Annotated in this window: 56 protein-coding genes and 1 riboswitch (1 of these 57 only partly in view); of the genes, 9 read left to right on the forward strand and 47 right to left on the reverse strand. The window is 61.1% G+C overall.

The window, feature by feature from the left end:
• Window positions 1–300: 300 nt before the first annotated feature.
• The 6 genes from thiE to thiC all read right to left on the reverse strand — a co-directional run bounded on the left by thiE (window position 301) and on the right by thiC (window position 5,724).
• Window positions 301–909 (reverse strand): thiamine phosphate synthase, encoded by a 609-nt coding sequence (thiE, locus tag RCH09_RS15840; RefSeq protein ID WP_326942160.1) that lies wholly within the window; start codon window positions 907–909, stop codon window positions 301–303.
• Window positions 909–1,703 carry a bifunctional hydroxymethylpyrimidine kinase/phosphomethylpyrimidine kinase gene (thiD, locus tag RCH09_RS15845; RefSeq protein ID WP_326942101.1) on the reverse strand — a complete coding sequence of 265 codons (795 nt, stop codon included), beginning with the start codon at window positions 1,701–1,703 and terminating at the stop codon, window positions 909–911. The genes thiE and thiD overlap by 1 nt, the downstream gene beginning before the upstream one ends.
• Entirely contained in the window at window positions 1,700–2,497 is a 798-nt protein-coding gene (locus RCH09_RS15850; protein ID WP_326942102.1) for a thiazole synthase, read from the reverse strand. The genes thiD and RCH09_RS15850 overlap by 4 nt, the downstream gene beginning before the upstream one ends.
• A 68-nt stretch (window positions 2,498–2,565) precedes the next feature.
• On the reverse strand, window positions 2,566–3,408 hold the full coding sequence (locus RCH09_RS15855) for a 2OG-Fe(II) oxygenase (RefSeq protein WP_326942103.1): 843 nt from the start codon (window positions 3,406–3,408) through the stop codon (window positions 2,566–2,568).
• A gap of 194 nt (window positions 3,409–3,602) precedes the next feature.
• A complete protein-coding gene (gene thiS, locus RCH09_RS15860) occupies window positions 3,603–3,806 on the reverse strand; it encodes a sulfur carrier protein ThiS (protein ID WP_326942104.1) in 204 nt (67 codons plus the stop codon).
• Window positions 3,807–3,810: 4 nt separating this feature from the next.
• A complete protein-coding gene (thiC, locus tag RCH09_RS15865) occupies window positions 3,811–5,724 on the reverse strand; it encodes a phosphomethylpyrimidine synthase ThiC (protein ID WP_326942105.1) in 1,914 nt (637 codons plus the stop codon).
• A 43-nt stretch (window positions 5,725–5,767) separates the two neighbouring features.
• Window positions 5,768–5,876: riboswitch (TPP riboswitch) on the reverse strand.
• Between the two features lie 112 nt (window positions 5,877–5,988).
• Between thiC and RCH09_RS15870 the strand changes: the two genes are divergently transcribed.
• Both RCH09_RS15870 and RCH09_RS15875 read left to right on the forward strand, forming a co-directional pair.
• Complete coding sequence (locus tag RCH09_RS15870; protein WP_326942106.1) at window positions 5,989–8,802, forward strand: valine--tRNA ligase; 2,814 nt, start codon at window positions 5,989–5,991, stop codon at window positions 8,800–8,802.
• A 17-nt stretch (window positions 8,803–8,819) separates the two neighbouring features.
• Entirely contained in the window at window positions 8,820–9,275 is a 456-nt protein-coding gene (locus RCH09_RS15875; protein ID WP_326942107.1) for a DUF2147 domain-containing protein, read from the forward strand.
• A gap of 51 nt (window positions 9,276–9,326) precedes the next feature.
• Here the strand turns inward: RCH09_RS15875 and RCH09_RS15880 are convergent, their stop codons facing one another.
• The 4 genes from RCH09_RS15880 to ruvA form a co-directional block, all read right to left on the reverse strand.
• Entirely contained in the window at window positions 9,327–10,169 is an 843-nt protein-coding gene (locus RCH09_RS15880) for a 2-keto-4-pentenoate hydratase (RefSeq protein ID WP_326942108.1), read from the reverse strand.
• Between the two features lie 119 nt (window positions 10,170–10,288).
• Window positions 10,289–10,720 carry a hypothetical protein gene (locus RCH09_RS15885; protein WP_326942109.1) on the reverse strand — a complete coding sequence of 144 codons (432 nt, stop codon included), beginning with the start codon at window positions 10,718–10,720 and terminating at the stop codon, window positions 10,289–10,291.
• A 1-nt stretch (window position 10,721) separates the two neighbouring features.
• Window positions 10,722–11,792, reverse strand: a complete 1,071-nt coding sequence (ruvB, locus tag RCH09_RS15890) for a Holliday junction branch migration DNA helicase RuvB (RefSeq protein WP_326942110.1) — start codon at window positions 11,790–11,792, stop codon at window positions 10,722–10,724.
• A gap of 6 nt (window positions 11,793–11,798) precedes the next feature.
• Entirely contained in the window at window positions 11,799–12,377 is a 579-nt protein-coding gene (gene ruvA / locus RCH09_RS15895; protein WP_326942111.1) for a Holliday junction branch migration protein RuvA, read from the reverse strand.
• Between the two features lie 247 nt (window positions 12,378–12,624).
• On the opposite strand from ruvA, the gene RCH09_RS15900 reads away from it, so the two are divergent.
• Window positions 12,625–12,936 carry a hypothetical protein gene (locus RCH09_RS15900; RefSeq protein WP_326942112.1) on the forward strand — a complete coding sequence of 104 codons (312 nt, stop codon included), beginning with the start codon at window positions 12,625–12,627 and terminating at the stop codon, window positions 12,934–12,936.
• A 33-nt stretch (window positions 12,937–12,969) separates the two neighbouring features.
• Here the strand turns inward: RCH09_RS15900 and ruvC are convergent, their stop codons facing one another.
• The 8 genes from ruvC to tyrS all read right to left on the reverse strand — a co-directional run bounded on the left by ruvC (window position 12,970) and on the right by tyrS (window position 20,295).
• Entirely contained in the window at window positions 12,970–13,512 is a 543-nt protein-coding gene (ruvC, locus tag RCH09_RS15905; RefSeq protein WP_326942113.1) for a crossover junction endodeoxyribonuclease RuvC, read from the reverse strand.
• 9 nt (window positions 13,513–13,521) lie between these two features.
• The gene (purH, locus tag RCH09_RS15910; protein WP_326942114.1) at window positions 13,522–15,081 is read right to left on the reverse strand and encodes a bifunctional phosphoribosylaminoimidazolecarboxamide formyltransferase/IMP cyclohydrolase; all 1,560 of its coding nucleotides are present in this window, start codon (window positions 15,079–15,081) and stop codon (window positions 13,522–13,524) included.
• Window positions 15,082–15,158: 77 nt separating this feature from the next.
• Window positions 15,159–15,392 (reverse strand): Fis family transcriptional regulator, encoded by a 234-nt coding sequence (locus RCH09_RS15915; protein WP_326942115.1) that lies wholly within the window; start codon window positions 15,390–15,392, stop codon window positions 15,159–15,161.
• A gap of 36 nt (window positions 15,393–15,428) precedes the next feature.
• Entirely contained in the window at window positions 15,429–16,445 is a 1,017-nt protein-coding gene (dusB, locus tag RCH09_RS15920; RefSeq protein WP_326942116.1) for a tRNA dihydrouridine synthase DusB, read from the reverse strand.
• 97 nt (window positions 16,446–16,542) lie between these two features.
• Entirely contained in the window at window positions 16,543–17,610 is a 1,068-nt protein-coding gene (locus RCH09_RS15925; protein WP_326942117.1) for a GGDEF domain-containing protein, read from the reverse strand.
• 49 nt (window positions 17,611–17,659) lie between these two features.
• Entirely contained in the window at window positions 17,660–18,316 is a 657-nt protein-coding gene (locus tag RCH09_RS15930; protein WP_326942118.1) for a histidine phosphatase family protein, read from the reverse strand.
• Between the two features lie 7 nt (window positions 18,317–18,323).
• Window positions 18,324–18,965: a YbhB/YbcL family Raf kinase inhibitor-like protein gene (locus tag RCH09_RS15935; protein ID WP_326942119.1), complete on the reverse strand. Its 642-nt coding sequence runs from the start codon at window positions 18,963–18,965 to the stop codon at window positions 18,324–18,326.
• 76 nt (window positions 18,966–19,041) lie between these two features.
• Complete coding sequence (tyrS, locus tag RCH09_RS15940) at window positions 19,042–20,295, reverse strand: tyrosine--tRNA ligase (RefSeq protein ID WP_326942120.1); 1,254 nt, start codon at window positions 20,293–20,295, stop codon at window positions 19,042–19,044.
• Here tyrS and RCH09_RS15945 point away from each other — a divergent pair.
• The 3 genes from RCH09_RS15945 (at window position 20,285) to RCH09_RS15955 (ending at window position 23,044) form a co-directional block, all read left to right on the forward strand.
• Window positions 20,285–20,581, forward strand: coding sequence for a hypothetical protein (locus RCH09_RS15945; protein WP_326942121.1), 297 nt, complete (start codon window positions 20,285–20,287; stop codon window positions 20,579–20,581). The genes tyrS and RCH09_RS15945 overlap by 11 nt on opposite strands.
• Window positions 20,571–21,803, forward strand: a complete 1,233-nt coding sequence (locus tag RCH09_RS15950; RefSeq protein ID WP_326942122.1) for a M23 family metallopeptidase — start codon at window positions 20,571–20,573, stop codon at window positions 21,801–21,803. The genes RCH09_RS15945 and RCH09_RS15950 overlap by 11 nt, the downstream gene beginning before the upstream one ends.
• A 77-nt stretch (window positions 21,804–21,880) precedes the next feature.
• Entirely contained in the window at window positions 21,881–23,044 is a 1,164-nt protein-coding gene (locus tag RCH09_RS15955; protein ID WP_326942123.1) for an anhydro-N-acetylmuramic acid kinase, read from the forward strand.
• Between the two features lie 85 nt (window positions 23,045–23,129).
• Here RCH09_RS15955 and erpA read toward each other — a convergent pair whose 3' ends face one another.
• From erpA to rplM, 6 genes are all read right to left on the reverse strand, one after another.
• The gene (gene erpA / locus RCH09_RS15960; RefSeq protein ID WP_009666893.1) at window positions 23,130–23,480 is read right to left on the reverse strand and encodes an iron-sulfur cluster insertion protein ErpA; all 351 of its coding nucleotides are present in this window, start codon (window positions 23,478–23,480) and stop codon (window positions 23,130–23,132) included.
• A gap of 54 nt (window positions 23,481–23,534) precedes the next feature.
• On the reverse strand, window positions 23,535–23,951 hold the full coding sequence (locus RCH09_RS15965; RefSeq protein WP_326942124.1) for a bactofilin family protein: 417 nt from the start codon (window positions 23,949–23,951) through the stop codon (window positions 23,535–23,537).
• A gap of 11 nt (window positions 23,952–23,962) precedes the next feature.
• Window positions 23,963–24,586 (reverse strand): DUF6776 family protein, encoded by a 624-nt coding sequence (locus tag RCH09_RS15970; RefSeq protein WP_326942125.1) that lies wholly within the window; start codon window positions 24,584–24,586, stop codon window positions 23,963–23,965.
• 142 nt (window positions 24,587–24,728) lie between these two features.
• Complete coding sequence (gene argC / locus RCH09_RS15975) at window positions 24,729–25,772, reverse strand: N-acetyl-gamma-glutamyl-phosphate reductase (protein WP_326942126.1); 1,044 nt, start codon at window positions 25,770–25,772, stop codon at window positions 24,729–24,731.
• A gap of 111 nt (window positions 25,773–25,883) precedes the next feature.
• Window positions 25,884–26,276 (reverse strand): 30S ribosomal protein S9, encoded by a 393-nt coding sequence (rpsI, locus tag RCH09_RS15980; protein WP_326942127.1) that lies wholly within the window; start codon window positions 26,274–26,276, stop codon window positions 25,884–25,886.
• Window positions 26,277–26,285: 9 nt separating this feature from the next.
• Window positions 26,286–26,714, reverse strand: a complete 429-nt coding sequence (gene rplM, locus RCH09_RS15985) for a 50S ribosomal protein L13 (RefSeq protein ID WP_326942128.1) — start codon at window positions 26,712–26,714, stop codon at window positions 26,286–26,288.
• A gap of 261 nt (window positions 26,715–26,975) precedes the next feature.
• Between rplM and RCH09_RS15990 the strand changes: the two genes are divergently transcribed.
• Window positions 26,976–27,401 carry an OsmC family protein gene (locus RCH09_RS15990; RefSeq protein ID WP_326942129.1) on the forward strand — a complete coding sequence of 142 codons (426 nt, stop codon included), beginning with the start codon at window positions 26,976–26,978 and terminating at the stop codon, window positions 27,399–27,401.
• 9 nt (window positions 27,402–27,410) lie between these two features.
• Here RCH09_RS15990 and coq7 read toward each other — a convergent pair whose 3' ends face one another.
• Window positions 27,411–28,040, reverse strand: a complete 630-nt coding sequence (gene coq7 / locus RCH09_RS15995) for a 2-polyprenyl-3-methyl-6-methoxy-1,4-benzoquinone monooxygenase (protein ID WP_326942130.1) — start codon at window positions 28,038–28,040, stop codon at window positions 27,411–27,413.
• A gap of 226 nt (window positions 28,041–28,266) precedes the next feature.
• Between coq7 and RCH09_RS16000 the strand changes: the two genes are divergently transcribed.
• Window positions 28,267–29,385, forward strand: coding sequence for a porin (locus RCH09_RS16000; protein WP_326942131.1), 1,119 nt, complete (start codon window positions 28,267–28,269; stop codon window positions 29,383–29,385).
• Window positions 29,386–29,470: 85 nt separating this feature from the next.
• On the opposite strand, the gene RCH09_RS16005 is transcribed toward RCH09_RS16000, so the two are convergent.
• The 11 genes from RCH09_RS16005 to RCH09_RS16055 form a co-directional block, all read right to left on the reverse strand.
• A complete protein-coding gene (locus RCH09_RS16005; protein ID WP_326942132.1) occupies window positions 29,471–30,271 on the reverse strand; it encodes a DUF3025 domain-containing protein in 801 nt (266 codons plus the stop codon).
• Complete coding sequence (pyrC, locus tag RCH09_RS16010) at window positions 30,268–31,314, reverse strand: dihydroorotase (protein ID WP_326942133.1); 1,047 nt, start codon at window positions 31,312–31,314, stop codon at window positions 30,268–30,270. The genes RCH09_RS16005 and pyrC overlap by 4 nt, the downstream gene beginning before the upstream one ends.
• A gap of 75 nt (window positions 31,315–31,389) precedes the next feature.
• Complete coding sequence (locus RCH09_RS16015) at window positions 31,390–31,962, reverse strand: hypothetical protein (protein WP_326942134.1); 573 nt, start codon at window positions 31,960–31,962, stop codon at window positions 31,390–31,392.
• Window positions 31,963–32,024: 62 nt separating this feature from the next.
• Window positions 32,025–32,750, reverse strand: a complete 726-nt coding sequence (locus tag RCH09_RS16020; protein WP_326942135.1) for an amino acid ABC transporter ATP-binding protein — start codon at window positions 32,748–32,750, stop codon at window positions 32,025–32,027.
• A 39-nt stretch (window positions 32,751–32,789) separates the two neighbouring features.
• Entirely contained in the window at window positions 32,790–33,482 is a 693-nt protein-coding gene (locus tag RCH09_RS16025) for an amino acid ABC transporter permease (protein WP_326942136.1), read from the reverse strand.
• A 2-nt stretch (window positions 33,483–33,484) separates the two neighbouring features.
• Window positions 33,485–34,228 carry an amino acid ABC transporter permease gene (locus RCH09_RS16030; RefSeq protein WP_326942137.1) on the reverse strand — a complete coding sequence of 248 codons (744 nt, stop codon included), beginning with the start codon at window positions 34,226–34,228 and terminating at the stop codon, window positions 33,485–33,487.
• Between the two features lie 120 nt (window positions 34,229–34,348).
• Window positions 34,349–35,293 (reverse strand): transporter substrate-binding domain-containing protein, encoded by a 945-nt coding sequence (locus tag RCH09_RS16035; RefSeq protein ID WP_326942138.1) that lies wholly within the window; start codon window positions 35,291–35,293, stop codon window positions 34,349–34,351.
• A 150-nt stretch (window positions 35,294–35,443) separates the two neighbouring features.
• Window positions 35,444–36,343, reverse strand: coding sequence for an amino acid ABC transporter substrate-binding protein (locus RCH09_RS16040; RefSeq protein ID WP_326942139.1), 900 nt, complete (start codon window positions 36,341–36,343; stop codon window positions 35,444–35,446).
• A 145-nt stretch (window positions 36,344–36,488) separates the two neighbouring features.
• The gene (locus RCH09_RS16045) at window positions 36,489–37,775 is read right to left on the reverse strand and encodes a Glu/Leu/Phe/Val family dehydrogenase (protein WP_326942140.1); all 1,287 of its coding nucleotides are present in this window, start codon (window positions 37,773–37,775) and stop codon (window positions 36,489–36,491) included.
• A 136-nt stretch (window positions 37,776–37,911) separates the two neighbouring features.
• A complete protein-coding gene (locus tag RCH09_RS16050) occupies window positions 37,912–38,886 on the reverse strand; it encodes a LysR family transcriptional regulator (protein ID WP_326942141.1) in 975 nt (324 codons plus the stop codon).
• A complete protein-coding gene (locus RCH09_RS16055) occupies window positions 38,886–40,736 on the reverse strand; it encodes an ABCB family ABC transporter ATP-binding protein/permease (RefSeq protein ID WP_326942143.1) in 1,851 nt (616 codons plus the stop codon). The genes RCH09_RS16050 and RCH09_RS16055 overlap by 1 nt, the downstream gene beginning before the upstream one ends.
• Window positions 40,737–40,821: 85 nt before the next feature.
• Here RCH09_RS16055 and RCH09_RS16060 point away from each other — a divergent pair, with 85 nt between their 5' ends.
• The gene (locus tag RCH09_RS16060; protein WP_326942144.1) at window positions 40,822–41,241 is read left to right on the forward strand and encodes an acyl-CoA thioesterase; all 420 of its coding nucleotides are present in this window, start codon (window positions 40,822–40,824) and stop codon (window positions 41,239–41,241) included.
• A 3-nt stretch (window positions 41,242–41,244) separates the two neighbouring features.
• On the opposite strand, the gene RCH09_RS16065 is transcribed toward RCH09_RS16060, so the two are convergent.
• The 11 genes from RCH09_RS16065 to RCH09_RS16115 form a co-directional block, all read right to left on the reverse strand.
• Entirely contained in the window at window positions 41,245–42,927 is a 1,683-nt protein-coding gene (locus RCH09_RS16065; protein WP_326942145.1) for a long-chain fatty acid--CoA ligase, read from the reverse strand.
• A 51-nt stretch (window positions 42,928–42,978) separates the two neighbouring features.
• On the reverse strand, window positions 42,979–45,495 hold the full coding sequence (locus RCH09_RS16070; protein ID WP_326942146.1) for an alpha/beta fold hydrolase: 2,517 nt from the start codon (window positions 45,493–45,495) through the stop codon (window positions 42,979–42,981).
• Between the two features lie 22 nt (window positions 45,496–45,517).
• The gene (locus RCH09_RS16075) at window positions 45,518–47,143 is read right to left on the reverse strand and encodes a bifunctional aminoglycoside phosphotransferase/ATP-binding protein (RefSeq protein WP_326942147.1); all 1,626 of its coding nucleotides are present in this window, start codon (window positions 47,141–47,143) and stop codon (window positions 45,518–45,520) included.
• Window positions 47,140–48,126, reverse strand: a complete 987-nt coding sequence (locus RCH09_RS16080) for a zinc-dependent alcohol dehydrogenase family protein (protein WP_326942161.1) — start codon at window positions 48,124–48,126, stop codon at window positions 47,140–47,142. Before RCH09_RS16080 ends, RCH09_RS16075 begins: the two co-directional genes overlap by 4 nt.
• 292 nt (window positions 48,127–48,418) lie before the next feature.
• Entirely contained in the window at window positions 48,419–49,498 is a 1,080-nt protein-coding gene (locus RCH09_RS16085) for an aminopeptidase (protein ID WP_326942148.1), read from the reverse strand.
• 21 nt (window positions 49,499–49,519) lie between these two features.
• Window positions 49,520–51,604, reverse strand: coding sequence for a molybdopterin-containing oxidoreductase family protein (locus RCH09_RS16090; RefSeq protein ID WP_326942149.1), 2,085 nt, complete (start codon window positions 51,602–51,604; stop codon window positions 49,520–49,522).
• 206 nt (window positions 51,605–51,810) lie between these two features.
• Window positions 51,811–53,007, reverse strand: coding sequence for an acetylornithine deacetylase (gene argE / locus RCH09_RS16095; protein WP_326942150.1), 1,197 nt, complete (start codon window positions 53,005–53,007; stop codon window positions 51,811–51,813).
• A 20-nt stretch (window positions 53,008–53,027) separates the two neighbouring features.
• Window positions 53,028–54,029, reverse strand: coding sequence for an ABC transporter ATP-binding protein (locus RCH09_RS16100; RefSeq protein ID WP_326942151.1), 1,002 nt, complete (start codon window positions 54,027–54,029; stop codon window positions 53,028–53,030).
• On the reverse strand, window positions 54,026–55,006 hold the full coding sequence (locus RCH09_RS16105; protein ID WP_326942152.1) for an ABC transporter ATP-binding protein: 981 nt from the start codon (window positions 55,004–55,006) through the stop codon (window positions 54,026–54,028). The genes RCH09_RS16100 and RCH09_RS16105 overlap by 4 nt, the downstream gene beginning before the upstream one ends.
• Before the next feature lie 7 nt (window positions 55,007–55,013).
• Window positions 55,014–55,901 (reverse strand): ABC transporter permease, encoded by an 888-nt coding sequence (locus tag RCH09_RS16110; RefSeq protein WP_326942153.1) that lies wholly within the window; start codon window positions 55,899–55,901, stop codon window positions 55,014–55,016.
• A gap of 2 nt (window positions 55,902–55,903) precedes the next feature.
• On the reverse strand, window positions 55,904–56,403 hold the 3' portion of the coding sequence (locus RCH09_RS16115; protein ID WP_326942154.1) for an ABC transporter permease. It continues 478 nt past the right edge of the window; 500 of the gene's 978 nt are visible here — the last part of the coding sequence; its start codon lies beyond the right edge, outside the window; it ends in the stop codon at window positions 55,904–55,906.

The raw sequence follows: 56,403 nt of genomic DNA on the forward strand, positions 1-56,403 counted from the left end.
TGCGCTGGTGCAGGCCGTTGGGCATCAGTTCGTATTTGAAGGCTTGGCGTCGGATCATGTTGTAAAGATACAGAGTCGAAATCGATCGTGGCAAGCTTAAGGCGAAAAAAAATGCAAGGACGGCTGCGCCGTCCTCGTTATCCTTCCCCGCCCTGAAGGACGAGGTTTGTCACGCATTCCGATCAAGGAATTCTTTGCAGCACGCCGTCGTTGACAGGGGCGGCCGCGGTGGAATCAAAAGCAGGCAAGACAGTGGGGGGGATGTGCCGGGCAGGCATGCCGACACAGCCGTCGGCGGTGTCAGTCGAACAAGGCGGCGAACTGACGGGTGGCAGCCTGGGGATTAGGCGACTGGTAGACACTGCTGATGACGCCGACCAGATCGGCGCCTTGCGCTACCAGCGGCGTGGCGTACGCCGTTGTCATGCCACCGATGACGACCAGCGGCAAGCGGGTCAGCGCACGTGCGGCGGCGAGAATGCCGGGCGCGGTGCTGACGGCGTATTGCTTGACACGCGACGGATAAAATCCGCCGAATGCGACGTAGCTGGCGCCGCTGCGGTCAGCCTCGACGGCCAGTTGCAGCGTGCCATAACACGATGCCCCGACCAGCTTGTGCGGCCCCAGCATGGCGCGGGCCTGCGCCACCGAGGCGTCGGTGCCGCCCACATGCACGCCGTCGGCATCGAGCGCCATGCACAAATCAACATGGTCATTAATCACCAGCGGCCGCCGATAGCGTCGGCACAATGCCAGCAAGGCTGCGGCTTGTTGCTGCCGCAGCGCGGCATCGGCGGTTTTGTGACGGTACTGCACCAGCGCTGCGCCACCTTCGAGTGCCTGTTCGGTGACCGCCAGCAGGCGCTCGGTGTCGTCCCAGTCGGGCGTGACCAGATACAGTCCCCGCATCATGCCGGCTTGACCCAGGCCACATTGCGCGACGGGATGCGCTGGCCGCTGGCAATCGAAAACGATTGCTCCAGCGACTGATGACAGAATTGCTGCGCCGCCAGCAGCGCGTCTTCCATCTCCATCCCGCACGCCAGCGCGCCTGCGGCCGCCGCCGCCAGCGTGCAGCCACTGCCGTGAAACTCGCCACTCAGACGCGGCCAGCTCCAGGAGCGGCTGACGCCTTCGGTGTACCAGCGATTGACGACCTGGTCATCGAGGCTGTGGCCGCCCTTGAGCAGGATGTGCTTGCAACCGCGCTGCAGCAGCGTGTCGATCTGGCGTTCGGAGCGGCGATCGCCTTCGCTCATCGCGGTTGCTTCCGGCAGATTCGGCGTCAACAGGGTGGCCAGCGCAATCAGCGGCCCGATCAGCTGCACCGCGTTGTCCTGTGCCAGCGGATCGCCCTGCCCGCTGGCCAGGATCGGATCGAGCACCACCGGAAAATCGGGATTGCGCGCACGCAGTTGATGAATCACCTCGACGATGATCTGCACATTGGCGGCATTGCCGACGATGCCGATCTTCAGCGCCGCGATATCGATCTTGTCGATCAGCACCTGGGCCTGATGCTGCAGCCAGCGCGCCGGCACCGGATGCACCGCATGCACGTGGTCATTGTCCTGCACCGTCAGCGCGGTGATCACCGACAGGGCGTGCGCGCCCATGGCGCCGACACCCTGTATATCGGCGTGGATGCCCGCGCCGCCGCTCGGATCGGAACCGGAAAACACCAGCACGCAAGGCCGCGTCATGCCAGCCGTCCGGCCAGCGGCGACGACGGCGACGCTGCCATCCGCTTCGGCATGCGCCCGGCCAGATACGCATGCCGTCCGGCTTCCACCGCCAGCCGCATCGCATGCGCCATGCGCACCGGATCGTCGGCGCAGGCAATCGCACTGTTCATCAGCACGCCGTCACAACCGAGCTCCATCGCAATGGCGGCGTCCGAGGCGGTGCCGACACCGGCATCGACCAGCACCGGCACGCTCGCCTGTTCGATGATCAGCGACAGATTCCACGGATTGAGAATACCCATGCCGGAGCCGATCAGCGAGGCCAGCGGCATCACCGCGACGCAGCCGATCTGTTCCAGCAACTTCGCCTGCACCGGATCGTCGCTGCAATACACCATCACGTCGAAGCCATCCTTGACCAGCGTCTCGGCGGCCTTCAGGGTTTCTGGCATGTTCGGGAACAGGGTCTTGTCGTCGGCCAGCACTTCGAGCTTGACCAGCTTGTGGCCATTCAATAATTCGCGCGCCAGTTGCAGCGTGTAGACCGCATCGGCGGCGTTGAAGCAGCCGGCTGAATTGGGCAGGATGGTGTAGCGCGAGGGCGGCACCACATCGAGCAGGTTCGGCGCATCCGGGTCCTGGCCGATGTTGACGCGCCGGATCGCCACCGTCACGATGTTCGCGCCGCTGGCCTCGGTGGCCGCGCGGGTTTGCGCCAGATCGCGGTATTTGCCGCTGCCGACCAGCAGGCGCGACGCATACGACGTGCCGGCGATGATCAGGGGTGTATCGATATAAACGTCAGCAGTCATGTAGGTACTTTAAAACGATTCAGTAAAGGCAAAAACGGGCGCAGCGATATCGTACCCTCCCGCGCCGATCAGTGCGCCTTTTCTCGCAGCCATTTATTGGCAATGATCTTGGTGCCTTTTTCGACCGGCAAATCGGCGTGCAGAGTTTTTTGGTCCGGCAGTCCATACGGCGTCGTGTTGCGAAAAAACAGGGCACAGCCCTTGTGGGGATGCACGTCCAGCCCGAGCTCCGGGAACGACGTGCCGCCGCCCTCGTCGACGTCGCTCAGGTAAAGAATGATGGTACCAAGCCGCTGCCCGCCGTCTGCCAGATGTCTGGCAGTTCCCGACAAGGCCGGATCAAACCAGTCGACATGCGGCCGGTATTCATTGCCAACCTGGTACTTTTGCAGTTGCAAGGTTTCGGCGTGATCGACCGGCCAGTTGGCCAGCGCAGCCAGTCGCGCATCAATGCGTGACACCAGTTCGGTCTCCGCGCGCCGTATGCCGGCACTCTGGCTGGTACGGCTTTCGTGCTCGCGGCTGGCGCCCGTGATCGCGTCGACCGTGGTCGAACGCACGAAGCGGTTGCGGCTCATCTCGGCGATGGCGTCGCATTCGTCGTCGCCCAGCACATTGCCGAGCAGGACGATACGCGGGATCGTCAGGGACAACAGCACATACACGACCCGATCCGGCAGCCCGATCTTGTTGGCCGCCGTATCGATGTCAGGCAGTCGCGGCAACACCACCACACCGGGGTAGCGTTGCAGCAGGGCGTCGGCCAGCGCAAACTCGGCCAGCGTCCGATCGAACGGGCCGTCGCGCTGCAGCTGCCGCACCAAGCCCTCGGGGTCGCAGCCCTGCGCGACATTGTCGATGATCCAGTTCTGCCAATTGACGGGCAGGCGTTGCAAGGCAGTTTTTTGCATGATGGCCTTTCGTTGTGCGGAGCGCGACGACCAACGCTGCAGCGCCGGCAGACCGGCAAACCATGGCCCCGAGCGCGGGCCTTGTCCATACATGGCAACCGCACGATGGAAGTTCCTTGGCCCGGGCCCGATCACGATGAAAGCCAATTGAATTCATCAATCGTTAACAATTTTGACGCTGCCCCCATTTGATGTCAGCCGCCGCCGATGGCGCGCACGATATCCACCCGGTCCTGCGCCTGCAATCTGCGCGCGGACCACAAGTGGCGCGGCACGACTTCGCGGTTGACCGCCACCGCCAGCGCCTTGCCGGACAGGTCGAGCGCGTCGACCAGCGATTGCAGATCCTGCTGCGCGGCGAGGCGATGCGGTGCGCCGTTGAGTTCAATCTCGATCATCGGTTCACTCCTTGCGATAGATTTCCGCGCCGCCCTTGACGAACTCGATCGACTTGACCTGCATCCCGGCCTTGAGCGCGGCGATCTCGCTGATGCCCTGTTGCGCGGCATAGTCGCGCACTTCCTGGGTGATCTTCATCGAACAGAAATGCGGTCCGCACATCGAGCAGAAGTGCGCCACCTTGGCCGAGTCCTTGGGCAGCGTTTCGTCATGGAATTCGCGCGCCTTGTCGGGATCGAGGCCGAGGTTGAACTGGTCGTCCCAGCGGAACTCGAAGCGCGCCTTCGACAGGGCGTTGTCGCGGATCTGCGCACCCGGATGGCCCTTGGCCAGGTCGGCCGCGTGGGCGGCGATCTTGTAGGTGATGATGCCGTCCTTGACGTCCTGCTTGTTGGGCAGGCCGAGATGTTCCTTGGGCGTGACGTAGCACAGCATCGCCGTGCCATACCAGCCGATCTGCGCGGCGCCGATGCCGGAGGTGATGTGGTCATAGCCCGGCGCGATGTCGGTAGTCAGCGGACCCAGCGTGTAGAACGGCGCTTCGTGGCATTGCTCCAGCTGCAGGTCCATGTTCTCCTTGATCAGCTGCATCGGCACGTGGCCGGGGCCTTCGATCATGACCTGCACATCATGCCGCCAGGCGATCTGCGTGAGCTCGCCGAGCGTCTTCAGCTCGGTCAGTTGCGCCTCGTCGTTGGCATCGAAGATCGAGCCCGGCCGCAAGCCGTCGCCCAGGCTGAACGAGACGTCGTAGGCCTTCATGATGGCGCAGATGTCCTCGAAGTGCGTGTACAGGAACGACTCCCGATGATGCGCCAGGCACCACTTGGCCATGATCGAGCCGCCGCGCGAGACGATCCCGGTCAGCCGCTTGGCCGTCATCGGCACAGTGCGCAGCAGCACGCCGGCATGAATCGTGAAGTAATCGACACCCTGCTCGGCCTGTTCGATCAGGGTGTCGCGGAAGATTTCCCAGGTCAAGTCTTCGGCCTTGCCATTGACCTTTTCGAGTGCCTGATAAATCGGCACGGTGCCGATCGGGACGGGTGAATTGCGGATGATCCATTCGCGCGTTTCATGGATGTGCTTGCCGGTCGACAGGTCCATCACGTTGTCGCCGCCCCAGCGAATCGCCCAGGTCATTTTTTCGACTTCGTCGCCGATCGACGAGGTGACCGCCGAATTGCCGATGTTGGCGTTGATCTTGACCAGGAAATTGCGGCCGATGATCATCGGCTCGATTTCGGGATGGTTGATGTTGGCCGGGATGATGGCGCGGCCACGGGCGATTTCGGAGCGCACGAATTCGGGCGTGATCTGCGCCGGCAGCGCGGCGCCGAACGATTGGCCGGGATGCTGGCGGCCCATCAGGTCGGCCAGGCGCTGGCCCATCGGGCCGCTGGCCTGCAGCTCGGCCAGATATTCGCTGCGCCGCATGTTTTCACGGATCGCGACGAATTCCATTTCGGGGGTAATGATGCCCTGCCGCGCATAGTGCATCTGCGTCACGTTGCGCCCCGCCAGCGCGCGCCGTGGCTGGCGGTGCAGATTGAAGCGCAGCGCCGCCAGCGCCGGATCATTCAGGCGCTCGATGCCATACGCTGACGACGGGCCGCTCAACTGTTCGGTATCGCCGCGTTCGACGATCCACGGCAGGCGCGGTGTCGCGAGGCCGGAACGGATATCGATGGCAACGTCGGGGTCGGTGTACGGACCGGAGGTGTCGTAGACGTACACCGGCGGATTCTTTTCTGCGCCGAACGAGGCGGCGGTGTCGGACTGGCTGATCTGGCGCATCGGCACCCGCAGGTCGGGACGCGAACCCTGCACGTAGATCTTGCGGGAGTTCGGCAACGGATGAATCGCCGCGTCGTCGACGACGGCACTGATGGCGGAAAAAGGGAGTTTGTCGTTCATTGCATTCCTTTGCTTGGTGCATCAAAAGCGAAAGGAATACCGGAGTCGGGCTCCGCAGCTTCCCTTCGCTGGCATTATCCAGATCAGGTTCGAGGGTATTTCTCACCCGACCGCGGGCAACGTGCATGCGGTCAGGACCCCTAGCTTGCGTCCGTCAGAGTGACGGCGCGGCTTAATTCTAACCGCCTTCGGCCGAAAGCGACAGGACGAATCGCGCGCTGCGCACCGTATAATGCGCAGTTCCCTTCCCATCAGAAACCGATCATGGAATTAGCCAAGTCGTTCGAGCCCGCCGAAATTGAAAAACACTGGCGCACCACATGGGAACAGCGCGGTTATTACACCGCCACCACCGACGCCGGCAAGCCTGCCTTCAGCATTCAATTGCCGCCGCCGAACGTCACCGGCACGCTGCACATGGGGCATGCGTTCAACCAGACCATCATGGACGGGCTGACGCGCTACCACCGCATGCGTGGTTTCAACACCGCCTGGATTCCGGGCACCGACCACGCCGGCATCGCCACGCAGATCGTGGTCGAACGCCAGCTCGACGCGCAAAAGCTCACCCGCCACGATCTCGGCCGCGACAAGTTCGTCGAAAAGGTGTGGGAGTGGAAGGAACAGTCCGGCTCCACCATCACCGGCCAGATGCGCCGCATGGGCGCCTCGACCGACTGGAGCCGCGAGTACTTCACGATGGACGCCAAGCTGTCCGGCACCGTCACCGAAGTGTTCGTGCGGTTGTTCGAACAGGGCCTGATCTATCGCGGCAAGCGGCTGGTGCACTGGGACCCGGTGCTGGGCACGGCGGTGTCGGATCTGGAAGTGGTGTCGGAAGAAGAAGACGGCTTCATGTGGCACATCCGTTATCCGCTGGCCGATGGCAGCGGCCATCTGACGGTCGCCACCACGCGGCCCGAGACGCTGCTGGGCGACGTCGCCGTCGCGGTTGATCCGACCGATCCACGCTATGTGCACCTGATCGGCAAGATGCTGACGCTGCCGCTGTGCGATCGCACCATCCCGATCATCGCCGACAGTTATGTCGACAAGGAATTCGGCACCGGCTGCGTGAAAATCACGCCGGCGCACGACGCCAACGATTACGCCGTCGGCCAGCGCCATCAGCTGCCGATGATCAATATTTTCACGCTCGACGCGAAGATCAACGAGAACGGTCCCCACGCCTATCAAGGCATGGACCGCTTCGTCGCGCGCAAGCAGATGGTCGCCGATCTGGAGGCGCAGGGCCTCATCGAAATCATCAAGCCGCACAAGCTGATGGTGCCGCGCGGCGACCGCACCGGTGTCGTGATCGAACCGATGCTGACCGATCAATGGTTTGTCGCGATGTCGAAGCCGGCGCCGGAAGGCACCCACTTTCCCGGAAAATCGATCGCCGAAGTCGCACTGGAAAAAGTCGCCAGCGGTGAAGTCAAGATGATTCCCGAGAACTGGACCACGACCTACAACCAGTGGCTCAACAACATCCAGGACTGGTGCATCTCGCGCCAACTGTGGTGGGGCCATCAGATTCCGGCGTGGTACGACGACGACGGCAAGATCTACGTCGCGCGCAGCGAAGCCGAGGCGCAGGCGCAGGCCGGCGGCAAGACGCTGCGGCGCGATGCCGATGTGCTCGACACCTGGTTCTCGTCGGCGCTGGTGCCGTTCTCGACGCTGGGCTGGCCGGAAGAAACCCCAGACTACAAGATGTTCCTGCCGTCGTCGGTACTGGTGACCGGCTTCGACATCATCTTCTTCTGGGTTGCACGGATGGTGATGATGACCACGCACTTCACAGGCAAGGTGCCGTTCGACACCGTCTATGTGCACGGCCTGGTGCGCGATGGCAGCGGCCAGAAGATGTCGAAGTCGAAGGGCAACACGCTCGACCCGATCGACCTGATCGACGGCATCGACCTCGATGCGCTGGTAGCCAAGCGCACCACCGGACTGATGAATCCGCGCGATGCCGTCAAGATTGAAAAGGCCACCCGCAAGGAATTCCCGAACGGCATTCCCGCGTTCGGCACCGATGCGCTGCGCTTCACGATGGCAAGCTACGCCTCGCTCGGCCGCAACATCAATTTTGACCTGGCGCGCTGCGAGGGCTATCGCAACTTCGGCAACAAGCTGTGGAACGCCACCCGCTTCGTGCTGATGAATACCGTCGACAAGGATTGCGGCGTCGAGGAACGCGCCGACGCCGGTTACCTCGAGTTTTCGCAGGCCGACCGCTGGATCGTGTCGCTGCTGCAGCGCACCGAGGCCGATGTCGCCAGGGGCTTTGCCGACTATCGCTTCGACAACATCGCCGCCTCGATCTACAAGTTCATCTGGGACGAATACTGCGACTGGTATCTTGAACTGGCCAAGGTGCAGATCCAGCACGGCAACGAAGCCCAGCAGCGCGCCACCCGGCGCACGCTGCTCAAGGTGCTGGAGACCACGTTGCGGCTGGCGCATCCCATCATCCCGTTCATCACCGAGGAGCTGTGGCAAACCATTGCGCCGATGTCCGGCAAGGTACTCAATCCGGCCGGCGACTCTATCATGATGCAGGCCTACCCGATCGCGCAGCCAGAGCGCATCGACGAGGCGGCCGAAGGCTGGATGACGCAGCTCAAGGCGATGACCGATGCCTGCCGCAATTTGCGCGGCGAGATGCAGTTGTCGCCGGCGCTGCGGGTGCCGCTGGTGCTGGAAACCGCGCCCGGCGCCGAGGCGGCGCAATTGCAGTCGTTCGCGCCGTATCTGCAGGCGCTGGCAAAATTGTCCGAGGTGCAGGTGCAAGACGCGTTGCCGGATTCACCGGCGCCGGTCGCCATCGTCGGCAATGCGCGCCTGATGCTGAAAGTGGAAATCGACGTGGCTGCCGAGCGCGAACGACTGTTCAAGGAAATCACCCGGCTCGAAGGTGAAATCACCAAAGGCCATGCCAAACTCGGCAACGAAGCGTTTGTAGCGCGCGCGCCAGCGGCGGTGGTCGAGGCCGAGCAGCAGCGCCTGGCCGGATTCATCAGCACACTGGAGAAGTTGCGGGAACAGTTTGGCAAGTTGCCAACCGCCTGATCACAAGGAGAGAGCGCATGACCAACACGGTACGAGCGACACAACTGGCGGTGCTGAGCGCCGGTATTTTGATGAGCATCGGCGCCTGGGGGCAAAGCACCGCCGCCGGATTGTGGAAGAGTATTGATGACACCAGCGGCAAGCCCTCGGCGCTGATTCGTATCGCCGAACAGGGTGGCGAATTCAAGGGACGCATCGAAAAGCTGTTTCCGGCGCCGGCGGAAGACCCGAATCCGAAATGCGTCAAGTGCGTCGGCGAGGGCAAGGACCAACCCATCATCGGCATGGTGATCGTCAAGGGCATGCGTGCCGACGGCAAGGCCTATACCGGCGGCACGATTCTCGATCCGGACAATGGCGAGGTCTACCGCAGCAAGATGACCCTGGCCGACGATGGCAAGAAATTGAACGTGCGCGGTTATGTCGGCATACCGCTGATCGGCCGCACCCAGGTCTGGCTACGCGAAGAGTAATCCGCTGCACCGGAGGCTGCCGCGCGGCGGCAGCCGTTGTCACCGATCCGGTTAGACGAAGCCGACCGTCAGGCCCGGCAGGCTGACACCCGAAAACGCGGTCGTCCAGCTTTGTCCGGCAGCCACCGGGTACGCCTCGGTCCAGGTGCCGGTGGCAATGATCTCGCCGGCTGCCAGCGGCGCAAATTGCGGCTGGGTCTGCAGCAGTTTGTGCAGATGCATCAGGGCGTGCACCGGGCTGTCCAGCACATCACCGCCAAACCCCGCGCCATGCAACGAATAGCCTTCGCCGAAATCGGCCGACAGCGACACGCTCGCATGGGTCAGCACTTCGGCCAGGCTGCGCCGCGAGGCTTGCGACAGGATGTGCGGTTCGCCGACAATCAGCGAGCCATGCAGGCCAAAGGCGGCGACGGCGTCCAGCGGCGCAAACTGCCAGTCAGCAAACGGACAAACCACCAGCTCGAAGCCGTGCGCCATCCATTCGATGCAGGCCGCCAGCTCCTTGATCGAGGCATTCCTGGCCGGCGCCTTGCCCAGCTTGAAAATGATCTCGGGCTCAATCCGCGGCTGCACCGCGCCCGCCAGTTTCTGCAAGGCCCGGTTGTCATCGGTAAACCGCACCGTGCTGTCGTACATGGTCGACCAGACCGGCGCATCGATCTGCCCCAGCACGCCGAACTTGTTCCATGCCTTGCGGTTGGTAAAGCCGATCTTGCGTCCGACCGGTTGCTCGCCTTCGGCAATGCGAATATCGAGGATGCATTTGGCCACGTCGTAACCGTCGGCCAGCGTCAGCTCCGGATCGCTGGACAGACGCGGCAACAACGTGCCATCGGCGCGGGCGGTAAGCAACTGGTGGGCAAAACGGTTGGCTTGGGTAGACATCAACATGAGTGCGCTCGCTAGATAAAATTTGGACAAACAGCTATCGCTCAGTATTGGCGACTGGCGAGTTTTTTTCAAACTCGCCAGTCAGCATTCTGCGCCAGATCAAACAGGAATTGCGAAAATTACTTCAAATGCCGTAGCGAATCCAGCACCACCCGTCGGGTTTGCAGGATTTCTTCCGAAACCAGCCCGACCGTGGGCAAATCCGTCATCAACTTGTCCGAATTGACCACCCACACCGTTTGCAGATGGTCAGCCGCCTCGGCGACCGGCTTCGGCGTCAGCAACGACAGGTCATGAATCAACAAAATCCGGCTCAGGCCCATGGCCAGATCGCCGCGCTGCATATCCTTGCGAAAATGCGCGTAGTCGACAATCTGCTGCACCTCGGCCAGATACTTCAACATCTCGAACTCGGCTACCCGAATATTGCGGTTCGCCTCGGTCGACTCATTGCGCCAGGTCGTATAAAACAGCGCCGACAGCGCAATCACGACACTTACCAGCGCCAGCACATTGCTGCGGATCTGGTCGCGCAAAGGCGCGTGCGCCATCTCAGCGACCGCCCGGCACGGAACCCCACAACTCGCCATTCGGCCCGGTGCTCGGCGCCGCCACCCCGAAATGCGCGTACGCCGCCGGCGTGGCAATCCGCCCGCGCGGCGTGCGCTGCAGATAGCCCTGCTGGATCAGATACGGCTCCAGCACATCCTCAATGGTTTCGCGCTCCTCGCCAATCGCGGCGGCCAGATTGTCCAGCCCGACCGGCCCGCCGCCGAACTTGAACAGGATCGCTTCCAGCAACTTGCGATCCATCACGTCGAACCCGACCGGATCGACATCCAGCATCACCAGCGCCGCATCGGCGATCTTGCGGGTGATGTCGCCATTGCCCTTGACCTCGGCAAAGTCGCGCACCCGCCGTAAGAGCCGATTGGCAATGCGCGGGGTGCCGCGACTGCGCTTGGCAATCTCGAACGCGCCATCGTCATCGATCGGCGCATTCAACAGCGACGCGCTGCGGGTCACGATGCGGGTCAATTCCTGCGCCGTATAAAACTCCAGTCGCGCGACGATGCCAAACCTGTCACGCAACGGATTGGTCAGCATGCCGGCCCGGGTGGTGGCGCCGACCAGCGTGAACGGCTGCAAGTCCAGCCGCACCGAGCGCGCGGCCGGGCCTTCGCCGATCATGATGTCAATCTGATAATCTTCCAGCGCCGGGTACAGAATCTCTTCGACCACTGGCGAGAGCCGATGAATCTCATCGATGAACAGCACATCATTGGCTTCCAGATTGGTCAGCAATGCCGCCAGGTCGCCGGCCCGCTCCAGCACCGGCCCGGAGGTCTGGCGCAGATTGACGCCCATTTCGCGCGCGATGATGTGCGCCAGCGTGGTCTTGCCCAGCCCCGGCGGACCGAACAGCAGCGTGTGGTCGAGCGCTTCCTTGCGCTGCCGCGCCGCAGTGATGAAAATTTCCAGCTGTCCGCGAATCTTTTCCTGGCCGACGTATTCGTCGAGCTGCTTCGGCCGCAAGGCCCGCTCGATGACTTCCTCGTTGGGCGACGCCGCCGTCGGCGCTGTGATGCGTTGTTCGGTAAAGTTATCGGTTTGAATGCTCATGCGTGATTAGCCTTTCGACAGCGCGCGCAGCGCCAGCTTGATGCCATCCGACACGCCGGTGCCGGCCGGCACCTGCTTCAGCGCCAGCATGGCTTCCTTGTCGGAGTACCCCAGCGCCAGCAGCGCATTGAGAATATCGGCGCCCGAATCCGCCAGCACCGCGCCACCCGCGGCGCCCAGGTCGGCGCCCAGCTTGCCCTTGAGTTCCAGCAGCAACCGTTCGGCAGTCTTCTTGCCAATCCCCGGCACCTTGGTCAACCGCCCCGATTCCTGCATCGTGATCGCCTGCGCCAGCTCCGGCACCGACATCCCCGACAGAATCGACAACGCCATGCGCGCCCCGATCCCGGTGATCTTGATCAACTGCCGAAACACCGTCCGCTCCTCGGCCGTGCCGAATCCGTACAGCAACTGCGCATCCTCGCGCACGATCTGGTGCGTCAGCAGCACCACCTTTTCACCGAGGCCAGGCAGATTGTAGAAGGTGCTCATCGAAACCCCCACTTCATAGCCGACGCCATTGCAATCGACCAGCAGCTGGGGGGGATTTTTTTCTAGCAGGAGTCCGGAGAGGCGACCGATCATGGGGGGAATGGGTGTTGGGGGAATGGTAATGATGATACAGGAGCCGGGTGCGCCTACCGCAGATATCCATGGGCTTGGAACGAACAATTTGCCAATCTTGTTTTAGATTCCTCTGCGCGCGGAGAAATTTATAACGTTGCCCGTGCCAAATGTATGGCATCTATTCAATAGGGAGGCTGGTTGTTTCTGAAACGAAATTGCATTTATAAAATACACTTTCCGAATTGAAAAATCTAAGAGCCACTAAATGACGCTCCCGCAAGGTTTGTACGAACGTCTGGTGATGCAAGACGAAGCTGCCAACCTTGATTTGCTCGAAAGCGGGCAGTGTGCGCTGATCGAAACCCCATCGAAGGCGCAACGACGTGAGCACCTGATTTATAAGATCACTTCGCATTTGCCGAAATTGCTTGATATTATCGTTGCCAAAGGTGCTGTCGGTAACGCCGAGGAAACACGGGCCGAACTTCAATTAATTGCCCGTAGAAAAAGCGATGCGCGCAGTCAATCAAATTGTTCTGACCACATCAACAGCAGAAGCTTCGCGCGCAGCCATTGACATAGTGGTGACCGTATCAGCAGCACTTTGACCTCACCCAATCAACCGCCCCTTTCGAATCCGCATTCCCTTCTTGACCAATCCCGGCGCCATGCCACCCAGAATCGCCAGCACGTCGCTGTTGTGCGCGTGGGTAATGGCCACACCGAGTGCATCGGCGGCGTCGGCGGTGGGTGTGCCCGACAACATCAGCAGACGCTGCACCATGTCCTGCACTTGCTGCTTTTGCGCCTTGCCCTGCCCAACCACTGCCTGCTTGACCTGCAGCGCGGTGTATTCGGCCACCAGCAGATCGGCGCTGACCAACGCGCAGATGGCTGCGCCGCGGGCCTGGCCGAGCAGTAGTGTGGATTGGGGATTGACGTTGACGAATACTTTTTCGATCGCCGCGCAATCGGGGCGATAGGTGACGATGACTTCGCCGACGCCGGCCAGGATAGTTTTCAGCCGGGCCGGCAAGTCGATGTCGAGCGTCTTGATGGTGCCCGAGGCGATGTAGCTGAGCTTGTTGCCGTGCTTCTCGATGACGCCGAAGCCGGTGATGCGCAGGCCCGGGTCAATGCCGAGAATTCTCATCGCAGTCGATCAGTGACGGAAGTGGCGCACTCCGGTCTGCAGCATGACGACACCATGTTCGTCGGCGGCGTCGATGACTTCCTGGTCGCGCATCGAGCCACCCGGCTGGATCACGCAGGTGGCGCCGGCTTCGACCACCACGTCCAGACCATCGCGGAACGGGAAGAACGCATCCGAGGCGACGGCCGATCCGACCAGTGTCAGTCCTGCGTTTTGCGCCTTGATCGCGGCGATGCGGGCCGAATCAACCCGGCTCATCTGGCCGGCGCCGACGCCGAGGGTCATGCCGTTGCCGCAGAACACGATGGCATTCGATTTGACGAACTTGGCCACGCGCCAGGCAAACATCAGGTCCTGCAATTGCTGCGGCGTAGGCTGCTTCTTGCTGACGATCTTGAGTTCGGCCAATGCCACGTTGCGGGCATCGGGCGATTGCACCAGCAAGCCGCCGCCGATGCGCTTGAAGTCGTATGGGTTAAGGGCGGTGCCGAGCGGGATTTCGAGCAGACGGACGTTCTGTTTGGCGGAGAACACGTCGCGCGCAGCGTCGCTGAAGCCGGGCGCGATGACCACTTCGACGAACATCTTGGCGATCGCGGCAGCGGTCTCGGCATCGACCAGGTCGTTGAAGGCGATGATGCCGCCGAAGGCCGAGGTCGGGTCGGTTTGCAGCGCCTTGCTATACGCTTCCAGCGGATTGAGGCCAACCGCCACGCCGCACGGATTGGCGTGCTTGATGATCACGCAGGCGGTTTCGCTGAAGGTCTTGACGCACTCCCACGCGGCGTCGGCGTCGGCCAGGTTGTTGTACGACAGTTCCTTGCCTTGCAACTGGGTGTAGTTGGCCAGCGCGCCCTCGACCGGCTTGGTGTCGCGGTAGAACGCGGCCAGCTGGTGCGGGTTCTCGCCGTAGCGCATTTCCTGCACTTTTTCAAAATGCAGGTTGAGCGTGGAGGGAAACAGGCTGCGCGTGGTGTGTTGCTTGTCGGCGCCGAGCGAGGTGAAATAGTTGGTGATCGCGCCGTCGTACTGGGCGGTATGGGCGAAGACTTTCTTGGCCAGTTCGAAGCGGGTTTCATAGCTGACGTCGCCCGCCTGCATTTCGCCCAGCACCTTGGCGTAATCGAGTGGATCGCACACCACCACCACATCCTTGTGGTTCTTGGCCGATGAACGCAGCATGGCCGGGCCGCCGATGTCGATGTTTTCGATGGCGTCCTCGAGCGTGCATTCACGCCGTGCGACAGTTTGCGCAAACGGATACAGGTTGACCACCACCACGTCGATCGTGTCGATGCCGTGCTGCGCCAGTGCCGCGCGATGCTCCGGGAAATCGCGCCGGGCCAGGATGCCGCCGTGGACCTTCGGATGCAGTGTCTTGACGCGACCGTCGAGCATCTCCGGAAAGCCGGTGTAGTCAGCCACTTCAGTGACGGCCAGGCCGTGCTCGGCCAGCAGTTTGGCGGTGCCGCCGGTGGACAGCAAGCGGTAGCCGAGCGCGGCGAGGGCGCGGGCGAAATCGAGCACGCCAGTCTTGTCGGAGACGGAGATGAGGGCTTGTTTGGTCATGATGGCTCGGTAGGTAATGGATCAACAGGATCGGTGGATGAATCGCAGCGCGCTGGTCGCGCTGCGATGCCATGCAATCAGAGCAGGCTGTGTTGTTGCAGTTTCTTGCGCAGGGTGTTGCGGTTAATGCCGAGCATTTCTGCGGCCAGCGACTGATTGCCGGCAGCGCGTTCCATGACGACTTCGAGTATCGGTTTTTCGACCGTGACGACGACCATCTCGTACACGTTCGACGGATGCTGCTCGCCAAGGTCCCTGAAGTACTTTTCGAGACTCTTCCTGACGACTTCCTGAATGCTTTCTTTGCTCATGCTGTGCGCTTCGTTGATTTTTTTATCGGACATCACTCAGGCCGCAAGCTGATGCGCAAGCGAGCTGTATTGTAACCGTTCGCCGTAAGCAACTTGCGCCAGAAAAAAATTTTCTACAGCGTCGAGTTGGGCGCGGCAGTCTTCGAGCAGGTTCATGCGCTGGCGAAAAGCCTCGCCACCGATCAGATCGCGCACATACCAGCCGATGTGCTTGCGCGCCGTGCGCACGCCGAGGTACTCGCCATAAAACGCATAATGCGCGCGCAGATGCTCGTCCATCAGGGCCGCGACTTCGGTCACCAGCGGCGCCGGCAAGTAGGTGCCGGTGTTGAGGTAATGCACTATCTCGCGGAAAATCCACGGCCGTCCCTGCGCCGCGCGACCGATCATGATGGCATCGGCGCCGGTGACGGCCAGCACCTGGCGCGCCTTTTCCGGCGAATCGATATCGCCGTTGGCAACCACCGGAATGGCGACTGCGGCCTTGACGGCGGCGATCGTCTCGTACTCGGCGTCACCGCTGTAGCCATCGGCACGCGTGCGGCCGTGCAGCGTAAGCATGGCGATGCCGGCGGATTCGGCGATGTGCGCGATACGCAGCGCATTCTTGTGCTGGCGATCCCAGCCGGTGCGAAACTTCAGCGTCACCGGCACGTCCACTGCGGCAACCACGGCATCGAGAATCTGTCCCACCAGCCGCTCGTCCTGCAGCAGTGCGGAGCCACACCAGCTGTTGCAGACTTTCTTGACCGGGCAGCCCATGTTGATGTCGATGATCTGGGCGCCGCGCTCCACATTGAAGCGCGCGCAATCGGCCAGCATGGCGGGATCGGCGCCGGCGATCTGGACGGCACGCGGCGCCATTTCGCCATCATGGTTGATGCGACGCGCGGTCTTTTCGGTTTGCCACAGGCGCGGATTGGAGGCCGCCATTTCGGACACTGCATAGCCGGCGCCGAGCTGCTTGCACAATTGCCGGAACGGGCGATCGGTCACCCCGGCCATCGGTGCGACGAAGACATTGTTGGCAAGCTGGTAGGGACCGAGTTTCACGACATGGCGACCAAAAAAAGAAAGCAGCCATTTTAGCGCCATCCGCGGCCGCGGCCGCCAGATTCGTCGCAGGTTTTACAAATCGCCGGACCAGCCCTCAGGCCGGTGGCAGCATTTGGTGGTTGGCCTGGTGGATCAGGTCGTCGAGACCGTTGCTGCTGGCCGAATGGGTCGCCACGCCAATACTGACAGTCAGCCGGATCGACCAACTCTTGACGCTGATGGTCTGGCTGTGCAGATACTGCTGCAGACTTTTTGCCAGCGCGGTGGCGGCAGCGGTGTCGCTGCCCGGCAGCACATACAGGAATTCCACCCCGGTCCAGCGCCCGGCCGACACCTCGGGGGCCATCCTGGTGGCGACCAGCTTGGCGAACGCCGCCAGAATCGCATCGGCGTCGAACCAGCCATAGACGTCGTTGAGCTTGTCGAAACCGTCGACCCGGCACACCAGAATCGACAACGGAGTTTGCTCGGCTTCGGCCTGCTCCATGGCCTTGCTCAACATGAACACGATGCGCCTCCGGTTCATCAGCCCGGTCAGTCCGTCGATCTGGGTTTTCTGGGTCAGCAGCTGCAGCATGTTTGCCTGCCGCCACAGCAATTCGACCAGATGGGCGAAGGCCTGGAACGGCGCCGCGCCGAGTTGCGAAAAGTAGTCGATGTCAGCCGAATAAAAGACCATCAGCCCGCGCGCGCCGCTGCGTTCCGAGCGCAGCGGAATGGCCAGCGCGCAATTGGCGCTGCAGTTGTCCAGCCGGCTGCGCCACGGTGCAAACAGCGAATGCGTATCGTCAGGGGTGGCGGCACTTTCCAGCGCGGCTTGCGAGAACGGTGCGGTAAATTCGAAGCAGGCATCGGGCAAGGTCCAGTCGTCGCAGTCTTCGACGTACTCTCCCTCGACCGCCAGCGGCGCCACGCGCGCGCCGTCCTGCTCCTTCATGCCGACCCAGATGAAGCGCAGATTGTCGGTCGCATCGATGATGGTGCGACAAAGCTGTTCGGTATTGTCCTTGAGATGATTCGATTGCGGCAGGCGCTCCAGCAGGCCGTAGAGCGTACGCAGCAGCTTGGTGCGCTCGCTGTCGATGCGCTGACGGTTGAATGCGGTGCGCGCGCTGGCCAGCAGCGTGGTGCTCTGACCCATCGAAAAAAGTCGGAACTTCATGCTGCGCCGGGCGAGCCGGTTGCGGCTGGATTCTGCATGGACGCGCGCTTCACTGGCCGATTTCGTCGAGCGCAGCCGGGTCGAGATGACGCACGTCGCCCCAGCTCACCACATGCAGCGCGCCGTCCGCCCAACCGAACCGGTTGACGCCGGTGTTCATGATGTCGAAGTCGCGCGGTTGTTGCAGGTCGACACCGCGTGCCGCACGATACAGGCAATCGAGCACGCCACCATGCGTGACGATGGCGATCTTCTGGCCGGGATGGCGACTTGCGATGGCGCTGACTGCGGCGACGGCGCGGGCAGAAAATTCACGCAACGTTTCCGCCGCCTGCACCCCCGCCGGATAGCGCGCATCGATCTCGCGTGCCTGCCATTGCGCCCACGCCTCGGGAAAGTGGTCGACGATCTCATCGTAGCGCAAGCCTTCGAACGCGCCGAAGCAGCGTTCACGCAGATTGGCGTCGGTGCTCACGGCCAAGCCGCGCGGCGTGGCGATCGCCTCGGCCGTATCGCGCGCGCGTTGCAGATCGCTGGCGAAAACTGCGTCGATGGCTTCGTCGCGCAACGCCAGCGCAAGTGCCGCGGCTTGCTGGCGGCCCTGCTCATTGAGTCCGATATCGAGAAACCCTTGCAAACGACGCTCGGCGTTCCAGGCGGTCTCGCCATGCCGGATCAACAGGATTTCGGTTAAACGCTGGGTCATGGGCGGCTCATTCCTGCAGCGCCGGATTGAGCGTGTAGATGCCGACCACGCGTGCTTCATCCAGCACATGCGCGGCCATTGCGGCCAGCACCTGCGGCCCGGTAAAGCTGCCCTCGACCGGCAGCCGTTCGACATCGAGCGCGTACAGCGTAAATACATAGCGATGGATTTCGGAGTCGTTCCATGGCGGGCACGGACCGTCGTAGCCGAAGTACTCGCCGGCCATCGCCGCATCGTCGGCAAACCAGCCGGTGTAATCGTTGAGGCCCTGGCGCGCGGCGCCAAACACCGCATCGCTGATCTGCGGCCCGAGCTTGCCATGCGAGGTGACGCCTTCGCTGAAGTGACCAGCCGGCATCGAATGGATGCCCGGCGGTATGTCGATCATGACCCAGTGATAGAAATTCACGCGCGGCAGGTCCGGTGGAACCATCCTGCCCTCCTGGTTGACGTCTTCGCCCACCGACGGCACATCCGGATCGACGCAGATCAGCACCAGCGAGCGCGTGCCGTCCGGAAGTTCGTTCCATGCCAGATGCGGGCTGCGGTTGGCCGACATCGTCACATGGGTGGTCGGGTCGACGGTACACAGGGCGAATTCACCGGGAATATAACCACCATCCCTGAACGAGTTGCTCCACAATTTCATTGCAGTCTCCTGGTTGGCATTGCCGCTTCGTTCATCGCAGTGTAGCCGACTGCACCGCGCTTGCGGCGCAGTCCGATCATGTCAGCGTGACGCGCGCAAACTTGCGCTTGCCGACTTGCAGCACAAAGGTGCCGGCTGCCACTTTCAAGGCCTTGTCGCTGATGGCCACGCCATCGATGCGCACCCCGTTCTGCTCGACCATGCGCAACGCTTCGGAACTGGACGCACACAGGTTGGCCTGCTTGAGCAACTGGCCGATGCCCAGCGGCGCACCCTCCAGGGTCACCGCGATGATCTCGTCCGGAATGCCGCCGCGCGCGCGATTGTCGAAATCGGTCACGGCATCCTGCGCCGCCTGCGGCGAATGGAAGCGCGCGACAATTTCCTGCGCCAGCGCGACCTTGATGTCACGCGGATTGCGGCCGCCTTCGACCTCGGATTTGAACGCGGCCAGTTCGGCCAGCGTGCGCGCCGACAACAGCTCGTAATAGCGCCACATCATCGGATCGGAAATGCTCATGATCTTGCCGAACATGGTGTTGGCCGGCTCCGTGATGCTGATGTAGTTGCCCTTTGACTTGGACATCTTTTCGACCCCGTCCAACCCCTCCAGCAGCGGCATTGTCAGGATGCATTGCGGCTCCTGGCCCCAATCCTTCTGCAGCTCGCGACCGACCAGCAGATTGAATTTCTGGTCGGTGCCGCCCAGCTCCAGATCCGATTGCAGTGCCACCGAATCGTAGCCCTGCATCAGCGGGTACAGCAGCTCATGCACGGAAATCGGCGTGCCGGCCTTGAAGCGCTTGGTGAAGTCCTCGCGTTCCATGATGCGCGCCACGGTGTATTTCGATGCCAGCTGGATCATGCCGCGCGCGCCCAGCGGATCGCACCACTCGGAGTTGTAGCGAATCTCGGTGCGTTCGGCATCGAGCACCAGGCTGGCCTGGGCGAAATACGTCTTGGCGTTTTCCTCGATCTGTTCGCGCGTCAGCGGCGGGCGGGTGATGTTGCGGCCGGACGGGTCGCCGATCATCGAGGTGAAGTCGCCGATCAGAAAGATGACGGTGTGGCCAAGATCCTGCAGCTGACGCATCTTGTTGAGCACCACTGTATGGCCAAGATGCAGGTCGGGCGCGGTCGGGTCGAGTCCCAGCTTGATGCGCAGCGGTTTGCCGGTCTGTTCGGCACGCGCCAGCTTCTGGGCGAATTCGGCTTCGATCAACAGCTCATCGACGCCCCGCTTGGTGATGGCGAGGGCTTCCTGCACCCGATCCGACAAAGGCAGTGCGGTTGGGGCGGGATGGCTGGAGGCAATTTTATTGAAATTCATCAAGTCGCGGCAGTTAAAAAGTGAGGGGTGGCAAACAGTTCGGTATAATCTGTTTTCTTTCAACCATTGCAGCGAAACACTTCACGAGCAAAAAGAAGAAAGAAGTGAGTCGACAGCAGCAAATTTTAACTTACTGCATGTTCAATTCAGACAAATTCCGCCAGATCCGTACCAGCAGCAAACTTCTTCTCGGTTCATCACGCAAAACCCGCATCATCTCCGCCTCGGCATTATTCTTGGCGATTTGTGCGTTTGGTGCGGCCGGCGTTGCCCCGATGGCGCCTGATGCGGCCGATTTGCCGGTCAAATCCATTGCAGTCGAGATGGCGCTGCCGGATCTCGCCAGCCAGATCGCGGCACTCGAAGAAAACACCCAGCATTACGTACACGAAGAGAACGTGCGTCCCGGCGACACGCTCGCTGCCGTCCTCCAGCGCCTTGGCGTGGACGACGATGCGGCAGAAGCGTTCATCAAATCCGACAAGGTCGCGCGCAGCGTGTTGCAACTCAAACCCGGCAAACGCATTCAGGCGCAAACCTCCGACGATGGCGAACTGCAGTGGCTGAGCAGCATGCAGATCGACGGCCGCGACGCTGACGGCGTCAGGAATGTCGTGATCAACCGGGTCGGCGACCAGTTCAAGGCCTCGGAAGTCCCGGCCAAGCTGGAACGCCGGGTTGAAATGCATGCCGGCGAAATCCGTTCGTCGTTGTTCGCCGCCACCGATGCCGCCCAGATTCCGGACAACGTGGCCAAGCAAATCGTCGAGATGTTCGCCACCGATATCGATTTTGCCTCCGACCTGCAGCGCGGCGACCGGTTTGATGTCGTCTATGAAACCTTCTGGCAAAACGGCGAATTCGTTCGCGCCGGCCGCATCCTTGCCGGCGAATTCCGCAATGGCGGCAACACCTTCAAATCGGTCTGGTTTGACGAGCCGTCGGCGAGTCAGGGTGGTGGGTACTACAGCTTCGATGGCAAATCGCTGAAAAAGGCGTTTCTCAAGTCCCCGCTGGAGTTCTCGCGGATTTCATCGGGCTTCTCGATGCGCGTGCACCCGATCTCGGGACAATGGAAACAGCACAAGGGTGTCGATTTTGCTGCCGCCGTCGGCACGCCGGTGCGCGCCTCCGCCGATGGCGTGGTCGAATTTTCCGGCAACCAGGGCGGCTACGGCAATGTCGTGGTGCTCAAGCACTGGTCCAACCTGTCGACGGCGTACGCCCACATGAGCCGGTTTGCGACCGGCATGCACAAGGGCGAGAAAGTCAGCCAGGGCGATGTCATCGGTTACGTCGGCACCACCGGCTGGTCGACCGGCCCGCATTTGCACTATGAATTCCGGGTCAACAATGCCCCGCGCGATCCGATGTCGGTTGACGTTCCCAATGCGCAGCCGCTGGCCGGCGCTGAACTGCAGCGCTTTCGCAATGTGGCCGGTGACATGAGCCACCGCTTCGCCTTGCTGAGCCTGGCCGACAAGGGACCGAAGCTGGCCATGAAGTAATTCCGCAATTGCGGCAGTTTGAAAAACCGTTCCCGGCTCAGGGCTTGTAATATCCTGATTTCCCGAACGGTTTTTTTATGTCCACGACCTCTTCCCCCGCCCGTCCGACCGCCCCTTATTTCATTGGCCTGATGTCCGGCACCAGTCTTGACGGCGTAGATGGCGTGCTGGTCGCATTCGATGACGGCGGCACGTCGTGTCGGGTCGAGACGCTGGCCGCGGCGCATACCGACTTTCCGCCCGAGTTACGCGAGCAACTGCTGGCGCTGCAGGTCAGTGGCGCCGACGAAATCCACCGCGAGGCGATGGCTGCGCAGGCGTTGACGCATTGCTACGCCGCCTGCGTCGCCGCGCTGCTCAGCACAAGTCAATGCCGGCCGGATCAGATTTCGGCCATCGGCGCGCATGGCCAAACCATTCGCCATCGGCCCGAATCCGGTTACACCCGCCAGATCAACGCCGGTGCGCTGCTGGCCGAGTTGACGGGCATCGACGTGGTGGTTGATTTCCGCAGCCGTGATCTCGCCGCCGGGGGCCAGGGAGCGCCACTGGTTCCGGCATTCCATCAGCGCATCTTTGCGACACGACACGCGCAACGCGTCATTGCCAACCTTGGCGGCATCGCCAACATCAGCGTGCTCCCTGCCCTCGACGGCAAGGCAGCGCCAATTACCGGCTTTGACACCGGGCCGGCGAATGTACTGCTCGATCTGTGGATTGGCCGCCATCGCGGCGTGTATTACGACGCGGCGGGCAGCTGGGCTGCAAGTGGCGCTGTCTGCCGGCCCTTGTTGGCGGCAATGCGCAGTGATGCGTTCTTTGCGGCGCCGCCACCGAAAAGTACCGGGCGCGATCTTTTCAACGCGCAGTGGCTGGACCAGTTGCTGGCGCCCTTCGCCGATGTGACGCCGGTCGATGTGCAGGCCACCTTGACCGAACTGACGGCGACCACGCTGGCCGATGCCATCCTGGCATGTGCGCCGGCTGCAGATGCCGTGTTTGTCTGCGGTGGCGGCGCGCGCAACACCTTTCTGCTGTCGCGCATCGCGGCCGCGCTGGCCGCGGGCGGCCGCGCGTTGCCGGTGCGCGCAACCACCGAACTCGGCATGCCCGCCGATCAGGTCGAGGCACTTGCGTTCGCCTGGCTGGCATTGCGCTTCACCCAGCGTCGCGCAGGCAATCTGGCAGCCGTGACCGGCGCTGCGGGGGAGCGCATTCTTGGCGCGCTCTATCCAGCCTGATCCTGCGGGCCGATCTGCCGTAAAAAAACGGTTGGCCCAATAAAAAAGCGCAGATTGCTCTGCGCTTTTCATGAAGCGGGACGACTCAGGCCGAAAAGGACGAGCCGCAACCGCATGTGGTGGTGGCATTCGGGTTCTTGATAACGAACTGCGCGCCTTCAAGGTCATCCTTGTAATCGATTTCTGCGCCGACCAGATACTGGTAGCTCATCGAATCAATCAACAGCTGGACGCCATTCTTGGTCATGGTCGTATCGTCTTCGTTGGCAATTTCATCGAACGTGAAGCCGTACTGGAAACCGGAACAACCGCCGCCCTGCACGAATACGCGCAGTTTCAAATCGGGATTGCCTTCTTCCTCGATCAGCTGGGCGACTTTCATCGCGGCGCTATCGCTAAACAGAATCGGTGCTGGCATTTCGGTAACTGCATTCATTTCAGGCTCCCACTCAACTGGCTAATGTTCCGCATTATAGACTCTGGCGCAAGATCACGTAGCGACCTGCTTGACGGCCGCCGCGAGAATCGGTTGCGCCAGTTTCAGCATTGGCTCGCCGACCAAATCGTGGGTCAGCTTGCCGGAGACGACAGCGCCGCCATGCATCTCCAGCGCCTTGTAATACACATCTCCAGTTATGCGGGCTTTCGGCTGAAGTTCAAGCAGCTCACCGGAATAAACCGGACCGCGAATTTCGCCGTTGACGACCAGATGCGCAACCCGCACCTCGCCTTCGATCTTTGCCTGCTCGGAGATGACCAGCATGCTGCTTTGGCTGGTGTCGGCAATAACATTGCCTTTGACGTGGCCGTCGATCCGCAGCCCGCCCTTGAAATGCACATCGCCGACGATTGACATGGACACACCGATCAGACTGTCGATGGTGCTTTTGGACTTGCGACCAAACATGGAGGGCTCCTTTACAGGTTTGCGGACAATTGCGTGCGCATTTGGCCCTTTTCGAGGACCCGCGCCTGCACCGATTTAACCGACATGCCGTCGGGAAGCGTCAGCACACCCTCAAGACGTTGATAGTGGCGGAAGCTGAGTTTGAATTTCTCCGTATCGCCCGCTACAGCGTTGGCGGCTGGAAATAGTAACACTGTACTCCTGCCAGATTGCAACGCGGTTACCGAAAGTTGAAAGTTTCCAGAAAAATCATTTTTCCCGCGCGCCCCCTGCATCAGCAACATCCGATAGCGCAACTGGTTTGGCGCGACCATGTCCACCTTCAACCGACGAATCGCAATTTCCTGGCTGCCCGTATCGGTGGGCAACAGACTTTCGAAAAAAGCCAGGTCCTCCTTGAGCTTGGTATTTTCGGCTTCGAGTTGCTGCACCTGACTCGCCATTTGTTTCTTGGCGCTGCGCTCGATGATCAACTGGTTTTCGGCAGAATTGACGGTGGTCGAATACTGGTCGCGCTGCGCCGAAAGCTGGTCGATTTTTTCCTTGTAGGCCACCATATCGACGCTGGCCGCAGGCCGCCCCCCGGCAAACGCGCGCCCCTTATCGTAGATCCAGAGTGCGGCAACCCCGCCCACCGCAATCGCGCAGGCGATGAAAAACAGTCGCACCGGCCACGGGAAATGGCTTTCGATCGTCATGCGCGGCGACGAAATTGACATCCGCCGCAGCCACAACCGGAGCTTCACCGCAACACCGCCTGAATCAATCCGGCAACCATCAAGGCATGACCGGCACGTGCATCAAGCCAGTGCCTTCATCGAAACCGAACATGATGTTCATGCATTGCACGCCTTGGCCCGCAGCACCCTTGACGAGGTTATCCTCGACCACGAGAATCACCAGCAAATCGCCGCCGCCGGGACGATGGATCGCGATGCGCGCCATATTCGAGGCGCGTACCGAGCGGGTTTCCGGATGACTGCCGGCAGGCATCACGTCGACAAACCGTTCGTTGGCGAAGTGTTCCTCATACAGTTTCTGAAAATCCGTATCGCGTGCATGCGGCAGGATCTGCGCGTACAGGGTCGAATGAATACCGCGGATCATCGGCACCAGATGCGGCACAAATGTCAAACCGACGGTGCGCCCGGAAATGGCTTCCAGCCCCTGTACCGTTTCGGGAAGATGACGATGACCCTTGACGCCATAGGCCTTGAAATTATCACTTGCTTCAGCCATCAGGCTGCCGATTTCTGCCTTGCGGCCGGCGCCGGACACCCCCGACTTGCAATCGGCAATCAGACTGCCTTCATTGACCAGCGGCGTTGCGGTGGCCAGTAACGGACCGAAACCCAACTGCATCGAGGTCGGATAGCAACCCGGCAATCCGATCAGGCGCGCTCCGGCAATGGCTTCGCGATTGACTTCCGGCAATCCGTAGACGGCTTCTGCCAGCAACTCCGGACAGGAATGCGGCATGCCGTACCACTTTTCGAATGTCGCCGTGTCTTTCAGGCGAAAATCTGCGGCCAGATCGATGACCTTGACGCCCGCATCCAGAAGCGCCGGCGCCTGATGCATCGCGACACCATGCGGCGTCGCAAAAAACACCACATCGCATTCGTCGAGCCGGGCTTTTTCAGGCGCGGAGAAGGCGAGTGACACGGTTCCACGCAGCGATGGGAACATGTCCGCCACCGGCATGCCGTCTTCCTTGCGTGATGTGATTGCCACCAGTTCGACACCTGGATGCGGAGCCAGCAAACGCAGCAGCTCTACGCCCGTATATCCTGTGCCGCCAACGATACCTGCCTTGATCATATTTACCCCCGCAAGAACAAGCGTCATATATTAACAGCCGCACGAATGAATGGCCGGACGAAAAAAAACCACCGAAATAATTCGGTGGTTTTTGGCGGGACTGAAAGCGGATTAACGCTTCGAGAACTGCTTTGCGCGACGTGCTTTGCGCAGACCAACTTTTTTACGCTCGACTTCACGGGCATCGCGGGTAACGAAACCGGCCTTGGCCAGTTCCGGTTTCAGCGTTGCATCGTAGTCGATCAGCGCACGGGTGATACCGTGGCGAACTGCACCAGCCTGGCCGGATTCGCCGCCGCCGTTGACGTTGACCATGATGTCGAAGGTACCGACATTGTTGGTCAGCTCAAGTGGCTGGCGAATGACCATCAGGCCGGTTTCGCGTGAAAAATATTCATTGGCTGGCTTGCCATTGACGATGATTTGACCCGAACCGGTTTTGATGAAGACGCGAGCAACTGCACTCTTGCGACGGCCGGTTCCGTAATTGTAAATACCGATCATGTCGATTCCTTAGAGTTCGAGTACTTTAGGTTGCTGCGCGGAGTGTGGATGCGTATTTTCTGCATACACCTTGAGCTTCGTGATCATCGCGTAGCCGAGCGGACCTTTAGGCAACATGCCCTTGACGGCCTTTTCGAGCGCGCGACCAGGAAAACGCTGCTGCATCTTCAGGAAGTTGGTTTCATAGATACCGCCCGGATAACCGGAATGGCGGTAGTACGTGCGGTCAGTCGCCTTGTTACCGGTGACGCGCAGTTTGCCTGCATTGATGACGATGATGAAATCACCCGTATCTACGTGCGGGGTGAATTCAGGTTTGTGTTTGCCGCGCAATCGGAGTGCCACTTCGCTGGCAACACGTCCGAGGACTTTGTCCGTCGCGTCAATCACGAACCATTCGCGCTTTACCTCGTGGGCTTTAGCGGAAAAAGTTTTCATGATGACTTCCTAACTAGATTGATTCGCTCAAATTTTGGTGGTTCCACGCGCTGGTTTGCGCAGACTCGTCCTTGTTATCTCTTCCTGAGCAAAAGGAAAGACCCGAGAGTGTATCCCGGCAAACCGGGCCGGGTCAATTGAAAACTCGCCCTGCCGCAAGTAACGCCTGCCTGCATGGCGCAAACTATGGTTAAAATTCATGCCGCAACCTCGGATCGCCCCACCAACAGGGGTTGCGCAACCAACTGGAGCAAATCGACAATGGAATGTACCGTACGCTGGACCGGCCTGTCCGGAATGAGCTTTTTGGCAGAAACCGGCTCTGGCCATCTTGTCACGATGGATGGTGCACCGGATGGCGGGGGCCGCAACCTGGCGCCGCGCCCGATGGAAATCGTTCTGGCCGGCACCGGCGGCTGCACCGCGTACGACGTGGTTCTGATCCTGCGAAAAAGTGGTCAGGATATCCGCGGCTGCGAAGTCACGCTTAAGGCTGAACGCGCCGAAAAAGACCCGAAGGTATTCACCAAGCTGCACTTTCACTTCATCGTGACTGGCGCGAACCTGAAACCGAATCTGGTCGAACGCGCCATCAAGCTGTCACATGAAAAGTACTGCTCTGCGTCGATCATGCTGGAAAAGACGGCAGAGATGTCCCACACGTTCGAGATCATTGAACAGGCCTGAGCCGCAAAGCTACACGTAATAAGCCGTGCCCGTCATCACTTTGCCCATCAGGTGCATCGCCATGCGCACCGGCGCGGGCACCTCGACGGCCCCCAGCGACTGCGCCGCAGCCCCGTGCTGCGCCTCGTCGTCACGCATCTGCCGCACGATGGTGCGCGACTTCTGGTCCGGCTCGGGCAGGCTGTCCAAATGATGTTCCAGATGGGCCTCGACCTGGCGTTCGGTTTCCACGACGAAGCCCAGGCTCCGGGCATCGCCGGCCTGCGCCGCCATCACGCCCAGCGCATACGCGCCGGCAAACCAGAGGGGATTGAGCAGGCTGGTATGGGAACCCAATTGCGCAATCCGCTCGGCGGTCCAGGCAAGATGATCCTCTTCTTCCTGCGCGGCCTGCCGGAACTGCACGGACAGTGCGTCACTGCGGGCAAACCGCATTTGCGCCTGATACAAACCCTGCGCGCAAATCTCGCCTACGTGATTTACGCGCATCAAACCGGCACTGTGCCGTCGTTGCGATTCCGACAATTCCGAATCGGCAACCGCTTGTGCAGGGCTTGGCCTCGAAGCGGTCGCGACGCCCGCAATTGCACGTAAAGCGCCGTCAAAAGCATCGATCCAGCCATCAACTCGATTAGTCATTATTTAGCCTTCTTGCAAGTTTAAAAGTCCCCTGTTGCGACAATGCCACAGATAAAACGCCATATTCCCGAACGTGCCAAATTTACTTTGCCCTCAAGACCGAACTTTGTTGAAATGCATGTCAGCTTCTTTTTACGTAGAAGTGACACGTAGCGCTTAAACGCGACGTTTTGCAGCTGTAATCAAAACAATAATTCTTAGTACGACAAACTCTTGGAGATTATTAATGAAAAAATCGCTTCTCGCACTCGCCGTCCTTAGTGCAATCGCTGGCTCGGCTTCGGCACAGAGCTCCGTGACAATGTACGGTATCGTTGACGTCGGCGTTGTTCGCGAAACTGGCAATCCTGCCGGTTCGGTCACGAAACTGACCAGTGGCGTCACCGCCGGCTCCCGTCTGGGATTCCGCGGCGTTGAAGATCTGGGTGGCGGTCTGGCTGCGTTGTTCACCCTCGAAACTGGTATCAACGTCGACACCGGCGGTAGTGCACAACAAGCATCGACTGCCAATCCAAACGGCAACGTGTTTGCCCGTCAAACGTTTGTCGGCCTCAAAGGCAACGGCGGTACGCTGACAGCCGGCCGTCAATACAATCCTTATTTCCGTACCGTGTTCGCAGCCGATCCTTTCGGTACTGGCGGCGAAGGTAACACAGGTAACATTCTGGCATTTACCGGCTCGAACGGTCGCAGCGCCAACAGCCTGCAATACATCTCGCCAACCTTCGCTGGTTTCAGCGGTGAAGCAATGTACGCCTTTGGCGAAACCGCTGGCAACACCCAAACCGGTCGCGTCATGATCGGTGCTGTACAGTACCTGAATGGTCCACTGCTGGTGCGCGTTGCTGCTCACCACCAGAATCAACCTGCCGATGCCAATGTCAACAAGGCCCCAGCGAAAAACAACATCATCATCGCATCGTATGACTTCGGCGTTGTCAAACTGTCTGGTCTTTATGCAACCTTCAAGAGCGGCGCTGCGCTGGTTCCTGGTAACGTCGCAGTTGGTTTCAATGCATCGCGTCTGATGCCGTTCAATCCTACGTTCGTGCCATCGGCTACGACCGACACCAAGGATTGGCTGATTGGCGCCACGGTCCCGGTTGGATCAGGCAACATTCAGTTCTCGTACATCAAGCGCGACGATCGCACTGTGTCGAACCAAGATGCAACCCAGACCGCAATTGGTTACGAGTACAACCTGTCCAAGCGTACCGCTCTGTACACGCAGTTCTCACGCATCAAGAACAATAACGGTGGTTCCTACACAGTCGGCAATGCCGGCGACATCACTGCCGGTTCGGGTGACAAAGGCTACACCGTCGGCGTTCGTCACACATTCTGATGTTCCGGTCGCCGCCCGTGCGGTGATCAGATCCACATAATGCAAAAAAGGCACCTTAGGGTGCCTTTTTTTATGGCCGGGACAGTTACAGCGACGCGCGCTTTTGGCGAAATACGGCCTGGTCGGCATAAAACCCGGCATCCTGTCCTGCCTGCCAGCCAGGAATGCCCAGCACCGGCAATGGCGTGAAATCACGGGTGCGCAGGCGGGCATCAAGTTGTCGTGCGATCGCGCCATCGAGATGGGCGGCTTGCGCGTCGTCGTCCATGCCGAAATAGGCATCATCGACCGCCACCAACCAGGCGTGCGCGGTGATCGCCTTGTAGGGTGCAACCAGCTTTTCCATCAGTGCGTGGCCGAAAAGGCCGACCTGCCAGCAGGTTGCGAATCCATCGCGCCGGTCCACCATGACGGCGGTCCAGTCATGCGCGCGCAGAAGTGCAAACAGTTCGGTGTCGCGGGCGACCACGATGGCCGCATTTTCGTCGAAAATCGTCAAGGCATCGCGCAGCGGCGAACGGTGCGCGGCGTCAGGCAGCCCGCTGCCAATATCGATCGCCTGCAGCGCATTGAGGCGTGCTTTGATGCGCGGAAAACGCAACCAGACCAAAGCGTTAAAAAAATCGTGCAGATTGGCGCGGGTGGGGACCTGCCCGGTCGCGCTGATAAAGGCTTCGTAGCCAATTTGTTCCGGCAGCGCATCCTGCCCGACAAAAGTGATCGGCATGCCAAGGTGATTTTTCAGACCTGCTTGCAGCGCGCGTGCATTCATCACGGAGCGCCAATCGCATCCCGCGTCACACAAGTTCTCACCGGCCGGACGCAACGGCGCCAGCCAAGGTTGCGTCCAGTCGATCTGCGCCCGGAAATCGGCGCCGCAGGTCACGCCATTTTCCACGGGATCGATTCGCCGGCATTCAGCGGCACCAGGGTCTCGCCGTCTGCGGGCAGCTCGGCGGGCATGGTCCACGCCTGACGACGCAATGTCAGCGTGCCGGAATTGCGCGGTAGCTGATAAAAATCCGGGCCATTGAAACTGGCGAATTGCTCCAGCTGCCCTAATGCATCGACGGCATCAAATGCCTGCGCATACAGCTCCATTGCGTGCCGGGCGGTATAGCATCCGGCGCAGCCGCACGCCTGTTCTTTCGCACCGCGCAGATGCGGAGCCGAATCGGTGCCCAGAAAGAATCGGTCACTGCCGGATGTGGCGGCCTGAACCAGCGCCTGCCGATGCGACTCGCGCTTGAGCACGGGCAGGCAGTAGTAATGGGGCCGCACGCCCCCCTTGAAAATTTCGTTGCGGTTGTACAACAAATGATGCGCGGTGATGGTCGCAGCGATTGGCCCGCCGGACTGGCTGACATACGCCGCAGCGTCGCTGGTGGTGATGTGCTCGAAGACAATTTTCAGCTCGGGCATTGCCCGCCGCAATGGCATCAGCACCCGCTCGATGAACACCGCCTCGCGGTCGAACAGATCGATTGCCGGATCAGTGACTTCGCCGTGCAGCAACAGCGGCATGCCAAGCTCCTGCATCACTTCGAGGGTCCTGGTGCAATGGGCCAGATCGCTGACCCCGGCGGCCGAATTGGTGGTCGCGCCGGCCGGATACAGCTTGATGCCGTGCACGAAGCCGCTGTCGCGCGCGCGTCGGATTTCATCGGGCGCGGTGTTGTCGGTCAGGTAAAGCGTCATGAGCGGCTCGAACTGCAGGCCGTCGGGCACGGCCGCCAGAATGCGCTGGCGATAGGCCGCCGCCTGGCTGGTCAGGGTTACAGGCGGCTTCAGGTTGGGCATGACGATGGCGCGCGCAAACTGGCGCGCGCTGTCGGGCAGAACCGCAGCCAGCATCGCACCGTCGCGCAGGTGCAGATGCCAGTCGTCCGGTCGGGTGATCGTGATGCTGTCAGGGCGGGAATTTGGCATGGGATGTCTTCAAAAAGGCGTCCCGCATTTTACCTGTTGCGCCACCGCTGCCGGGCGTCCCGATCGAAGGCGACGTTAGATATCCTTCAGAACCAGGGACTTCGCGACATCGAACTGTTGTTGCGTCATCATGCCGCGATCCCGCACGCTCTTGAGGACATCGAGCGTTTCATACGCCTCGCGCACTTCCTTGCTGTCGCGCTTGCGAAAACCCTTTTCGACCACGCCGTAACGGGGGTTCTCGGCGCCTGGCTCGGCGACACCCATATTGACATTGAGGAGCCCCGGATATTCATAGGCGGCACCGCGGTTGTGATCAATCACTGCACCGATGACGCCACCGAAAATGATATTGCCGTACATTGCAAGCTTGGTATCCGACACAACCGATGCGCTGCCTGCTGCGTACATGTTTTTCCGGCACGTGACCAACAGGTTGTCATTGGACCGGAGAATGTTGACGGTGCCTGGCGATGTGACGGTCCAACGCCCCTTGCTATTGGACATCACGCACCGCGCGCCAGACATATCCACCGCATCCTGGGTCTGGGTTTTGACTGAAACGATCTGATCCGTAGAGCCGATAATGGAGGCACATCCGGAACACAGCTGTAACGCTACTACGAGGCTTGCTGTTTTGATTTTCATTATAGGAAGTCTTAATTTAGTAGGGTCTGGCCGATCAGACAACCTTTCTTTTTAGAACTATATCAGTGAATGATCTTCGCGAGGAAATCCCGTGCACGATCCGAGCGTGGTGTACCAAAAAACTCATCTTTTGTGCAGTCTTCCACGATCAATCCCTGATCCATGAAAATGACCCGGTTGGCAACCTTCTTGGCAAAGCCCATCTCGTGCGTGACCACCATCATGGTCATGCCTTCGTTGGCCAGACCGACCATCACATCGAGCACTTCATTGATCATCTCCGGATCGAGCGCGGAGGTCGGCTCGTCGAACAGCATGGCAATCGGGTCCATCGACAGCGCGCGCGCGATCGCCACGCGTTGCTGCTGGCCGCCGGACAACTGGCCGGGGAACTTGTCCTGCTGCGCGATCAGGCCGACGCGATCCAGATATTTCAGGCCCTTGGCGTTGGCTTCGTCGACGCTGCGCCCGAGCACCTTGATCTGGCCGATGGTCAGGTTCTCGCGGATCGACAGATGCGGAAACAGTTCGAAATTCTGAAACACCATGCCGATGCGGGCACGCAGTTTTGACAAGTTGGTCTTGGGATCGCCGACGGAAATGCCATCGACCATGATCTTGCCGCTCTGGAACGGCTCAAGGCCGTTGACCGTTTTGATCAGCGTCGATTTGCCTGAACCGGATGGACCGCACACCACCACCACATCGCCCTTGGCGACCTTGGTGCTGCAATTGGTGAGTACCTGAAAGGTGCCGTAATGCTTGCTGACGTCGATTAGTTCAATCATCTGAATCTCCTGAATCCTTGGATTTTTATAAAGTATGCATCAGCGAATGATGGCGACCCGGTGCTGCAGTTTCCTGACCAGCAGCGACAAGCCGAAACACATCACGAAATACACTACTGCCACGAACGAATACATTTCAATCAGGCGCCCGTCGCGCTGGGCGACCTTGGATGCAGCGCCAACGAAATCGGTGATCGACAGCACGTAGACCAGCGAGACATCCTGAAACAGCACGATGGTTTGGGTCAGCAGCACCGGGATCATGTTGCGGAAGGCTTGCGGCAACACGACGGTGCCCATGGTTTGCCAGTAATTCATGCCCAGCGCGTAACCGGCGTTGACCTGCCCGCGTGGAATGGACTGGATGCCGGCACGCATGATTTCGCAGTAGTAGGCCGCTTCGAACAGAATGAACGTGATCAGCGACGAGGAGAATGCCCCGACCTTGATTGGCTCGGATGCGCCGATGATCCAGGCGCCGATATATGGCACCAGAAAATAGAACCAGAAAATCACCAGCACCAGAGGCATCGACCGGATCAGGTTGACGTAACTGGTCGCGGTCAGCGACAACACCTTGAACTTCGACAAGCGCAGCATCGCCAGCAGCGTGCCGAGCACGATGCCGCCGGCCATGGCAAATGCGGTCAGTTCCAGCGTGAAGGTCATGCCGGTCTGGAACAGATAGACCCATGAGCGGTCGATCACGTCCCAATCAAAATTGCTACCCATGATCAGTGCCCTCCCGACGCAGAGGTGATGAAGCCAGGAACGGCAACTTTCTTTTCCAGCAGTCGCATCAGGTTGACAATGATGACATTGACGGCGATGTAGATCAGCGTGGCGGCCGTAAAGGCCTCAAAGACCTGGAACGAAAATTCCTGCATCGAGCGCGCCCGTGCGGTCAGTTCCATCAGGCCGATGGTCAAGGCCACCGAGCTGTTCTTGATGATGTTCAGGAATTCACTGGTCAATGGCGGCAACACAATCCGGAAGGCCATTGGCAACAGGATGTAGCGATAGGTCTGCGGCAGTGTCAGGCCCAGTGCGGTACCGGCCAGCTTCTGGCCGCGCGGCAAGGCCTGGATCCCGGCCGAGACTTGTACTGCGACGCGCGACGAGGTGAAAAATCCGAGGCAGATCACCGCTGTTATGAATGGTGCGTTCGGCAATGCCTTGAGCCAGGCGCCAAGCGAGGCTGGCACCAGTTCGGGCATCACGAAGTACCAGAGGAACATTTGCACCAGCAGCGGGATGTTGCGAAACAGCTCGACATAACCGTTGGCCAGACGCACGGCCCAGCGATTCGGCATGGTGCGGATGGTGCCGATGACCGCACCAATGACCAGCGCCATGACCCACGCCGTCAAGGCGGTCGCCATGGTCCACATCAACCCCGACAACAGGGTATCCATGTAGGTGCCCAGCCCCTCGGGGGACGGCTCCCAGAATATGCGCCAGTTCCAGTTGTAATTCATTGCGGCCTCTTCTTTGTCTCGTGATGATGGTGCTGGCGTCGATCGCTGCCATACACTTGGTCAGAAATACAAAACGGGAGGCAGAACGCCCCCCGTTTTTCTTGCCCGAGCGGCAAGCGCTTATTTCTTTTTCGACGACGCTTTTTGCGCTTCCGGCACTGTCGCATACGCGGCAGGGTCACCCGAATCCGTTGGCTTGGCGATCACGGCCTTGAGCTGGTCGCTCATTGGGATATTCAGGTTGATGCCTTTTGGCGGGATCGGCGATTGAAACCATTTTGCATAGATGCGGTTGATTTCACCCGACTTGAACAGGTTCGTGACTGCGGTGTCGACCGCTTTCTTGAACGCTGGATCTTCGCGGCGCATCATGATGCCGTACGGCTCGATCGACAATGCTTCGGTCGTGATGCTATAGTCGGCCGGCGATTTCGAACTTGCCGCCAGCGATGCCAGCAGGATGTCATCCATGCCGAAGGCAACGGCACGACCGGTCTCGACGATCAGGAACGCTTCGGCGTGATCCTTGGCCGTCATCACGTTCATGCCCAGATTCTGCTCGGCATTGAGTGTGACCAGCTGCTTCAGGTTCGAGGTGCCCGAGGTCGATACAATCGTTTTGCCCTTCATGTCCGCCAGCGTCTTGATGTTGGAGGATTTCTTGGACAGCAGACGATTGGCGGTGACGAATGTCGTTGGCGCAAACGCGACCTGCTTTTGACGCTCCAGATTGTTGGTCGTGGAACCGCACTCGAGATCAACGGTGCCATTGGCCATCAGGGGAATACGGGTAGCGGAGGTGACCGGATTTAGCTTGACGTTCAGTGCCGTCATGCCCAGTTCCTTTTGAATCGAGGTGACGATCTTGAGACAGATGTCGATCGAATAGCCTTGATACGATTGCTTGTCATCGAGGTAGGAAAACGGGATGGATGAATCGCGTACGCCAAGCGTAATCTGACCGCTGTCCTTGATCTTTTTCAAGGTGCCGGTTTCCTGCGCTTGTGCTGCGGATGCGATCAGGCCTGATCCGATCAGGACGGCAACCATGGAAGCTAATTTCATAACATCTCCTGAGGGGGTAAATTTACTGTCTAAGTGTACCAAAACATCAAGGGGAAATAATTGGATTTCCCATTTAACACCATGCGTTCCGCAGCTTAGCCAATTCGCCGCGTGCCACGCAGTCTCGGATACTACGTAGCCGGATCGCCATCAGTCGGCAACCTTGTCTGTCGGGAACCGCAACATGTCACGCAGCAGGTAGCTCATTGACATGTTCATGTTGATGCTCTTGGGCGGAATCGGGCTGCGAAACCACTTGTCGTACAGCTTTTCCAGTTCGCCATCGTTAATCAGGCGGCCCATTTCGCGGTCGACCAGCGCCTTGAAGGCCGGATCGTCATTGCGCATCATCATTGCGTACGGCTCGGCCGACAGCCGGTCGCCCAGCACCGAGAACGCGCCGGGGTCCTTGGCATTGGCACGCAAGCCATATAACAGCACATCATCCATCGGAAAGGCCTTGGCTTCGCCGCGCTCCACCATGGCGAATGAATCGCTGTGGTCCTTGCCTTCTTTTAAATTCAGATTCAACGCCCGCACCTTGTCGCGATCACCCAGCAGCTTGACGGTGGTGGTGCCCTTGGTGGTGACCACGACCTGATCCTTCAGGTCGGACCAGTTCTTGATGCCGGAATCGGTGCGCACCAACATGCGCGCGGCCGCGACGAAATGCGGGATGGTAAACGCGACCTGCTTGCGCCGCTCGGCGTTGTTGGTGGTCGAGCCGCATTCGAGATCGGCCTTGCCGTCGACAATGGCGGGGATACGGGTGGTTGGTGTAACGGCGAGATAGACAACATTCAGCTGCTGCAGCTTCAATTCGCGCCGGATGCCGTCGACGATCCGGTTGCACAGATCGATGGAATAGCCGATCGGCCGCTTGTTTTCATCCAGATAGGAAAACGGCACCGAGGCTTCCCGGTGCGCGATGGTGATGCTGTGGGTGTCGCGAATGCGCGCCAGCGTATCGACTGCGAGCGCCTGCGCCGCCAATCCGCACAGCAGTACTGCAACAGTTCCGCGCGCCAGGGCGCGTGTCAGTGTATTCATGGTTGTCTTCTCCAATACCTACAGTTGAATCATGCAAGATCCGGGCCGCACATAACTCACTGCGCCGGTACATTGTCGGCGATTTTTATTGACATCTGGCAATAGACGTCAAATTTATTGCACTACGGTATTTTTGCAACACCCATCACGGATACAGCCCGCGCATCTCGCGCGCTTCCAGCACCCGCGTGCAACCGATGATGAAGGCTGCGGTGCGCAGCGAAACCTGCTTGTCGACGCTGATTTGCCAGACGGCGGCAAAGGCCTCGCGCATGATGCGGGTCAGGCGCGAATTGATTTCATCCTCGGTCCAGAAAAAACTGGAGAAATCCTGCACCCACTCAAAATAGCTGACCGTCACGCCGCCGGCATTGGCGATCACGTCAGGCACCACCAGGACGCCGCGCTCACTGAGGATATCGTCGGCCTCGGTGGTAGTCGGTCCGTTGGCGCCCTCAAGAATGATGCTGGCGCGGATTTGGCCCGCGTTGGCCGCGGTGATTTGCTGTTCCAGCGCAGCCGGCACCAAAATGTCGCAGTCGATGGCCCAGAATCGGGCGCGATCTGACACTTCATCCGCACCGGGGAAGCCGGCAACGCTGCCGTGTTCAGTGACATGCGCCTGCAAGGCCACCACGTCGAGACCGCTGTCGCACACGACTGTCGTCACATGATCCTGTACCGCGACGATGCGTGCGCCCGCCTCGGCAAACAGCCTTGCCGTGATGCCGCCGACATTGCCGAAACCCTGCACGGCAATGCGCGCACCCGGAATCGACAGGCCGCGCTTGTGCGCCGCCTCACAGCCGACCACAAACACGCCGCGACCGGTGGCATCGTGCCGTCCGAGGCTGCCGCCGAGCGAAATCGGCTTGCCGGTTACCACTCCGGAGGCGGTGCTGCCCTGATTCATCGAATAGGTATCCATCATCCACGCCATGGTCTGTTCGTTGGTGTTGACGTCCGGCGCAGGAATGTCCTTGTTTGGCCCGATGATGATGTTGATTTCGCTGGTGTAGCGCCGCGTCATGCGTTGCAGTTCGCCCTGTGACAGCGTGCGCGGATCGACCCGGATACCACCTTTGGCGCCGCCGTACGGCACGTTGACTGCCGCGTTCTTGACCGTCATCCAGGCTGACAGCGCCATGACTTCCGAGAGCGTCACGTCCTGGTGAAAACGCACCCCACCCTTGCCCGGACCGCGCGAGGTATTGTGCTGGACCCGATAACCTTCGAAATGGGCAATGCTGCCATCGTCACGCTCGATCGGTACGTCGACCACCAGAATGCGCTTGGGCCGCTTGAGGGTTTCGACCCAGCGCGCCAGCTTGCCGAGATGCGGCGTGACACGGTCGACCTGTTCGAGATACACGGCCCAGGGGCCGACCTCGCGCTGGGTGAGATACGAGGGAATCTGGTGCGGGCTATTCATGGATTGGCAAGCAGGGGCAGACCTGCAGAAACGAAGAAGTTCTGCATCCTAGATTAACCGCCCGCCGGCAAGCCAATGCTTTGTCGGCATGTATGTATGCACAGAATGCATAGTTATACGAGGAACCGGACGCGCCTCAGCGCACAGGAATTCTGGCAGCGCGTTTTTTGCGCAAGGGTTGCTGGCGCAGCGCGTCGCGCTTGAGCAGGTAGTCCCACAGCCGCCCCACCAGTGGCTTGCCGGGCCGCTGCGCGGTCGGTTGCTCGCGATAGAGCCGGATTTCCATGGTGACCTGCCAGTCCGGCTGGTTGCCGTCGGCGCGGGCCAGTTGCTTTTGCTTCACCTCGCGACCCACCGACGATTCAGGTAAAAACACGATGCCGCGCCCTTCCAGCGCCATCATTTTCAAGCCTTCCGCCATGTCGGTTTCGTAGCACTTTTGCAAATGCAGCGATGCCTGGGCGTCGGCCAGAATGAGTTCCACCATGCGTCCGAGATAGGCATTGGCGGTGTAGGACAAAAACGGCAGCGGTGCATGCGCCGTACCCGGCAAGACGAAATCCGGCACGCCGGCGCGATCGCAACGGGCATACGGGCGCAGCACTTCCGTGCCCATCACCAGCATGTCGTAGCGGGCCGGATCGAGCTGCACCGGCTGGCGCGGATGGTGATAACACAGCAGCAGATCGCAACCGCCTTCGACCAGGGTCATGACGGCATCGTGCACGTTCAGTGCCAGCAAACGGGTGTTGATCTTGCCGAAATCGGCCTCGAGCAGCGACATCCATTTCGGCATGTAGGTCAGCGACAGCGTGTGCGGCACGGCGAAGTCGACCGTGGTTTGCGCCGCCGGCCGATTGCCGCGCAGAAGTGCGCGCGCATTGTTGATCTGGCCGATCATTTCCATCGCCTGCTCGTAAAAAATCTCGCCGGCCGGAGTCAGCCGGGTCGGATACGAAGTGCGGTCGATCAGGTCGGTGCCGAGCCATGCCTCGAGCGACTGGATGCGGCGCGAAAAGGCCGGCTGGGTCACGTGCCGCAGCTCGGCCGAGCGACTGAAGCTGCGGGTTTCGGCCAGCGACAGGAAATCTTCCAGCCACTTGGTATCCATCAGCCGTGCGCCACGATCGGGCTGGCGTCGGCGGCCGGTTCGCCAGCATCGATGCGGGCCTGCTGGCGTTGCCACATTTGGGCATAGGCGCCATCGGCGGCCAGCAGATTCAGGTGCGTGCCGCGCTCGACAATGCGGCCATGATCGAGCACCAGAATCTGCGCCGCATCGGCAATCGTCGACAGCCGATGGGCAATCACCAGCGTCGTGCGATTTCTGGCGATCTCCTTGAGTTGCGACTGGATCGCCTGTTCGGCTTTCGAATCGAGTGCCGAGGTGGCTTCGTCGAAGATCAGCAGTGCCGGATTCTTCAGCACCGCCCGCGCGATGGCGACACGCTGCTTCTCGCCGCCGGACAGTTTCAGGCCGCGCTCGCCGACCATGGTGGCATAGCCATCCGGCAGTGTCTCGATGAAGTCGTGGATGTAGGCGGTGCGTGCGGCAGCGATCACGTCGTCCTTGCTGGCGCCGGTGTTTCCGTAGGCGATGTTGTATTCGATGGTGTCATTGAACAGCACGGTGTCTTGCGGCACGATGCCGATGGCCTGGCGCAGCGAGGCTTGCGAAACTTCACGCACGTCCTGGCCGTCGATCAGAATGGCGCCGTCATTGACATCGTAGAAGCGGAACAACAGCCGCGACAAGGTCGATTTGCCGGAACCGCTGTGGCCGACCACGGCGGTGGTGGTGCCGGGGGCAATCGTGAAATCGACATCGAACAGAATTTGCCGGTTGCTTTCGTAGCTGAAATTCACCTTGTCGAAGCGGATCTCGGCGCCAGTGGTCTGCAAGGGCCTGGCGTCGGGCACATCGGCGACTTCACGATGCTGGTCGAGCAGCAGGAACAGCCGCTCCATGTCGGCCAGGCTCTGCTTGATTTCACGATAAATCACGCCCAGGAAATTGAGCGGAATGTACAGCTGGATCATGAAGGCATTGACCAGCACCAGATCGCCGAGCGTCATTTTCCCGTCGATCACGCCCTGGGTCGCACGCCACAGGATCAGCGTGACGGCGATGGCAATGATCATCGATTGGCCGGTGTTGAGCATCGACAGCGACGACTGCGACTTGACGGCGGCGTCCTCGTAGCGGCGCAGGCCATCGTCGTAGCGGTGCGCTTCGTAATCCTCATTGCCGAAATACTTAACGGTCTCGTAATTGATCAGCGAGTCGATCGCCTTGGTGCTGGCTTTGGAATCGAGCTCGTTCATGGTGCGGCGGAAGTGCGTGCGCCACTCGGTCACGGTGATCGTGAACGTAATGTAGGTGAGCAGTGCGCAGACCGTGATGACCGAGAACCAGACGTCGTAATGCAGCGCCAGATAACCGATCACCAGCGTGATTTCGACCAGTGTCGGCAGAATGCTGAACAGGGTGTACGACACCAGCGACGAGATGCCGCGGGTGCCCCGTTCGATATCGCGCGTCATGCCGCCGGTCTGGCGGTTCAGATGAAAGCGCAGCGACAACGAGTGCAAATGGCGGAACACCTTCAAGGCGATGGTGCGCACCGCGCGTTGGGTAACCCGCGCGAAAACGAATTCACGCAGCTCGGTAAACAGCGTGGTCGACAGGCGCAAGGCACCATACGCAGCCAGCAGTCCCAGCGGTAGCACCAGCATCGCCTGCGGATGGGCCGGCGTGATCGTCATCCGGTCAACCAGCGCCTTCAGGATCAGCGGCACACCCACGTTGGTCAGCTTGGCGCCGATCAGGAAGGCCAGCGCCAGCAGCATGCGCCACTTGTAGGTGAGCAAATACGGAAACAGGGTTTTCAGGGTGGCCCAGTCGTTGCGCGTGCCCTGGTTGGCAGCGGCTTCGACAGGAACGGACGGACGATTGCGCATGGGGGGATCAAATCAGAATGGTTTATGCTTCGGGCAAGACGGTTCGACGAACCTCTCCCGATTGTAGCGGTTAAAGGAATAATGAATGACGAACACGTATCTTGAAATCCTGCCCGCCGGCCTGCCGGACGGCAAAATGCCGCAACTGCGCGTCATGCCGATGCCTGCCGACGCCAACATGCACGGCGACGTGTTTGGCGGCTGGATCATGGCACAGGTTGATATTGCGGGTTCGTTGCCGGCAGTGCGGCGCGCCAATGGCCGCGTCGCGACCATTGCGGTGAACTCGTTCGTGTTCAAGCACCCGGTATTCGTGGGTGACCTGCTGTCGTTCTATGCCGATATTGTGAAGGTGGGCAATACCTCGATCACGGTGAACGTCGAGGTGTTTGCCGAGCGCAACCGGTTGCAGGTCGAGGTCGTCAAGGTGACTGAAGCCACCCTGACCTACGTCGCCACCGGCGACGACCGCAAGCCGCGCCAGTTGCCGCCGCTGGCGATTTAAGCTTTACGCGGCCTGCCGTTCGTCGCGCAGCTGGCGACGCAGGATCTTGCCGACATTCGTCTTCGGCAATTCGGTGCGGAACTCGATGTATTTCGGCCGCTTGTAGCCGGTGAACTGCTCCTTGCAGTATTCCTTGAGCTCTTCGACCGTCAGCGATGGATCACGGCGCACCACGAACAGCTTGACCGCCTCGCCGGAATTGTCATCCGGCACACCGACGCAGGCGCATTCGAGCACGCCCGGATGTTCGGCCACCACACCCTCGATTTCGTTCGGATAGACATTGAAACCCGAGACCAGGATCATGTCTTTCTTGCGATCGACGATCTTGGTAAAGCCACGTTCGTCCATGATGCCGATGTCACCGGATTTGAAGAAGCCGTCTGCCGTCATGACCTTGGCAGTCTCGTCGGGCCGGTTCCAGTAGCCGGCCATGACTTGCGGCCCGCGGATCGCGATTTCGCCGGTTTCACCGATTGGCAGAACGTTGCCGTCATCATCCAGGATTTCGATCTCGGTCGATGGCACCGGCAGCCCGATCGAGCCGGTGAAGCTGGTCGAGTCAGACGGATTGCAGGTCGCCACCGGCGAGGTTTCGGACAAGCCGTAGCCTTCGATAATCGGGCAGCCGGTCACCTTGAACCACTTGTCGGCCACGGCCTTTTGCACGGCCATGCCACCACCGTTGCAGATCTTCAGCATCGAGAAATCCAGTGCGGCGAAGTCCGGATTGTTGAGCAACCCGTTGTACAGGGTATTTACTGCCGGCAGCATGTTGATCTGGTACTTGCGGAGCTCCTTGATAAAGCCGGGAATATCGCGCGGGTTCGGAATCAGGATGTTCATGGCGCCCAGGCGCGTGCCCATCAGGCAGCACGAGGTCAACGCAAAGATGTGATACAGCGGCAGCGCACAAACAAACACCATCGACTCGACAGTTGGCGGTGTCAGCAGCGCCGGTTGCGCCCAGGCTTCGCTTTGCAGTACGTTGGCGATTACATTGCGGTGCGTCAGCGTCGCGCCTTTCGACACGCCGGTGGTGCCGCCGGTGTACTGCAGAAATGCAACATCATCGTGGCCCAGTTCGATCGTCTTGAGCGCCATGCCCGCCCCTTCGGACAGCACACGCTTGAACGGCACGGCATTCGGCAAGGAAAACGCCGGTACCATTTTCTTGACGTTGCGCACCACGAAATTGACAATCGCGCCCTTCAGGCCGCCGAGCATGTCACCCATGCTGGTGACGATGACGTGTTTGACGCTGGTCTTGGACAGCACATGCTCCAGCGTGGTGGCGAAATTTTCGAGAATGATGATGGCTTCGGCGCCGGAGTCATTCAACTGGTGTTCCAGTTCGCGCGGGGTGTAGAGCGGATTAACGTTGACCACGGTATAGCCAGCACGCAGGACGGCGGCAATCGCCACCGGGTATTGCAGCACGTTGGGCATCATGATCGCCACCCGTGCGCCTTTTTTCAGGCCCTTGCTTTGCAGCCAGGCGCCGAGCTTGACCGACAGCGCATCGACTTCGCCGTAGGTCAGGAATTTGTCCATGCACACGTAGGCATTGCGGGCGGCGTATTTGCGAAAGGCTTCTTCGAGCAAATGGACCAGTGAGCGGTACTGCGTGTAATCGATTTCCGCGGGGACGTTTTTCGGGTATGACTTCAGCCAGTACTTATCCATTCTTTGCACCTGTCTCTGTTTGTTATAGGTTTAAAAACGTGCACGCTCGTTCTATTCAACGCAGATGCTATCGGGCAGGGCACTGGCGTGCAAGCGTTTTGCGCAGTATTCCAGCAACTCTGTTTCCGAAATCACCATGTTGCGATGCAGCACAACGGTGGCGCGCAGGTGCATGACGCCGACTTCATCGGACTCGAACCGGACCCGCGCCGAAGCCACGGCCGGGTGCTCGAACAGGATCTCTTCAATCTGGCGCGGAAACACCCGATGGCCGCTACGCACCAGCATGTTCTTGCGGCGGTCGATGATGCTGACATAGCCATCCTCATCCATGCTGGCAATGTCGCCGGTGGCCAGCCAGCCATCGTGCAGTCGCTGCGTGCTCAATGCCAGCAAGCGCTGGTCACGGCCACCGTAGCCGGCAAACACCTGCGGGCCGCGCACCTGCAATTCGCCCTGCCCATCGGCGCCGAGCACCATGCCGCTGTCGAGATCGACAATACGCACCTCGGTGTCGGGCAACGGCACCCCGACCACGCCGCTGAGATGGCGCGCCGCCAGCGGCATGGCCAGCACCGCCGGCGAGGCTTCGGTCAGGCCGTAGGCGTCGAACAGGCGTCCGCGCGTGATTTTCTCGAACTCTTCGCGGATCTCGCGCGGCAATGGCGAGCCGCTGACGGCGCACACCCGAATCGACGCCAGCCCGTAGCGCCGCACGCCCGGGCTATGCGCCAGCTGCCGCACGATCTCGGGCGTGGTCGGAAAATAGGTCGGGCGCATTTTCCGGACCGTGCGCAGCAACTGCGGCAGCTCGTCGTCCGGCAACAAAATCATCGTCGCGCCGAGATACACCGCCAGATGCAGCAATCCGGTCAAGCCATACGCCGTCGACAGCGGCTGCTGCGCCAGGAAGCGCTCGTCGCCGGGTCGCGATTCGGGCAGCCAGTGACGCAGTTGCAGCGCATTCGAGGCCAGATTGCCGTGCGACAGCGGCACCGGCAGCCCGTTGCCGCCGTTGCCCCACGTGTACACAATGACGGCGATTTGCCCGATCTCGACAACCTGTTCAGGCGCGGTATTGCGGCCACGCGCCAGCACCTGTCCGAACTTGATGAAGCGGCGCTCCGGCTTGCGATTTTTTTCATCTTGCCGAAAGCGTGGCAGCCAATGGCCGTGCTGGACCAGCTTGAAGGCGGCGAAGCGGGCCGCTTCGCGCCAGCTGCGGTAATCCATCAGGGAAGCAAACACCACGCGCCGCAAGCCGGCCGCGCGGGGATCGTCCTGCAGCGGCGCACGTAGCGCATCGTAGCGATCCGAGCTGGTGATCAGGGCCACCGTGTCCGTATCGGCAATGCGCTCGAGCAGCAGTTCCGGCGTGCTCCGGGCATCGCTGAGCACCGCCACGGCACCGATTTTCAGGATGCCGAAATAGGCGATGATCCACTGCGGACAATTCGGCAGCGCCAGCAGCACGGCTTCACCCGGCTTGATGCGCAATGCCAGCAGGCCATGTGCGAACCGGTTGGACAGCCGGTCGATGGCTTGCCAGCTCAGCGCCGCACCGAAGTACCGTGTCGCCGGCGTCGCCCCGAAACGGCGCGCGGTCGCCTCCAGCAGGCGCGGCAGCGACACCGTCGGCGGCTTGATTTGATACGGCGTGCGGGCATCGTAGTGCTTCAGCCACGGCCGCTCGGCCTCGAGCAGTTTGCGGGTATTACGGCGTTGCAGTTTTAGCGCGGCGCGCTGCGCGATGAACAGCAGCGGATCGGTATGGGATTGCAGAAAGCGGTCGATGGCGCGATTGACCGCGTCGGGTCGCTCGACCATCACCTGGTGCGCCGAGACCGGCACCACGACTTCTTCGGCGCCCGGGATCAGGCGCGCGACGTCGCGGTAGGAGCGGTCCGAAAACAGCGCATCGCGGTGCCCCAGAATCACCAGCGTCGGCACCTTGATGGCGCGCAAATAATCGGTGCCATCCCAGTCGGCGACGCCATTGCGATTTTGCAGATACACCACATGCGCAGGTGGATAGATCCGCGCCACCGGGAAACCCAGCAGCGGCATGACATCGAAGATGCGCTCCAGCAGCGTCGGCGGCACCCGCAACAGCAGGCGCCCCGCCAGTCGCAGCCGGAAGCGCACCGCCGAGGCAATCAACACCAGCGCACTGACCCGCTGCGGGTGGCGAGCGATGAATGCCGCCGCCAGTGCGCCACCGAATGAATGTGCGATCAGGATGAATTGCTGCGGCACCGCCAGTGCGGCGAGCGCCGCGTCGATATCGCCGAGCAGTTCGTCGACGTCATAGCGTGCCCCGGCATCGGCATCCGGCGCATCCGAATAACCGTGGCCGCGCAGATCCAGCGCAATGACCCGGTAATCACTCTGGAAATGATCGAGCTGCTGCTGCCAGTAGGCGGCGCGGCCGCCGAAGCCGTGCAGGAACACCATGGTCTGCGCCGCGTCGCGCGCGCCGGCTTCGACTACGCTCATTTCCAGCGGCTTGCCGGCGAGGCGCTGCGGCAGCTTGAGGGTGTGGCGGTGCAGGTCAGGGTCGAGGGGCATGGGCCATTGTAACCACCCGCGCTCAGGCGCGGTCGCGATCGGACTGCAATGCGGCCAGCAGCGGTGCGCAATGGCGCTTCACGCTGGCGTCATCAAACGGTGCCTCGGCGTCGACCACGATCAGGTACCGCGCTTCGTCAGCTCCGATCGGGTCGTACTGCGCATACTGATGCTGCAGCACCTCGACACCGGCATCGGAGGCGTCCCGTTCCGTTGTCTGGCGCGCGACGATGCGACCGCGCAGGGTGGCCTCGGACGCGTGCAAATCGATGATGAAGAACGGCACGCGCAGTGCTTCCGCCAGCGCGCAGAACAAGCCGCGCCGCGCTTTTTGCAGGAAGGCGGCATCGATGATGACCGCTGTCCCGGTCGCCACGATCTGTTGCGTCAGCTGCAGCAGCCGCTGATGGGTGGCGTCGCTGCTGGCTTCGGTATACAGCCCCTGCCCGATTGGCGCGGACCGGCGTGCGGCCGGATCAATGCCATGCATGCGCTTGCGCTCGACATCGGAGCGCAGCCGGATCGCACCGATCAATTCAAGCAGGTGTTGCGCATAGACCGACTTGCCGCTGCCGGAGTAGCCATGCATGAGGATGATGGCGCTGTGCTCCGGTGCGAGCCGGTGGGCGACGTAGTCCAGATAGCGCGTCGCCTCCGGACAGGGTGCGCTGGCGGCGGCGGCAATTGCGCCGTTGTGCAGGGTTTCACTGTGCTGACGCCGGCGCAACAGGGCGATGCGGGCGCGCACCAGCGCGCGCTGGATCTGGTAGTAGCGCAGCACTTGCAGGCCGCCATAGTCGCCGGTCAGCAACAGATAGCGATCCAGCAAACGGGCCGCCAGGGCCGCTGCGCCATGACACGCCAGATCCATGACGATGAAGGCCAGGTCGCTGATCACGTCGATCCAGCGCAGCGGCTCGCTGAATTCGAGGCAGTCGAATGCGGTCACACTGGCGTCGACGGTGATCACGTTGGCGGCATGCAGATCGCCGTGGCATTCGCGCACGAATCCTTGCGCCAGACGCTGTTCGAACAATGGCGCCATTCGCCGATGCTGACCGGCCTGCCAGGCCACGATACGGTTGATTGACTGATCGCCCGGCGTGATTCCCGCCAGCCCTGCGAGCGCGGCCAGGTTCTCGTCGGCGACCTGGCACACGGCGGCTGCCTTGCCCCAGCGGCAGTCCGACGCAGCCACCGGCACGGCCTGATGGAACGACGCCAGCTGGTCTGCCAGCGCATCGATTTCCAGCGCCGTCAGCGCGCCGCTGTCGGCCCGTTCCGACCACAGGCACTGCTGCGCGAAGGCCTGCATCCTGACCGCGTGGTCCAGCACCGGTCCGCTGCCGCCAACGACCGGATGGGCCACCGTGCCGGTCAGTGCGACCACCTCCAGATATAGCCAGGGCGCCAGCCTCCGGTTCAGACGCAGCTCCTCCGCGCAATAATAGTGGCGCGCCGCAACGGTGGAAAAGTCGACGAAATCGAAGCGCACCGCCTTCTTGAATTTGTAGGCATCGTGGCCTGCCACGATGACCCACGAGAGATGGGTCTGGAACAGGTGCGACTGCGTGCCCTGCGGCCCCTGTCGTTCGAGCAGTGCCGCAAACGCACGGACCAGGGTTTCCTGTTGGCGCAAGGCAGTCATCCCATGACCAGCACGGCGGCGCCATCAATTTTGCCGGCGCGCAGCGCATCCAGCGCAGCATTGGCCTGCGCCAGCGGAAAGGCCCGCGCGCTCACCTGCAGGTCGATGCGCTCGGCGATCGCCAGGAATGCAAGCACATCGGCGCGGGTCAGATTGGCCACCGAGCGCACCGTGCGTTCGCCCCACAGCAGCGCATACGCAAAGGCGGGGATCTCGCTCATGTGGATGCCGGCGCAGACCACGGTGCCGCCCTTCCGCACTGCCGCCAGCGCCAGTGGAACCAGCTCGCCGGCAGGGGCGAAGATCAGCGCCGCATCAAGCAGCGCCGGCGCTGGCACATCCGTGCCGCCGGCCCAGTGCGCGCCCAGCGACAGTGCAAATTGCTGCGAGCGGACGTCGCCGGGCCGGGTAAATGCATACACCCGGCGACCCTGGTGCCGCGCAACCTGCGTGATGATGTGCGCCGCGGCGCCAAACCCATACACGCCGAGGTGTTGGGCGTCGCCGGCCATCGCATAGGCCCGGTAGCCAATCAACCCGGCACACATCAGCGGCGCGGCCTGGAGATCGTCATGACGTGGCGGCAGCGCGAACGTGAAGCGCGCATCGGCGACCACGTATTGTGCATAGCCGCCATCCCGGTCGTAGCCGGTGAAGCGGGCGGCATCACACAGATTTTCCAGCCCGCTGCCGCAATAGCGACAGGCGCCACACGTCCCCCCCAGCCAAGGCACGCCAACCCGGTCGCCCACGGCAAACTGGCGCACGCCGGCACCGATGGCGCTGATCCTGCCGACGACTTCGTGCCCCATCACCAGCGGCCTTTTATGCACCGGCAATTCGCCGTCGGCGATGTGCAGATCGGTGCGGCACACGCCGCAGGCGCTGACCTTGATTTGCACCTCATGCGCCAGCGGCTGGGGCACCGGCAGCTGCATCGGCCGCAGCGGCAAGCCGGCTTGATCCAGCACCATCGCGGCCATGGTCGCGCGGTTGCGCGTCGCCGCGGCGGACAAATTCGGATTTTCCACAATGGCCTCGTCACGGTGTCGGGCGCCGGCGGGCTGGTCGAAACCTCCCTGCGCGCCTGATCTGATGGGTCCGCCAGCCTGCCTTCGGTCGGCAAGCAGCGGGATTGATCGGTGAAGCATAATCTGCTGGCGGCCGCGCGTACAGGCGCGCGTTCGTCGGCGTCACGCAGACTTGTCGAGAGTCATGTCAGGCGTCATTTCACGACACATCCGTGGCGCGCATTTTTATCTCCAGCAAGTCCGGCTATCGCGTCAGCTTCTCGTCCACCGATGCCAGTGCGGCGTTGCGCGTCAATTGCGCCAGCTGCTGCTTGCGCATGGCCGGCTCCTGCGCGGCCATGATTCTGGTGGCCCGATAGAATTTTCCGAGTGTCTTTTGCTCGGCCAGCAAGGCGCGAAATGCCGGCACGTAATCGTTGTAGGTCGCCACCGAGGCCAGGTGCGCGTTCGTCAGCGGCTCGGCAAACCAGCGGTCATAACCGGTATAACCGCCCCAGGCGACTTTGAGTTCCTGATACTCGTCCTTGAGCGCATGGAAGATCTTGCCCTTTTCCTTGCGCTTGTCGCCGTCGCTGACCTGGCGTGCGTAATTGACCAGCAGGCGCTGGCGATACTTCACCAGCAAGGTCAGGAAGTCCTTTTTGCGGCCTTCGAATTCGAGATAGGTCTGACGCATCTTGTCGTCGCCCTGCTTGGCCATCCAGCGTTCGACGCCGACTTCCTCGACCGCCGTGGCAAACGATTCATTGAACTGAGAATCGTCCTTGGCGTAAGCGACCTGATGCGCCAGCTCATGAAATACCAGCCGTGCCAGTTCGCCATCGGAATACTGGATGAAGGTCGACAGCACCGGATCATTGAACCAGCCCAGCGTCGAATAGGCGGCCACGCCCGCCATCTGCACATCGTAGCCAGCGCGACGCAAGGCAGCCGCGTATTCCTGGGCTTCGTTCTTGTTGTAATAGCCGCGATAGTTCACGCAGCCAGCAATCGGGAAGCACCATTGTGCCGGCTGCATCGACAGCTCGGGCGTGGCGACCACATTCCACAGCACGTACGGGCGCTTCAGGTCGGCGTACGTCTTGTAGCTGTTGTTGTCCGGCAGGCCCAATTCACGCGCGGCGTAATGGCGGATTTCCCGTACCTTGGTCAGGCGCTCCCTGAGCTTTTCGCCGATCTCCGGATCGGCCAGCCAGTCATCGATTGGACGCGCGCCCGACAACAGCGCAATCTGTCCCTGCGCCGCCTGATAGTAATAGTCGAGCTGCGCACATCCCGTTCCCGACAAGGCCACAAGGGCCACTAATGCTGTCCGCCAGTTCATGTTTGACTTTCCCGGAACACATCAACGCGCCACTTTTTCAACCTCGACCAGCAGGTCATAAAAAGTGGGGCCTCCCGCCATGTCGGTCAGACGCTGGCTGGTTAATTCATTGGCATTCTTTCCATCCACACCGAATTTCTTCCACCAGATCGACAGCCCCACCACCAGGCCCTGACGCGCCCGCTCGGTGACCCGCGCTTTGGCGAGGAAGCTGCCACGGTCATTGAAAATCCGGACCATGTCATCTGTGGCGATCTGGCGCGCTTTTGCGTCATCAGGATGCATATCCAGATGCGGCTCGCCTTCGGTGTCGCGCAGGCTGGTGACATTGACGAAGGTCGAATTGAGAAAATTGCGCGCCGGCGGCGAAATCATCGCCAGCGGATAGCGCTGCGCCAGCGCCGGATTGCTGGCCACCGATTCGTATGGCGCGATATAGGTCGGCAACGGGTCCAGCCCATCGGCCAGCATCGTCGCGGAATAGAATTCGCACTTGCCGGACGGCGTCGGAAAGCCGCCTTCGATGAAGGGGCCGTCCGGCACCACCAGCTTTTGCCAGCCGGTGCGCTTCAAGGCATCCCAGTCGAAGTGGATCGCGCGCGCATCGCGGGCGTCGAACGCCTTTGCCGCAATGGCATCGTCGCTTTCCTGGAAACACGGGTCATCGAAACCCATCGCCGCGGCGATCAGGCGGAAGATCTCCGTATTCGGCTTGGCTTCGCCGAGTGGCGCAATGGCTGCGTTGTTGGCCATCATGTACAGGTGGCCATAGGCGGAATGCGCGTCAACATGCTCCAGCTGGGTGGTCGCCGGCAGCACGATGTCGGCATAGTCGGCCGTGTCGGTCTGAAAATGTTCCAGCACCACCGTGAACAAATCCTCGCGCGCAAACCCCTGCATGACCACGCCGGACTGCGGCGCGACCGCCACCGGGTTGGAGTTGTAGACCAGCAGCGCGTCGATCTTCGGGCCGAACGCGGCGGACGATTCGCGCAGCAAATCGTCGCCGATGGTGCTCATGTTGATGGTCCGTACCGGCCGCGCCGGGTCGCTCAGGTCGGGACGTTCCAGCGCTTTTTTGTTCTTCGGGAAATTGCTCGACGTCGACAGCTGCACGCCGCCGGCCGGATTGCGCCAGGCGCCCACCAGCGCCGGCAGGCAGGTGATATTGCGCACCGCCATGCCGCCGCCGTGCACGCGCTGCAGGCCGTAGTTGACGCGAATTGCCACGCCGTCGCCACGTAGCGCCGCCGCGCCATATTCGCGCGCCAGCGTGACGATTTCGTCGACGCTGATGCCGCAAGTGTCGGCCACCCGTTGCGGCGGCCACTCGGCGGCACGCTCTTTCAATTGGTCGAAGCCCAGCGTATGGCGCGCGATGTAGTCATGGTCGAGCAGGTCGTCGGCGATCAGCACATGCATGATGCCCAGCGCCAGCGCCGCATCGGTGCCGGGCAACAGTGCAATATGCTGATGACATTTTTCGGCCGTCAACGAGCGGTACGGGTCAATCGCGATGACGCGGGCGCCGTTGCGCTTGGCTTCCTGCACCCGCATCCACAGATGCAGGTTCGAGGCAATCGGATTGCCACCCCAGATCAGGATCAGTTTGGCATTCTGGAATTGCTCGATGTCGGTGCCAATGCGCGCGCCAATCGTATAGGTGTAGCCAGCGGCGCCGGCCACGGCGCAAATCGTGCGGTCGAGCCGCGATGCGCCGAGCTTGTTGAAAAAACGCGATGACATGGACTCGCCCTGCACCAGCCCCATGGTGCCGGCGTAGCTGTACGGAACGATCGCCTGTGCATCCTTCGCTGCGATGGCCTTCAGGTGCGTTGCGATGGTCGTGATCGCTTCGTCCCAGCTGATGCGCACGAACTGGCCTTCACCTTTTTTGCCGCTACGCTTGAGCGGATACAGCAGGCGATCCTTGTGGTAAGTGCGTTCGGTGTAGCGCGCGACCTTGGTGCACAGCACACCCGCCGTGGTGGGATGGTCCGGGTCACCGCGCACGGCGGTGGCGACACCATCGTCGACGCTGACCAGCAGCGCGCAAGTATCGGGACAATCATGCGGGCACACCGCGCGCACTGTGGTTGACGTCATTGCAGATTCCAGAAGGCTGTTCGGCGACAAGCGACCGATGGTTGGACGACAATCCGGTCGCAGCGCTTGATGGCTCAATCATAGGCGCGCCCGGGCCGGATCGGGATGGACATACCTCTTCGACAAGGAAATATTTTCGCATGTGGCGGAAGCGACCACAATGCGTGATCAGATTGCTATCGAATCCATTAGCGTTAGGGCAAGGATCAGCCCTGCGCAGTGCTCGCCGGTGCGCTGTCGATCAATCGACGCATGAATTCTTCACATTGTCCCAGCTGGTCGAGCGCCACGAATTCGTTCGGGCGATGGGCCTGTTCGATATCACCGGGGCCGCAGATTACCGACGGAATTCCGGCCTGTTGAAACAGTCCGGCCTCAGTGCCGTACGAGACGGCGCCATTGGGTTTGTTGCGCGCCAGCGCAGCGGCCAGCTTGACGATCGCATCAGTTTCCTGCACCGAGAGACCGGGTGCGCTGGCCAGCATCTCGAATTGAATCGCGGCATTGGGCTCGATGCGCCGCATTTCCGGCAACAGCGTCGCCGCGAAATCCTGGATCTCCTGATACAGCCGGTCCGACGATGCGCCCGGCATGGTGCGCGCTTCGAACTGGAATTCGCAGTCCTTGGGTACGATGTTCGACGCCAGGCCGCCCTTGATGGTGCCGGTTTGCAGCGTCGTGAACGGCACCGTGAAGGCGTAGTCGCGCGCCTCCAGTTGCGCCAGCCGATCCGCCATCTGGCGGATGTAGACGATGATGCGGGCGGCATATTCGATCGAATTCACGCCCTGGGTGGTGTAGCTCGAATGGGCTTCGCGACCGGTGATGCAGCAGCGAAAACGGTGCGTGCCCTTGTGCGCGATGATCGGCTGCATCATGGTCGGTTCGCCGACGATGCAACCGGCGGTTGTCAGGCCGATGTCCTGCAGGTCGGCGATCAGGCTGCGCACGCCGATGCAACCGATTTCCTCGTCATACGACAGCGCCAGATGCAGCGGCGCATCCATGTTCGAGGCGAGATATTTCGGCGCCAGCACCAGTGCATTGGCGATGAAGCCTTTCATGTCGGCGCTGCCGCGTCCAAACAGTTTGTCGCCAATGATGGTGGCCTTGAAGGGATCGGTGTCCCACGACTGGCCGTCGACCGGCACCACATCGGTGTGACCGGAAAGCACCAGACCGGGCCGGCTGCCTTCGCCCAGCGTGGCGAACAGATTGGCTTTCCTGCCGCTGGCATCGTAGGTCAGTCGCGCGCTGACGCCCATGCCGGCCAGGTAATCGCGCACCCATTCGATCAGGCCCAGATTCGAATCGCGCGAGACGGTAGCAAAGCCGATCAGGCGTTCCAGCATGACCAGCAATTCGGGCGACGGTTGTGTGTGGGTTGATGCAGTGCTGCTCATGATGATGTGCCTTTGAAAATTCAGCGTTGTTCGTTCAGATGGCATGCCGAGAAATGCCCCGGTGCGATCTCCGCCAGCAGCGGCTGCTGCTCGCGGCAGCGCGCCATCGCATGCACGCAACGCGGATGAAAATGACAGCCACTGGGCGGCGCAAGTGGCGAGGCAATCTCGCCGCGGATCGCGACAAACTCCGTCTTGCGCGCGTCCAGCTTCGGCGCCGAGGCCAGCAGCGCCTGGGTATAGGGATGGTTGGCATGTTCAAACACCGCATCGGCCGACGCCGATTCGACCACCCGACCGAGGTACATGATAACCACACGGTCGGAAAGATGTCGAACCACCGCCAGATCATGGCTGATGAACAAATAGGTCAGGTCCAGTTCGTCGCGCAATCGGATGAACAGATTGAGCACCTGCGCCTGGATCGAGACATCGAGCGCCGCCACCGCCTCGTCGCAGACCAGGAATTCCGGTTGCACCGCCAGCGCGCGCGCGATGCCGACGCGGGCCCGTTGGCCGCCGGAAAACTGATGCGGAAAACGCCGCAGCATGGCAGCATCGAGCCCGACCCGCTGCAGCATCGCAGCGACGTAGTCGCGCTGCTCGGCGGCGCTGATCAATCCGTGCACGACCGGTGCTTCGCCGACGATGTCGAGCACGCGCAGGCGCGGGTTGAGCGAGGCGTAAGGGTCCTGGAAGATCATCTGGATGCCGAGCTGCTTGCGACGGCGCTCGGCAATGCTGCCTTGATCGATGTCCTCGCCCTTCCAGCGGCGACTGCCTGACGATGGCTGGTGCAGCCCCACCGCGATCCGGCCCAGCGTCGATTTGCCGCAGCCGGATTCCCCGACCAGGCCGACCACTTCGCCGCGCGCGATATGCAGATCGACCGCATCGACGGCATGCACGATTTCCTGCGGCGCGGCGACGCCCGCCAGACGCGCGATGCGTGCCGCGGTGTCGAGCGGCTTGACGAACCGCTTGCTGACCTGGTGCAGTTCCAGCATCGGGATGGTGCTCATGACAGCAGCTCCGCCATAGCCCCGACCGGATGAAAGCAGCGCAGCGCGCGGCCATCGACTTCCTGCAATTCGGGCTGCTGGTTGCAGGCAGCCGAGGCAGCATTGCAGCGGCTGCGGAAGGCGCATCCGTCCGGCAGGTTCAATAACGAGGGCGTCATGCCGGCGATCTGCTGCAACGGCACGCCGCGCCGGTTGCGCGAGGGCGCCGAGGCGATCAAGCCCTGCGTGTACGGGTGGCGCGGATGATCCAGCAGCTGTTGCACGGTGCCGCCCTCGACAATTTTCCCGGCATACATCACGCACATCGTATCGGCCAGTCCGGCCACCACCGACAGGTCATGCGTGATCCAGATCAGCGCGGTACCGGACCGGCTACACAGCTTTTGCATCTCGTGCAGTATCTGCGCCTGGATCGTCACGTCCAGCGCGGTGGTCGGTTCATCGCAGATGATCAGATCCGGTTTGTTGAGCAAGGCGATCGCAATGGCGACGCGTTGCCGCATGCCGCCCGAAAACTGATGCGGATAGGCCAGCAGGCGCGCGTCCGGCGACGCGATCCCGACCCGCGCAAGCGCATCACGCGCCATGTCGCGGGCGACGTGCTTGCTCACCGCATGATGCGCCAGCACGGTTTCCATCATCTGGGTGTCGACGCGCAGCACCGGATTGAGCGTCATCATCGGGTCCTGAAAGATCATCGCAATCCGCTCGCCGCGAATCTGGCGCATTGCCTCCGGACTCAGCCCGCGCAATTCACGGCCCTGAAACTGGATCGACCCGCCGACAATTTTGCCGGGCGCATCGATGAGCCCCATGATCGAATAGCCGGTCATGGATTTGCCGGAACCGGATTCGCCGACCAGCCCCATGATCTGGCCCGGCATGACCGAAAAGGAGACGTCATCGACTGCCTTGACGGTGCCTTCGCGAGTGCTGAACTGGGTACTCAGATTGGTGACGCGCAGGGTCGGGATCATGGCGGGCTCATTGCAGTTGCAGACGCGGATTCAGGACATCGCGCAGTTGATCGGCCACCAGGTTGATGGCCACGACGGTCAGCAGCAAGGCGATGCCGGGGAAGAAACTGATCCAGTACTTGCCCGACATCAGATACTGGAAGCCATTGGCGATCAACAAACCGAGCGACGGCTCCGTGACCGGCAGGCCGAGCCCGAGAAACGATAGCGTCGCTTCGAGCGAAATCGCCGACGCCACCTGGAGGGCGGCAATCACAATCAGCGGTGGCAGGCAGTTCGGCAGCAAATGCCGCAGCATGATGCGGGCCGGCGACAGCCCCAGCACGATGGCTGCGTCGATGTATTCCTTCTTGCGCTCGACCAGCGCGGCGCTGCGGGCGGTGCGCGCATAGTAGGCCCACTGCACCGCGACCAGCGCGATGATGATCTTGCCCACGCCCTGCCCGGTCAGCGCCAGCAGGATCAAGGCAATCAGGATGGGCGGGAACGATAACTGGATGTCGGCCACGCGCATGATCAGGCTTTCGGTGCGACCGCCTGCGTACCCGGCCAGCAGTCCCAGCGTCAGGCCGATCGCCAGTGCGATGGCGGTGCTGGCGACGCCCACCATGACCGAGATGCGGATGCCGTACAGAATCGCCGACAGCATGTCGCGGCCCTGTTCGTCGGTGCCGAGCAGGAAGGTCAATTGGCCATCGACCGACGTCTGGCCCGGCGGCAGGCGCGAGTCCATCACATCCAGATGCGCCAGATCGTACGGATTCTGCGGTGACAGCCAGGGCGCAAAGAGCGCTGCCAGCATGATCACAAGCAGCAATACGAAGCCGGTCGTGGCGATCCTGCTGCTGAAGAAGTGTCGCGCAAAGCGCCGCAATGGCGCATCGTTGTCGTGCATGCTCATCCTTTGAGTTCCGCCAGCCGCACACGCGGATCAAGTACCGAATACAGCACATCGACCACCAGATTGATGAGGATGAAGATCAGTACGATCAGCATCAGATAGGCAACGATGACGGGCCGGTCGAGAATCCGGATCGAGTCGATGATCAGCTTGCCCATGCCCGGCCAGGCGAAGACCGATTCGGTGACAATCGCAAACGCGATGATGGAGCCGAACTGCAACGCAATTACCGTGACGATCGGGATCAGAATGTTCTTGAGCACATGCACGCCGATGATGCGGCGGTTGCGCAATCCCTTGGCACGCGCGAAGCGGACATAATCCTGCAGCAAGGCTTCCTGGGCGCCGGCGCGGGTGAGCCGGATCACCAGCGCGATATTGAACAAGGCCAGGTTCAAGGCCGGCAGCAGCAGATGGCGCAACCCATCCATCGACAGGAAGCTGACCGGCACGCCGAACAGCAGTTGCGTGGTGCCGCGTCCGCTCGACGGCAACC

Origin of the sequence: Actimicrobium sp. GrIS 1.19 (assembly GCF_035984655.1) — a bacterium.
Taxonomy (GTDB): Bacteria; Pseudomonadota; Gammaproteobacteria; order Burkholderiales; family Burkholderiaceae_D; genus Actimicrobium.

Excerpts from the sequence above, each read along its gene's own strand:
- RCH09_RS16110 (WP_326942153.1), bottom strand. The coding sequence starts at position 55,901 with ATGCACGACAACGATGCGCCATTGCGGCGCTTTGCGCGACACTTCTTC.
- RCH09_RS16070 (WP_326942146.1), bottom strand. The coding sequence starts at position 45,495 with ATGCCCCTCGACCCTGACCTGCACCGCCACACCCTCAAGCTGCCGCAG.
- RCH09_RS15850 (WP_326942102.1), bottom strand. The coding sequence starts at position 2,497 with ATGACTGCTGACGTTTATATCGATACACCCCTGATCATCGCCGGCACG.
- purH (WP_326942114.1), bottom strand. The coding sequence starts at position 15,081 with ATGACCAAACAAGCCCTCATCTCCGTCTCCGACAAGACTGGCGTGCTC.
- RCH09_RS16025 (WP_326942136.1), bottom strand. The coding sequence starts at position 33,482 with ATGGGTAGCAATTTTGATTGGGACGTGATCGACCGCTCATGGGTCTAT.
- RCH09_RS15930 (WP_326942118.1), bottom strand. The coding sequence starts at position 18,316 with ATGACCCAGCGTTTAACCGAAATCCTGTTGATCCGGCATGGCGAGACC.
- RCH09_RS15875 (WP_326942107.1), top strand. The coding sequence starts at position 8,820 with ATGACCAACACGGTACGAGCGACACAACTGGCGGTGCTGAGCGCCGGT.
- RCH09_RS16060 (WP_326942144.1), top strand. The coding sequence starts at position 40,822 with ATGACGAACACGTATCTTGAAATCCTGCCCGCCGGCCTGCCGGACGGC.
- RCH09_RS15925 (WP_326942117.1), bottom strand. The coding sequence starts at position 17,610 with ATGAAGTTCCGACTTTTTTCGATGGGTCAGAGCACCACGCTGCTGGCC.
- RCH09_RS15870 (WP_326942106.1), top strand. The coding sequence starts at position 5,989 with ATGGAATTAGCCAAGTCGTTCGAGCCCGCCGAAATTGAAAAACACTGG.
- RCH09_RS16050 (WP_326942141.1), bottom strand. The coding sequence starts at position 38,886 with ATGGATACCAAGTGGCTGGAAGATTTCCTGTCGCTGGCCGAAACCCGC.
- RCH09_RS15900 (WP_326942112.1), top strand. The coding sequence starts at position 12,625 with ATGACGCTCCCGCAAGGTTTGTACGAACGTCTGGTGATGCAAGACGAA.
- thiD (WP_326942101.1), bottom strand. The coding sequence starts at position 1,703 with ATGACGCGGCCTTGCGTGCTGGTGTTTTCCGGTTCCGATCCGAGCGGC.
- RCH09_RS16000 (WP_326942131.1), top strand. The coding sequence starts at position 28,267 with ATGAAAAAATCGCTTCTCGCACTCGCCGTCCTTAGTGCAATCGCTGGC.
- erpA (WP_009666893.1), bottom strand. The coding sequence starts at position 23,480 with ATGAATGCAGTTACCGAAATGCCAGCACCGATTCTGTTTAGCGATAGC.
- RCH09_RS15855 (WP_326942103.1), bottom strand. The coding sequence starts at position 3,408 with ATGCAAAAAACTGCCTTGCAACGCCTGCCCGTCAATTGGCAGAACTGG.
- RCH09_RS16080 (WP_326942161.1), bottom strand. The coding sequence starts at position 48,126 with ATGGCCGCGATGGTGCTGGATCAAGCCGGCTTGCCGCTGCGGCCGATG.
- ruvC (WP_326942113.1), bottom strand. The coding sequence starts at position 13,512 with ATGAGAATTCTCGGCATTGACCCGGGCCTGCGCATCACCGGCTTCGGC.
- ruvB (WP_326942110.1), bottom strand. The coding sequence starts at position 11,792 with ATGAGCATTCAAACCGATAACTTTACCGAACAACGCATCACAGCGCCG.
- RCH09_RS15955 (WP_326942123.1), top strand. The coding sequence starts at position 21,881 with ATGTCCACGACCTCTTCCCCCGCCCGTCCGACCGCCCCTTATTTCATT.
- RCH09_RS16100 (WP_326942151.1), bottom strand. The coding sequence starts at position 54,029 with ATGAGCACCATCCCGATGCTGGAACTGCACCAGGTCAGCAAGCGGTTC.
- RCH09_RS16085 (WP_326942148.1), bottom strand. The coding sequence starts at position 49,498 with ATGAACTGGCGGACAGCATTAGTGGCCCTTGTGGCCTTGTCGGGAACG.
- RCH09_RS16090 (WP_326942149.1), bottom strand. The coding sequence starts at position 51,604 with ATGACGTCAACCACAGTGCGCGCGGTGTGCCCGCATGATTGTCCCGAT.
- RCH09_RS16105 (WP_326942152.1), bottom strand. The coding sequence starts at position 55,006 with ATGATCCCGACCCTGCGCGTCACCAATCTGAGTACCCAGTTCAGCACT.
- RCH09_RS15990 (WP_326942129.1), top strand. The coding sequence starts at position 26,976 with ATGGAATGTACCGTACGCTGGACCGGCCTGTCCGGAATGAGCTTTTTG.
- RCH09_RS16065 (WP_326942145.1), bottom strand. The coding sequence starts at position 42,927 with ATGGATAAGTACTGGCTGAAGTCATACCCGAAAAACGTCCCCGCGGAA.
- RCH09_RS16020 (WP_326942135.1), bottom strand. The coding sequence starts at position 32,750 with ATGATTGAACTAATCGACGTCAGCAAGCATTACGGCACCTTTCAGGTA.
- coq7 (WP_326942130.1), bottom strand. The coding sequence starts at position 28,040 with ATGACTAATCGAGTTGATGGCTGGATCGATGCTTTTGACGGCGCTTTA.
- argE (WP_326942150.1), bottom strand. The coding sequence starts at position 53,007 with ATGAGCAGCACTGCATCAACCCACACACAACCGTCGCCCGAATTGCTG.
- RCH09_RS15965 (WP_326942124.1), bottom strand. The coding sequence starts at position 23,951 with ATGTTTGGTCGCAAGTCCAAAAGCACCATCGACAGTCTGATCGGTGTG.
- RCH09_RS16035 (WP_326942138.1), bottom strand. The coding sequence starts at position 35,293 with ATGAAATTAGCTTCCATGGTTGCCGTCCTGATCGGATCAGGCCTGATC.
- tyrS (WP_326942120.1), bottom strand. The coding sequence starts at position 20,295 with ATGAATTTCAATAAAATTGCCTCCAGCCATCCCGCCCCAACCGCACTG.
- RCH09_RS16055 (WP_326942143.1), bottom strand. The coding sequence starts at position 40,736 with ATGCGCAATCGTCCGTCCGTTCCTGTCGAAGCCGCTGCCAACCAGGGC.
- RCH09_RS16045 (WP_326942140.1), bottom strand. The coding sequence starts at position 37,775 with ATGAATAGCCCGCACCAGATTCCCTCGTATCTCACCCAGCGCGAGGTC.
- RCH09_RS15880 (WP_326942108.1), bottom strand. The coding sequence starts at position 10,169 with ATGTTGATGTCTACCCAAGCCAACCGTTTTGCCCACCAGTTGCTTACC.
- RCH09_RS16040 (WP_326942139.1), bottom strand. The coding sequence starts at position 36,343 with ATGAATACACTGACACGCGCCCTGGCGCGCGGAACTGTTGCAGTACTG.
- rplM (WP_326942128.1), bottom strand. The coding sequence starts at position 26,714 with ATGAAAACTTTTTCCGCTAAAGCCCACGAGGTAAAGCGCGAATGGTTC.
- rpsI (WP_326942127.1), bottom strand. The coding sequence starts at position 26,276 with ATGATCGGTATTTACAATTACGGAACCGGCCGTCGCAAGAGTGCAGTT.
- RCH09_RS16030 (WP_326942137.1), bottom strand. The coding sequence starts at position 34,228 with ATGAATTACAACTGGAACTGGCGCATATTCTGGGAGCCGTCCCCCGAG.
- pyrC (WP_326942133.1), bottom strand. The coding sequence starts at position 31,314 with ATGCCAAATTCCCGCCCTGACAGCATCACGATCACCCGACCGGACGAC.
- ruvA (WP_326942111.1), bottom strand. The coding sequence starts at position 12,377 with ATGATCGGTCGCCTCTCCGGACTCCTGCTAGAAAAAAATCCCCCCCAG.
- argC (WP_326942126.1), bottom strand. The coding sequence starts at position 25,772 with ATGATCAAGGCAGGTATCGTTGGCGGCACAGGATATACGGGCGTAGAG.
- thiS (WP_326942104.1), bottom strand. The coding sequence starts at position 3,806 with ATGATCGAGATTGAACTCAACGGCGCACCGCATCGCCTCGCCGCGCAG.
- RCH09_RS15885 (WP_326942109.1), bottom strand. The coding sequence starts at position 10,720 with ATGGCGCACGCGCCTTTGCGCGACCAGATCCGCAGCAATGTGCTGGCG.
- RCH09_RS15915 (WP_326942115.1), bottom strand. The coding sequence starts at position 15,392 with ATGAGCAAAGAAAGCATTCAGGAAGTCGTCAGGAAGAGTCTCGAAAAG.
- RCH09_RS15950 (WP_326942122.1), top strand. The coding sequence starts at position 20,571 with ATGGCGCCTGATGCGGCCGATTTGCCGGTCAAATCCATTGCAGTCGAG.
- RCH09_RS16015 (WP_326942134.1), bottom strand. The coding sequence starts at position 31,962 with ATGAAAATCAAAACAGCAAGCCTCGTAGTAGCGTTACAGCTGTGTTCC.
- RCH09_RS15935 (WP_326942119.1), bottom strand. The coding sequence starts at position 18,965 with ATGAAATTGTGGAGCAACTCGTTCAGGGATGGTGGTTATATTCCCGGT.
- thiE (WP_326942160.1), bottom strand. The coding sequence starts at position 909 with ATGCGGGGACTGTATCTGGTCACGCCCGACTGGGACGACACCGAGCGC.
- thiC (WP_326942105.1), bottom strand. The coding sequence starts at position 5,724 with ATGAACGACAAACTCCCTTTTTCCGCCATCAGTGCCGTCGTCGACGAC.
- RCH09_RS16075 (WP_326942147.1), bottom strand. The coding sequence starts at position 47,143 with ATGACTGCCTTGCGCCAACAGGAAACCCTGGTCCGTGCGTTTGCGGCA.